59 protein-coding genes and 2 pseudogenes (1 of these 61 cut by a window edge) are annotated in these 55942 nt (G+C 69.4%); 44 read left to right on the top strand and 17 right to left on the bottom strand.

The features are described from left to right. Window positions 1–118: the final stretch of a thymidine kinase gene (locus tag ACZ7LS_RS27900; protein ID WP_382523534.1), read on the top strand. It extends 524 nt beyond the left edge of the window; 118 of the gene's 642 nt are visible here — the last part of the coding sequence; its start codon lies off the left edge, out of view; its stop codon occupies window positions 116–118. A gap of 53 nt (window positions 119–171) precedes the next feature. Here ACZ7LS_RS27900 and ACZ7LS_RS27895 read toward each other — a convergent pair whose 3' ends face one another. Next, on the bottom strand, window positions 172–948 hold the full coding sequence (locus ACZ7LS_RS27895; protein ID WP_382523537.1) for a VOC family protein: 777 nt from the start codon (window positions 946–948) through the stop codon (window positions 172–174). A gap of 211 nt (window positions 949–1159) precedes the next feature. Here ACZ7LS_RS27895 and ACZ7LS_RS27890 point away from each other — a divergent pair, with 211 nt between their 5' ends. Further along, window positions 1160–1987: a sulfurtransferase gene (locus tag ACZ7LS_RS27890; protein ID WP_385135802.1), complete on the top strand. Its 828-nt coding sequence runs from the start codon at window positions 1160–1162 to the stop codon at window positions 1985–1987. Between the two features lie 85 nt (window positions 1988–2072). Here ACZ7LS_RS27890 and sepH read toward each other — a convergent pair whose 3' ends face one another. Continuing rightward, window positions 2073–3134: a septation protein SepH gene (sepH, locus tag ACZ7LS_RS27885; RefSeq protein WP_382970938.1), complete on the bottom strand. Its 1062-nt coding sequence runs from the start codon at window positions 3132–3134 to the stop codon at window positions 2073–2075. Window positions 3135–3589: 455 nt separating this feature from the next. Between sepH and ACZ7LS_RS27880 the strand changes: the two genes are divergently transcribed. Continuing rightward, window positions 3590–4438 carry a hypothetical protein gene (locus ACZ7LS_RS27880; RefSeq protein ID WP_385135798.1) on the top strand — a complete coding sequence of 283 codons (849 nt, stop codon included), beginning with the start codon at window positions 3590–3592 and terminating at the stop codon, window positions 4436–4438. A gap of 53 nt (window positions 4439–4491) precedes the next feature. Here the strand turns inward: ACZ7LS_RS27880 and ACZ7LS_RS27875 are convergent, their stop codons facing one another. Continuing rightward, the gene (locus ACZ7LS_RS27875; RefSeq protein WP_385135795.1) at window positions 4492–5811 is read right to left on the bottom strand and encodes a D-arabinono-1,4-lactone oxidase; all 1320 of its coding nucleotides are present in this window, start codon (window positions 5809–5811) and stop codon (window positions 4492–4494) included. Further along, complete coding sequence (locus ACZ7LS_RS27870; RefSeq protein WP_382523551.1) at window positions 5771–7018, bottom strand: MFS transporter; 1248 nt, start codon at window positions 7016–7018, stop codon at window positions 5771–5773. Before ACZ7LS_RS27870 ends, ACZ7LS_RS27875 begins: the two co-directional genes overlap by 41 nt. A 188-nt stretch (window positions 7019–7206) precedes the next feature. Here ACZ7LS_RS27870 and ACZ7LS_RS27865 point away from each other — a divergent pair, with 188 nt between their 5' ends. Then, on the top strand, window positions 7207–8334 hold the full coding sequence (locus tag ACZ7LS_RS27865) for a ferrochelatase (RefSeq protein ID WP_382523554.1): 1128 nt from the start codon (window positions 7207–7209) through the stop codon (window positions 8332–8334). Between the two features lie 98 nt (window positions 8335–8432). Continuing rightward, window positions 8433–9221: an inositol monophosphatase family protein gene (locus tag ACZ7LS_RS27860; protein WP_382523714.1), complete on the top strand. Its 789-nt coding sequence runs from the start codon at window positions 8433–8435 to the stop codon at window positions 9219–9221. Between the two features lie 167 nt (window positions 9222–9388). Here the strand turns inward: ACZ7LS_RS27860 and ACZ7LS_RS27855 are convergent, their stop codons facing one another. Then, complete coding sequence (locus ACZ7LS_RS27855; protein WP_382523557.1) at window positions 9389–9571, bottom strand: hypothetical protein; 183 nt, start codon at window positions 9569–9571, stop codon at window positions 9389–9391. Between the two features lie 350 nt (window positions 9572–9921). Here ACZ7LS_RS27855 and ACZ7LS_RS27850 point away from each other — a divergent pair, with 350 nt between their 5' ends. The 4 genes from ACZ7LS_RS27850 to ACZ7LS_RS27835 all read left to right on the top strand — a co-directional run bounded on the left by ACZ7LS_RS27850 (window position 9922) and on the right by ACZ7LS_RS27835 (window position 13442). Next, complete coding sequence (locus tag ACZ7LS_RS27850; protein ID WP_382523559.1) at window positions 9922–10575, top strand: response regulator transcription factor; 654 nt, start codon at window positions 9922–9924, stop codon at window positions 10573–10575. Window positions 10576–10580: 5 nt separating this feature from the next. After that, a complete protein-coding gene (locus ACZ7LS_RS27845) occupies window positions 10581–11813 on the top strand; it encodes a sensor histidine kinase (RefSeq protein WP_382523561.1) in 1233 nt (410 codons plus the stop codon). A 404-nt stretch (window positions 11814–12217) separates the two neighbouring features. After that, window positions 12218–12514 (top strand): DUF4193 domain-containing protein, encoded by a 297-nt coding sequence (locus ACZ7LS_RS27840; protein WP_030350183.1) that lies wholly within the window; start codon window positions 12218–12220, stop codon window positions 12512–12514. Between the two features lie 13 nt (window positions 12515–12527). Continuing rightward, a complete protein-coding gene (locus tag ACZ7LS_RS27835; RefSeq protein WP_382523563.1) occupies window positions 12528–13442 on the top strand; it encodes a hypothetical protein in 915 nt (304 codons plus the stop codon). 45 nt (window positions 13443–13487) lie between these two features. On the opposite strand, the gene ACZ7LS_RS27830 is transcribed toward ACZ7LS_RS27835, so the two are convergent. Beyond that, window positions 13488–13946 (bottom strand): DUF3093 domain-containing protein, encoded by a 459-nt coding sequence (locus ACZ7LS_RS27830; RefSeq protein ID WP_382523566.1) that lies wholly within the window; start codon window positions 13944–13946, stop codon window positions 13488–13490. 58 nt (window positions 13947–14004) lie between these two features. Between ACZ7LS_RS27830 and ACZ7LS_RS27825 the strand changes: the two genes are divergently transcribed. The 11 genes from ACZ7LS_RS27825 (at window position 14005) to ACZ7LS_RS27775 (ending at window position 25431) form a co-directional block, all read left to right on the top strand. Further along, window positions 14005–14625 carry a PaaI family thioesterase gene (locus ACZ7LS_RS27825; protein ID WP_382523569.1) on the top strand — a complete coding sequence of 207 codons (621 nt, stop codon included), beginning with the start codon at window positions 14005–14007 and terminating at the stop codon, window positions 14623–14625. Next, window positions 14622–15146 carry a dUTP diphosphatase gene (gene dut, locus ACZ7LS_RS27820; RefSeq protein WP_356511798.1) on the top strand — a complete coding sequence of 175 codons (525 nt, stop codon included), beginning with the start codon at window positions 14622–14624 and terminating at the stop codon, window positions 15144–15146. The genes ACZ7LS_RS27825 and dut overlap by 4 nt, the downstream gene beginning before the upstream one ends. Window position 15147: 1 nt before the next feature. Then, a complete protein-coding gene (locus ACZ7LS_RS27815; protein ID WP_382523572.1) occupies window positions 15148–15930 on the top strand; it encodes a DUF3710 domain-containing protein in 783 nt (260 codons plus the stop codon). A gap of 295 nt (window positions 15931–16225) precedes the next feature. After that, a complete protein-coding gene (gene kdpF, locus ACZ7LS_RS27810) occupies window positions 16226–16315 on the top strand; it encodes a K(+)-transporting ATPase subunit F (RefSeq protein ID WP_037727062.1) in 90 nt (29 codons plus the stop codon). Between the two features lie 3 nt (window positions 16316–16318). Further along, on the top strand, window positions 16319–17983 hold the full coding sequence (gene kdpA, locus ACZ7LS_RS27805; RefSeq protein ID WP_382523575.1) for a potassium-transporting ATPase subunit KdpA: 1665 nt from the start codon (window positions 16319–16321) through the stop codon (window positions 17981–17983). 26 nt (window positions 17984–18009) lie between these two features. Then, window positions 18010–20121, top strand: coding sequence for a potassium-transporting ATPase subunit KdpB (kdpB, locus tag ACZ7LS_RS27800; RefSeq protein WP_385135788.1), 2112 nt, complete (start codon window positions 18010–18012; stop codon window positions 20119–20121). Window positions 20122–20135: 14 nt separating this feature from the next. Next, window positions 20136–20798 carry a potassium-transporting ATPase subunit C gene (locus tag ACZ7LS_RS27795; RefSeq protein WP_385135813.1) on the top strand — a complete coding sequence of 221 codons (663 nt, stop codon included), beginning with the start codon at window positions 20136–20138 and terminating at the stop codon, window positions 20796–20798. A gap of 125 nt (window positions 20799–20923) precedes the next feature. Continuing rightward, complete coding sequence (locus ACZ7LS_RS27790) at window positions 20924–23467, top strand: DUF4118 domain-containing protein (protein WP_385135785.1); 2544 nt, start codon at window positions 20924–20926, stop codon at window positions 23465–23467. Window positions 23468–23493: 26 nt separating this feature from the next. Then, window positions 23494–24183, top strand: a complete 690-nt coding sequence (locus tag ACZ7LS_RS27785; RefSeq protein WP_129773558.1) for a response regulator — start codon at window positions 23494–23496, stop codon at window positions 24181–24183. Window positions 24184–24216: 33 nt separating this feature from the next. Beyond that, window positions 24217–24603, top strand: coding sequence for an OB-fold nucleic acid binding domain-containing protein (locus ACZ7LS_RS27780; RefSeq protein WP_165372066.1), 387 nt, complete (start codon window positions 24217–24219; stop codon window positions 24601–24603). Between the two features lie 3 nt (window positions 24604–24606). After that, window positions 24607–25431 (top strand): DUF3159 domain-containing protein, encoded by an 825-nt coding sequence (locus tag ACZ7LS_RS27775; protein WP_382880854.1) that lies wholly within the window; start codon window positions 24607–24609, stop codon window positions 25429–25431. Window positions 25432–25639: 208 nt separating this feature from the next. Here the strand turns inward: ACZ7LS_RS27775 and ACZ7LS_RS27770 are convergent, their stop codons facing one another. Then, the gene (locus ACZ7LS_RS27770; protein ID WP_382523587.1) at window positions 25640–26317 is read right to left on the bottom strand and encodes a potassium channel family protein; all 678 of its coding nucleotides are present in this window, start codon (window positions 26315–26317) and stop codon (window positions 25640–25642) included. After that, window positions 26317–26985, bottom strand: coding sequence for a potassium channel family protein (locus ACZ7LS_RS27765; RefSeq protein WP_129773550.1), 669 nt, complete (start codon window positions 26983–26985; stop codon window positions 26317–26319). The genes ACZ7LS_RS27770 and ACZ7LS_RS27765 overlap by 1 nt, the downstream gene beginning before the upstream one ends. A 370-nt stretch (window positions 26986–27355) precedes the next feature. On the opposite strand from ACZ7LS_RS27765, the gene ACZ7LS_RS27760 reads away from it, so the two are divergent. The 14 genes from ACZ7LS_RS27760 (at window position 27356) to ACZ7LS_RS27695 (ending at window position 40000) form a co-directional block, all read left to right on the top strand. Further along, window positions 27356–27820, top strand: a complete 465-nt coding sequence (locus ACZ7LS_RS27760; RefSeq protein ID WP_385135780.1) for an XRE family transcriptional regulator — start codon at window positions 27356–27358, stop codon at window positions 27818–27820. A gap of 66 nt (window positions 27821–27886) precedes the next feature. Beyond that, the gene (locus ACZ7LS_RS27755) at window positions 27887–28432 is read left to right on the top strand and encodes a ParH-like protein (protein ID WP_385135777.1); all 546 of its coding nucleotides are present in this window, start codon (window positions 27887–27889) and stop codon (window positions 28430–28432) included. Continuing rightward, window positions 28425–29642 (top strand): MAB_1171c family putative transporter, encoded by a 1218-nt coding sequence (locus tag ACZ7LS_RS27750; protein ID WP_382523595.1) that lies wholly within the window; start codon window positions 28425–28427, stop codon window positions 29640–29642. Before ACZ7LS_RS27755 ends, ACZ7LS_RS27750 begins: the two co-directional genes overlap by 8 nt. 128 nt (window positions 29643–29770) lie before the next feature. Then, window positions 29771–29944 (top strand): hypothetical protein, encoded by a 174-nt coding sequence (locus tag ACZ7LS_RS27745; protein WP_382523598.1) that lies wholly within the window; start codon window positions 29771–29773, stop codon window positions 29942–29944. A gap of 52 nt (window positions 29945–29996) precedes the next feature. After that, window positions 29997–30164: a hypothetical protein gene (locus ACZ7LS_RS27740; RefSeq protein ID WP_382666082.1), complete on the top strand. Its 168-nt coding sequence runs from the start codon at window positions 29997–29999 to the stop codon at window positions 30162–30164. Window positions 30165–30218: 54 nt separating this feature from the next. Then, window positions 30219–30380, top strand: a complete 162-nt coding sequence (locus ACZ7LS_RS27735) for a hypothetical protein (protein ID WP_382666080.1) — start codon at window positions 30219–30221, stop codon at window positions 30378–30380. 48 nt (window positions 30381–30428) lie between these two features. Next, window positions 30429–30614, top strand: a complete 186-nt coding sequence (locus tag ACZ7LS_RS27730) for a hypothetical protein (protein ID WP_382523607.1) — start codon at window positions 30429–30431, stop codon at window positions 30612–30614. 52 nt (window positions 30615–30666) lie between these two features. Further along, the gene (locus ACZ7LS_RS27725) at window positions 30667–30837 is read left to right on the top strand and encodes a hypothetical protein (protein WP_382523610.1); all 171 of its coding nucleotides are present in this window, start codon (window positions 30667–30669) and stop codon (window positions 30835–30837) included. 130 nt (window positions 30838–30967) lie between these two features. Beyond that, on the top strand, window positions 30968–32863 hold the full coding sequence (locus ACZ7LS_RS27720) for an alpha/beta fold hydrolase (protein WP_385135772.1): 1896 nt from the start codon (window positions 30968–30970) through the stop codon (window positions 32861–32863). Beyond that, the gene (locus ACZ7LS_RS27715; protein ID WP_385135769.1) at window positions 32844–33479 is read left to right on the top strand and encodes a DUF5819 family protein; all 636 of its coding nucleotides are present in this window, start codon (window positions 32844–32846) and stop codon (window positions 33477–33479) included. Before ACZ7LS_RS27720 ends, ACZ7LS_RS27715 begins: the two co-directional genes overlap by 20 nt. Before the next feature lie 237 nt (window positions 33480–33716). After that, a complete protein-coding gene (locus ACZ7LS_RS27710; protein WP_385135810.1) occupies window positions 33717–35855 on the top strand; it encodes a glycoside hydrolase family 3 N-terminal domain-containing protein in 2139 nt (712 codons plus the stop codon). 169 nt (window positions 35856–36024) lie between these two features. After that, a complete protein-coding gene (locus tag ACZ7LS_RS27705; protein WP_382523619.1) occupies window positions 36025–38079 on the top strand; it encodes an APC family permease in 2055 nt (684 codons plus the stop codon). 241 nt (window positions 38080–38320) lie between these two features. Continuing rightward, window positions 38321–39649, top strand: a complete 1329-nt coding sequence (locus ACZ7LS_RS27700; RefSeq protein WP_385135766.1) for a class I SAM-dependent RNA methyltransferase — start codon at window positions 38321–38323, stop codon at window positions 39647–39649. A 210-nt stretch (window positions 39650–39859) separates the two neighbouring features. Next, a complete protein-coding gene (locus tag ACZ7LS_RS27695; RefSeq protein WP_382523623.1) occupies window positions 39860–40000 on the top strand; it encodes a hypothetical protein in 141 nt (46 codons plus the stop codon). Here ACZ7LS_RS27695 and ACZ7LS_RS27690 read toward each other — a convergent pair. The 4 genes and pseudogenes from ACZ7LS_RS27690 to ACZ7LS_RS27675 all read right to left on the bottom strand — a co-directional run. Beyond that, window positions 39997–40179: a hypothetical protein gene (locus tag ACZ7LS_RS27690; RefSeq protein ID WP_382523626.1), complete on the bottom strand. Its 183-nt coding sequence runs from the start codon at window positions 40177–40179 to the stop codon at window positions 39997–39999. The two genes, ACZ7LS_RS27695 and ACZ7LS_RS27690, sit on opposite strands and share 4 nt — an antisense overlap. A 541-nt stretch (window positions 40180–40720) precedes the next feature. Next, the gene (locus ACZ7LS_RS27685) at window positions 40721–40849 is read right to left on the bottom strand and encodes a hypothetical protein (protein WP_382523629.1); all 129 of its coding nucleotides are present in this window, start codon (window positions 40847–40849) and stop codon (window positions 40721–40723) included. A gap of 89 nt (window positions 40850–40938) precedes the next feature. Continuing rightward, window positions 40939–42198 (bottom strand): esterase/lipase family protein, encoded by a 1260-nt coding sequence (locus ACZ7LS_RS27680; protein WP_385135762.1) that lies wholly within the window; start codon window positions 42196–42198, stop codon window positions 40939–40941. Window positions 42199–42342: 144 nt separating this feature from the next. Then, a pseudogene (locus ACZ7LS_RS27675) lies at window positions 42343–42729 on the bottom strand (site-specific integrase); the annotation flags it as partial. Between ACZ7LS_RS27675 and ACZ7LS_RS27670 the strand changes: the two are divergent. After that, the gene (locus ACZ7LS_RS27670) at window positions 42722–42871 is read left to right on the top strand and encodes a hypothetical protein (protein WP_385135759.1); all 150 of its coding nucleotides are present in this window, start codon (window positions 42722–42724) and stop codon (window positions 42869–42871) included. The pseudogene ACZ7LS_RS27675 and the gene ACZ7LS_RS27670 sit on opposite strands and share 8 nt — an antisense overlap. Before the next feature lie 50 nt (window positions 42872–42921). Here ACZ7LS_RS27670 and ACZ7LS_RS27665 read toward each other — a convergent pair whose 3' ends face one another. Then, complete coding sequence (locus ACZ7LS_RS27665) at window positions 42922–43089, bottom strand: hypothetical protein (protein ID WP_385135757.1); 168 nt, start codon at window positions 43087–43089, stop codon at window positions 42922–42924. A gap of 327 nt (window positions 43090–43416) precedes the next feature. Between ACZ7LS_RS27665 and ACZ7LS_RS27660 the strand changes: the two genes are divergently transcribed. Further along, window positions 43417–44619: a hypothetical protein gene (locus ACZ7LS_RS27660; protein WP_385135755.1), complete on the top strand. Its 1203-nt coding sequence runs from the start codon at window positions 43417–43419 to the stop codon at window positions 44617–44619. A 5-nt stretch (window positions 44620–44624) separates the two neighbouring features. On the opposite strand, the gene ACZ7LS_RS27655 is transcribed toward ACZ7LS_RS27660, so the two are convergent. Continuing rightward, window positions 44625–45146, bottom strand: coding sequence for an NUDIX hydrolase (locus ACZ7LS_RS27655; RefSeq protein WP_385135753.1), 522 nt, complete (start codon window positions 45144–45146; stop codon window positions 44625–44627). 238 nt (window positions 45147–45384) lie between these two features. Here ACZ7LS_RS27655 and ACZ7LS_RS27650 point away from each other — a divergent pair, with 238 nt between their 5' ends. The 6 genes from ACZ7LS_RS27650 to ACZ7LS_RS27625 all read left to right on the top strand — a co-directional run bounded on the left by ACZ7LS_RS27650 (window position 45385) and on the right by ACZ7LS_RS27625 (window position 48685). Continuing rightward, window positions 45385–46131: a radical SAM protein gene (locus ACZ7LS_RS27650; protein WP_471065655.1), complete on the top strand. Its 747-nt coding sequence runs from the start codon at window positions 45385–45387 to the stop codon at window positions 46129–46131. A gap of 57 nt (window positions 46132–46188) precedes the next feature. Next, window positions 46189–46509 (top strand): radical SAM protein, encoded by a 321-nt coding sequence (locus ACZ7LS_RS27645; RefSeq protein ID WP_385135747.1) that lies wholly within the window; start codon window positions 46189–46191, stop codon window positions 46507–46509. Beyond that, entirely contained in the window at window positions 46506–46697 is a 192-nt protein-coding gene (gene amcA / locus ACZ7LS_RS27640; protein WP_385135744.1) for a multiple cyclophane-containing RiPP AmcA, read from the top strand. The genes ACZ7LS_RS27645 and amcA overlap by 4 nt, the downstream gene beginning before the upstream one ends. 74 nt (window positions 46698–46771) lie before the next feature. Beyond that, window positions 46772–47458 carry a pentapeptide repeat-containing protein gene (locus ACZ7LS_RS27635; protein WP_385135742.1) on the top strand — a complete coding sequence of 229 codons (687 nt, stop codon included), beginning with the start codon at window positions 46772–46774 and terminating at the stop codon, window positions 47456–47458. A 28-nt stretch (window positions 47459–47486) separates the two neighbouring features. Then, window positions 47487–48212: a hypothetical protein gene (locus tag ACZ7LS_RS27630; protein ID WP_385135739.1), complete on the top strand. Its 726-nt coding sequence runs from the start codon at window positions 47487–47489 to the stop codon at window positions 48210–48212. Window positions 48213–48256: 44 nt separating this feature from the next. Then, complete coding sequence (locus ACZ7LS_RS27625) at window positions 48257–48685, top strand: hypothetical protein (protein WP_385135737.1); 429 nt, start codon at window positions 48257–48259, stop codon at window positions 48683–48685. 212 nt (window positions 48686–48897) lie between these two features. On the opposite strand, the gene ltrA is transcribed toward ACZ7LS_RS27625, so the two are convergent. From ltrA to ACZ7LS_RS27610, 3 genes are all read right to left on the bottom strand, one after another. Next, complete coding sequence (gene ltrA / locus ACZ7LS_RS27620) at window positions 48898–50628, bottom strand: group II intron reverse transcriptase/maturase (RefSeq protein ID WP_469449709.1); 1731 nt, start codon at window positions 50626–50628, stop codon at window positions 48898–48900. Between the two features lie 1090 nt (window positions 50629–51718). Continuing rightward, window positions 51719–52546 (bottom strand): PIG-L deacetylase family protein, encoded by an 828-nt coding sequence (locus ACZ7LS_RS27615; RefSeq protein WP_385135732.1) that lies wholly within the window; start codon window positions 52544–52546, stop codon window positions 51719–51721. After that, a complete protein-coding gene (locus ACZ7LS_RS27610) occupies window positions 52543–53388 on the bottom strand; it encodes a protein phosphatase 2C domain-containing protein (RefSeq protein WP_385135729.1) in 846 nt (281 codons plus the stop codon). Before ACZ7LS_RS27610 ends, ACZ7LS_RS27615 begins: the two co-directional genes overlap by 4 nt. A 534-nt stretch (window positions 53389–53922) precedes the next feature. On the opposite strand from ACZ7LS_RS27610, the pseudogene ACZ7LS_RS27605 reads away from it, so the two are divergent. After that, window positions 53923–54627 (top strand): annotated as a pseudogene (locus ACZ7LS_RS27605) (IS701 family transposase); the annotation flags it as partial. A 399-nt stretch (window positions 54628–55026) separates the two neighbouring features. Continuing rightward, window positions 55027–55713, top strand: a complete 687-nt coding sequence (locus ACZ7LS_RS27600) for an SDR family NAD(P)-dependent oxidoreductase (protein WP_382523657.1) — start codon at window positions 55027–55029, stop codon at window positions 55711–55713. Window positions 55714–55942: the final 229 nt, after the last annotated feature.

Genomic DNA, 55942 nt, shown 5'->3' with positions numbered 1-55942 from the left:
CCACCAGAACGGGAACCAGGTCGGGTACGAGGTGCTGTGCCGGCGCCATCACCGCCGCCGGATGACGGCGGCCACCGCGCGGGCGGCCACCCTCTCCCCGGACGTCCTCCCGGTCTGAGCCGCGTCTCCGAGCCGCGTCGGCCGGGACGGCGGCGCCCCGTACGCCGCCGGTCAGCGCGCGGCCGACCGTACGATCGTGAAGACCGCGCCCTCCGGGTCAGCGACCGTCGCGAGCCGCCCGTACCGCTCCTCGCGCGGTGGCGTGATCACATGACCGCCCAGTTCCGTCACCAGCCTCGCGGCGGCGTCCGTGTCGTCCACCTCGAAGTACGTCATCCAGTGCGAACCGAGATCGCGGTTGAGCGACCGGCCCACGCCGTGCAGTGAGGCGACGGGACGCCCTTCCAGACGCAGTGTCATGAAATCGAGGTCGGCGGAGACGACCTCCTCCACGTCATAGTCGAAGAGCGCCTCGTAGAACTTTCCGACCGAGGATGTCTCACGCGTGATCAGTTCGTTCCAGATCGGGGTGCCATGGGCGCCGGCCACGGCCGTGCCGATATGCGCCGCCGCCTGCCAGATCCCGAAGACCGCACCCGACGGGTCCGCGGCTATGGCCATCCGGCCGGCCTCGGCCGCGTCCAGCGGTCCCACCCCGACGGTGCCGCCGCAGCTCCTGATCGTCTCGGCCGTCAGATCGGCGTCGTCCGTCGCCAGATAGGTCATCCAGGAGATGGGCAGCTGCCGGTCCGGCGGCAGCTGGCCGATGCCCGCGATCGCCTTGCCGTCGAGCAGTCCGCGGACGTACGGTCCGAGCTGCTGCGGCCCCGGCTGGAACTCCCAGCCGAACAGCGCTCCGTAGAACTCCTCGGTCGCGGCAAGGCCGTGCACCATCAGACTCACCCAACAGGGTGTGCCGGGTGTGCGCCGGATCGCTGCCTCGGTCATCGTCACTCTCTCCTCGGACCTTCGTGGTGGCGGCCCGGGGACGAGCGTGAGCCGCCTTGCGGGACATGGCCGTACGGCCGTGGAGATGCTGTCACCCACCGCCATCCGGTGCCGGACGGCCGCGCCGCATTTGGCGGGATCTCGATTCGCTGTTTACCCCCCGTTTCTCCACCGTTACGAGCGGCCCGGATCGTGCGCGAGGATGGCCTCCATGACAGCCATCATCACCGCAGCAGAACTCGCCTGCGAGTCGGACGGACCGCGCCCGCCCGTCCTGCTCGACGCCCGCTGGCAGCTCGGCGGTCCGCCCGGACGCGCGCAGTACGAGACCGGTCATCTGCCGGGCGCCGTCTATATCGATCTCGATCAGGAACTGGCGGGACCGCCCGGCGCGGCCGGCCGGCACCCGCTGCCCGAGATGGCGGCCTTCGGCGCGGCGATGCGCCGGGCCGGAGTCTCGCAGGACAAGCCGGTCGTGGTGTACGACGGCGGACAGTCCTGGGCGGCGGCCCGCGCCTGGTGGCTGCTGCGCTGGGCGGGCCACCCGGACGTCCGGGTCCTGGACGGCGGACTCGCCGGCTGGACCGGCCCGGTGACCACCGAGATCCCCGTGCCGGCGGAAGGCGATTTCACCCCGGCGCCCGGCGCGCTCCCGCTGCTGGACGCGGACGCCGCGGCGGCCCTGGCCCGCGAGGGGCTTCTCCTGGACGCGCGGGCGGCCGAACGCTACCGAGGTGACGTCGAGCCGATCGACCGCGTCGGCGGCCATATCCCCGGCGCGCTGTCGGCGCCCACGTCGGAGAATGTGGCTGAAAACGGCGGGTTCCGCCCGGCTCAGGACCTCGTGACCCGCTTCGCGAAGCTGGGCGTCACCGGTGATTCGAAGGTCGGTGTCTACTGCGGCTCGGGGGTTTCGGCCGCACATGAGGTGCTGGCCCTGGAGATCGCTGGCATCCCGGCGGCGCTCTACGCCGGTTCCTGGTCCGAATGGTCAGCCGACACCTCGCGTCCGGTCGCCAAGGGCCCGGATCCCCAGTGAGCCGGACCCCCGGCACGCCATGAACGCCGGAAGGGCCGGTACTCACCCGCTGCGGTGAGTACCGGCCCCTCCTTCTGCGCAGGGCCTAGTCCTGTTTCTTGCGGCGCGTACCGAACACGATCTCGTCCCAGCTCGGTACCGCGGCCCGGCGGCCCGGACGTACGCCGTCCGCTTCCGCCTGGCGGTCCGTCGTACCCGTGAGCCGGTCCCGGTGGCCGGCCACCGAACGCGGCATCAGCACATCCGCGTACGCCGACCCCGCACCGGCGGAGGCGGCGGGCGCCACCGGCTCCTCGGCCTCCGGCTCCTCCTCCTGGTCCGCCGCGGGGCCCATGGGCTGCTCGGGCACCACCATGTCGCCGCGGAAGCTCGGCACCGCCTCCAGCAGGCTGGTCAGCGAGTCGCGCTCGCTCGTGTCGTCCGGCTCCGGCGCGACCGGCCGCTCCAACTGCCGGTCGAGGGAACGATCCAGCGGCCGGTCGCGCGGCAGCCGCGCGATCCGGGGCACGAACGGGAAGCTCGGCTCCTTCGTGGCGACCGTGTCGTCGGTGTCACCGATCAGCGCGCGCGCCTCGTCGTCCACGGCCTGCACGAGCCGCCGGGGCGGGTCGTACGTCCAGCTCGCGGAGTGCGGCTCGCCCGCGACCAGATAGACCAGCAGGACTTCCCACGTACCGTCGTCCCGGCGCCAGGAGTCCCACTGCACGGTCTCCTTGTCCGCGCCGCGCAGCGTCAGCCGCTCCTGCACGGCCTCACCGAGCTGGGGTCCGGTGTTCTCGCCGGGGCGGCGTACGGCGGTCTTCCTGGCCCGCTCCGCCATGAAGGCGCGCTCGGCGAGCACCGGACCCTCGAAGCGGCGGACCCGGTCCACCGGGATTCCGGCGTGCTGCGCGACCTCCTCGGCGGAGGCACCGGCTCGTATCCGCGCCTGGATGTCCCGTGGTCTGAGGTGGCTCTCCACCTCGATCTCGATCTGGCCCAGTCGGGCACGGTCGTTGCGCACAGCCGCGCGCAGCCGCTCGTCAATCGGAAGCGTGTATTCCGTGCTGTCGGCAGCTTTGAGCACCAGTCGTGTGCCGTCGTTGGAGACGGCCACGACACGCAGTTCGGGCATGGGGACCTCCCGGGTGGTGCCTGCCGACGTCACGTGCGTCGCTGCTTCCGCTAGTCGAGTGTGGCCTGCCCGGGTGCAGCCTGCCACAACCTTTCCGTGCTGCCCGGCGTGTCGGGCATGGGTCCTGGATCGCCGATGACACGGTTACCTGTTTGCGACGCGGAGTGACGAACCCGGTCACTCTCTGCAGCAGGTGCCCGTACGGTGCCACGGCTCCGCCGGATCGAGTGCCACGTTCGGCCCCCTTCCCGTAGGTCCCGGACGCCCATGAGGGAGTCCGGCCCCAGGGCTCGCCACAGTACTCCATTCGGGCCACGGGGGTGGACCGGCGCGCCGCCCAAGTTCTCCCAGGGTAGGGGAGTTGAGTCGTGGTGACGATCCCGAACGGGTGTCCTGCTTCACAGAATCCCCGAAATCGGAACTATCCGTTTCGCTCAGTTGTCCTTTCCTGGTGCAAGGTGGGGCAGATGGGCGATCAGGGACTGTAGATGCATCAGAGGTCGGGCAGCGGTATACGGCAGGGCGAGAGCGAGGTAACCGGAGAGCGGCGGGAGCGGCTCGAACTGAGCGTGCCGCAGGTCGCGGGCAGCGCTCTCGCGGCGGTCGCCGCCGCCGTGCTCGCCTCCCGGCTCGGCGTGTACGGGACGATCGTCGGCGCCGGTGTGGTGAGCGTGATCGCCACCTGCGGCGGCCCGGTCTTCCAGCATCTGTTCCGGCGGACCGGTGAGCAGATACGCGAGGTCACCGTCCAGGCGAAGCCGGGGGGCAGGCAGCTGCCGGTACGGGACGACGGCCCCGGTCATCCGCCGCTGCCGGACGGGGAGTTCGGGGCGGCCACCACCCATGGCACCCGGGTCCGGGGCTGGAAGCGCCCGCTCCGCGCGGCCGTTGTCGTCTTCGTGCTGGCGATGGTCGGCATCACCGGCTTCGAACTGGCCGCCGGGCGGGATCTGAGCGGAAGCGGGGGAACGACCGTCGGATACGTCGTACGCGGGGGTGGCGGCGATTCCGCCCCGTCGAAGGACCCCGCCAACTCCCCTGATCCCGCCGGGGATCCGAGCGGGACACCGGACGGGCGGCCGTCGGACGGCACCGGCGGTACGGACCCGGGCCGCTCGCCCGGCACCGGACCGAGCACGGATACGGACCCGGGCCGGGGCGGCGGCACGGATCCGTCGCCCACCCCGTCCGGCACACCCTCGGCCACCCCGTCCGGCTCCGGCGGCTCCGGCCCGGGACCGACGCCCTCCGGCAGTACCGGAACGAGTGACACCGGCACGAGAGACACCGGGGCGGGCGGTTCCGGGGCGGGCGGTTCCGGGACGGCGGGCCGGTAGCCGTACCGTCCCGTGGGCCGGGGGAGCGCCGGCGCGGGAGCGGGCATCGGCACTCAGTCCCCGAGGACCCGGCGCAGATAGTCGTTCCCGAACAGCCGGTCCGGATCGAGCCGGTCCCGCAGCGCGGTGAACTCTCCGAAGCGCGGATACACCCCGGACAGATAGGCCGCGTCCCTGGTGTGGATCTTCCCCCAGTGCGGCCGGCCGCCGTGCGCGGTCATGATCCGTTCCACGGCGGTGAAGTAGGAGCGGTACGGAGTGCCCCGGTACAGATGCACCGCGATGTACGCGCTCTCCCGGCCCGACGCGGTCGAGAGCGCGATGTCGTCCGCCGGAGCCGTCCGTATCTCCACCGGGAAACTCACCCGCAGTGGGGAACGCTCGATCATCGCCTTGACCTCGCGCAGCGCGCCGATCGCGGCCTCGCGCGGCAGCGCGTATTCCATCTCCACGAAGCGCACCCGGCGCGGGGAAGTGAAGACCTTGTAAGGGATGTCCGTGTACGTACGGGCGGAGAGGGCGCGACTGGAGATCCTGGCGAGGACGGGGATCGTCGCGGGAACGGCACGGCCGAGCGAACAGGCCGCCTGGAAGGCTCCGTTGGAGAGGAGTTCGTCGTCGATCCAGCCGCTGAGCCGGCCGGGCGGGGCCGCGATGCCCGCGCTGCGGTTGTTGCGTTTGGTGTTGCAGTTGCCGGTGTGCGGGAACCAGTAGAACTCGAAGTGCTCGTTCTCCGCGACATGCTGGTCGAACTCCGCCGTGACCCGGTCGAAGGCCATCGGTTCCTCACGGGCCGTCAGCAGGAAGACCGGCTCCACCGCCAGGGTGACCGCCGTGACCACGCCCAGCGCGCCGAGCCCGATCCGGGCGGCGGCGAACACCTCCGGGTTCTCCTCCGCCGAGCAGCGCAGCAGCGAGCCGTCGGCCGTGACGAGATCCAGGGCCCGGATCTGCGCGGCTATGGAGGCCGAGTCCCGGCCGGTGCCATGGGTACCGGTGGAGGTCGCGCCCGCGACGGTCTGCTCCATGATGTCGCCCATATTGGTGAGCGACAGTCCCTCCCTGGCCAGCGCCGTGTTGAGGCGCTTCAGCGGGGTGCCCGCCGCGACGGTGACGGTGCCCGCCGCCCGGTCGGTCTCCCGGATGCCGGTCAGCAGATCGGGGCGTATCAGCACCCCGTCGGTGGCGGCGGCCGCGGTGAAGGAGTGGCCCGTACCGACGGCCTTGACCCTGAGCCCGTCCTCCGCGGCCCGGCGTACGGTCTCGGTCAGCTCCTCGACGGAGGCCGGGGAGACCACGCGGGCGGGACGGGCCGTGACGGTCCCCGCCCAGTTACGCCACGTTCTTGTGGCCGTCGTACGGTTCCTGGTCATCCGCCCCGCGCCCTCCCCGACTCGGTACCGGCCCGCGCAGCCGGCGAAACCCCAGGAACGCCACCACGGCCGCGGCCGCGCCCGCCGCGACGGGCACCCCGTACCCCGCCTCGGCCCCGGCCGCGTCGACCACCCAGCCTGCGGCCGACGAGCCGAGCGCCACGCCGACCGCGAGCCCGGTACTGGTCCAGGTCATGCCCTCGGTCAGCTTGGTGCGCGGTACGTGCGCTTCGACGAGGGCCATCGTCGTCACCATCGTCGGCGCGACGGAGAGGCCCGCGACAAAGAGCGCCACGGCCAGGAACGGCAGGTTCCCGGCCAGTTGGAGGGGGATCATACTCAAGGCCATCACGCAGATGCCCACCAGCCACCTGCGCGCGGGCGGCCCGGTGAGATGCAGCAGCCCGAACACCACCCCGGCGAGACAGGATCCGAGCGCGTACACGGCCAGCACCAGACTCGCCGCCGCCTTGTGCCCCCGCTCCTCCGCGAAGGCGACCGTCACCACATCGACCGCGCCGAAGATCGCCCCGGTCGCGACGAAGGTCGCCACCAGGACGCGCAGCCCGGGGGAGCGGAGCGCCGAACCCCCGGTGTGCTGCTCGCGCGGCTGCGGTACGGGCTCGGTGGCGCGCTGCGCGGTCAGCCAGACGACACCGACGACCAGGAAGACGGCCGCCAGCAGCGGGCCCGCCTCCGGGAACCAGGCGGTCGAGAGCCCGATCGAGACGATCGGGCCGAAGATGAAGCACACCTCGTCGACGATCGACTCCCACGCGTACGCGGTGTGCAGCTCGCGCGGTGAGCCCCGGTAGATCGCGGCCCAGCGCGCCCGCACCATCGCGCCGAGGCTCGGCACACACCCCGCGCCCGCGGCGAAGACGAACAGGATCCAGTCGGGGGCGGACTGCTGGGCGCAGACGAGCAGCCCCGCCACGGACGTCACCGCCACCAGGGTCGCGGGGCGCAGGATCCGCCCCTGGCCGTGCCGGTCGACGAGCCGGGAGATCTGCGGACCGAACAGCGCGGCGGACATCGCCAGCGTCGCGGAGAGCGCCCCCGCCAGCCCGTAGCGCCCGGTGAGCTGGGAAATCATCGTCACGATGCCGATGCCCATCATGGCCAGCGGCATTCTGCCGATCAGACCGGCCGCACTGAATCCCCTGGTACCGGGAGCGGCGAATATCGCGTGGTAGGAACTGGGCAACGGACGCTCCGGTAAGGAATGAATCTGGCGATACAGCTTACGGTCGGGGATCCGCCGCGCGCGCCCCGTTTTCCGGCCGGGCGACCCCAGGGGCTCCGGGCGACTCGGGCGAGCCCGGATAACGCCGGGCGGGGGCGGCGCGGGGCGCGGTTGCCGGGCGAGGAGCGCCGGGTGGGAGGATCGGACACATGCCAGAACAGCTCGCGACTTCCCCCTACGACGCTCTTCTCCTGCTGTCCTTCGGCGGTCCCGAGGGGCCGGACGATGTGGTCCCGTTCCTGGAGAACGTGACCAGGGGCCGTGGCATCCCCAAGGAACGGCTGAAGGAAGTGGGCAAGCACTACTTCCTGTTCGGCGGGGTCAGCCCGATCAACGAACAGAACCGCGCCCTGCTGGGGGTCCTGCGCAAGGACTTCGCCGAGCACGGCGTGGACCTGCCGGTCTACTGGGGCAACCGCAACTGGGCGCCGTATCTGACCGACACCCTGCGCGAGATGGTCGCGGACGGCCGGCGCCGTATCGCGGTCCTCGCCACCAGCGCGTACGCCTCGTACTCGGGCTGCCGCCAGTACCGCGAGAACCTCGCGGACGCGCTCGCCACCCTGGCCGGGGAGGGGCTCGCGGTGCCCCGGGTGGACAAGCTGCGCCACTACTTCAACCACCCCGGCTTCGTGCGCCCCATGGTCGACGGCGTGCTCGCGTCGCTCGCGGACCTGCCCGAGGACGTACGCGCGGGCGCGCACCTCGCCTTCACCACCCACTCCATCCCCGACGCGGCCGCCGACACCTCGGGGCCCGTCGAGGCCCACGGCGAGGGCGGCGCCTATGTGGCCCAGCATCTCGACGTCGCCCGGCTGATCGCGGACGCGGTCCGTGCGGAGACCGGCGTCGAGCACCCCTGGCGGCTCGTCTACCAGTCGCGCAGCGGCGCCCCGCACATCCCGTGGCTTGAGCCGGACATCTGCGACCACCTGGAGACCCTGCACGGCGCCGGAGTCCCCGCCGTCGTGATGGCCCCCATCGGTTTCGTCTCCGACCATATGGAGGTCCTGTACGACCTCGACACCGAAGCCACCGCCAAGGCCGCCGAGCTGGGACTCCCCGTACGCCGCTCGGCGACGGTGGGGGCGGATCCGCGCTTCGCCGGAGCCGTCCGCGATCTCCTCCTGGAACGCGCCGCCACCGAGCGGGGGCGCGCGGTGGAACGCTGCTCCCTGGGCGCGCTCGGCCCGAGCCATGACCTCTGCCCGGTCGGCTGCTGCCCCGCCCGTGCCCCCAGGCCCGCCGCGGCGGGCGCCGACAGCCCGTACGCCTGAAGGAGCCCGCTGTGACCGACGCCCCGAACGAGGACGCCCCGTACCAAGGCACCGCGCACCCAGGCGCCGCGCACCAGGACACCGCGGCCGACGACGCCCTGAGCGGGGAACTGCTCGCCCTCGCCCTGGAGGCGGCGAACCGGGCCGGCGCGCTGCTGCGTGACGGCCGCCCCGACGATCTCGCCGTCGCCGCCACCAAGTCCAGTCCCATCGATGTCGTCACCGAGATGGACATCGCGGCCGAGAAACTGATCACCGGCTATCTCTCGGAACACCGCCCCGACGACGGCTTCCTCGGCGAGGAGGGCGCCAGCTCGGCGGGCAGCAGCGGGGTCCGCTGGGTCATCGACCCGCTGGACGGCACGGTCAACTACCTTTACGGGCTGCCCACCTGGGCCGTCTCCATCGCCGCCGAACGCGACGGCGAGACGCTGGCGGGAGTCGTCGCGATCCCGCTGCGCCGTGAGGTCTTCCGTGCTGTGCGCGGTGGCGGAGCCTTCCTCAATGACCGCCCGATCGGCTGCCGCCCGGCTCCGCCGTTGGAGCGTGCGCTCGTGTCGACGGGCTTCAACTACGTCACCGCCGTCCGCGCCCACCAGGCCGGGATCGCCCAGCGGCTGATCCCCCAGCTGCGCGATATCCGCCGCGGCGGCTCGGCGGCGTCCGACCTCTGCGATGTCGCGGCCGGGCGGCTCGACGGCTACTACGAGCGCGGACTGCACCCCTGGGACCTGGCGGCGGGCGATCTCATCGCACGCGAGGCGGGCGCGCTCACGGGCGGCCGTCCCGGCACCCGGCCCGGCTACGACCTGGCGGTGGCCGCCACCCCCGGCGTCTTCGAGCCCCTCCAGGCGCTGCTGGAGGAGTACGGCGCCTGGCACGACTAGAACGTCCGTGTGCCGGCCGGACGGCGGGCACACGGAAGGGCCCCGGCACCGTTCCCCTCGGTGCCGGGGCCCTTCTCTGTAGGTATCTACGGCTCTGTAAATGTCGTGATTCTGTATGTCTGTACGGCTATGGCTGTACGACGGTGTCTGTGCGACCGCGGCGCAGGTCAGACGCCGGTGACGGCGCCGACCTCCACATCCACGCCATGCTCGGCGGCAAGCCGGCGAAGGTCTTCCAGCTCTTCCTGTTCGACATCCGCGAGGAAGTCGTCGCCCGTTTCACGGGCATGAGTGAGATCCGTTTCCGTGGCCCTTATACGCTGCAGAAGCCCGGCGGTGAACGCGTCCATTGCGCCCCCTCGTCGTGGGTCAGTGGCACGGGGGTGTGCCGACGTCGTGGTCGGTGGCACGGGGGTGTGCCGACGGCGGGAAGATCACGCACCCACTGCCTCTGGATGACAGATAAGGGTGTGGCATGCCACAAACAGGGCGTGATCTCGGGTGTGAAATCGTCTTCCCCACGGTCCGCCGTCGAGAAACCTCAACGCATCAACAAATCCGGTTCATTCCCGGATGTGCCAGGTCATCCAGCATCGTCTTACCGCCGGTTTATGGCCGTTAAGGGCAGGATGGCCCCGCACAGCCAGTGATACAACCTGCCCTGATCACGGGTGACGGGCCCAGAGGAAGGAACAGCGACGTGCGCGTACTCGTCGTCGAGGACGAGCAACTGCTCGCCGATGCGGTGGCCACCGGACTGCGCCGGGAGGCCATGGCCGTCGACGTTGTGTACGACGGAGCGGCGGCACTGGAGCGGATCGGGGTGAACGACTACGACGTGGTCGTGCTCGACCGCGACCTGCCCGTCGTCCACGGCGACGACGTCTGCCGGAAGATCGTCGAGCTGGGGATGCCCACCCGGGTCCTCATGCTCACGGCCTCGGGCGATGTCAGCGACCGGGTCGAGGGACTGGAGCTGGGCGCGGACGACTATCTGCCCAAGCCCTTCGCGTTCAGTGAGCTGACCGCGCGGGTACGGGCGCTCGGCCGTCGTACGACCGTACCGCTGCCTCCTGTGCTGGAACGTTCCGGGATCAAGCTCGATCCCAACCGCCGCGAGGTCTTCCGTGAGGGCAGGGAGATCCAGCTCGCGCCCAAGGAGTTCGCGGTGCTCGAAGTCCTGATGCGCAGCGAGGGCGCCGTCGTCTCCGCCGAGCAGCTGCTGGAGAAGGCGTGGGACGAGAACACCGACCCGTTCACGAACGTCGTGCGCGTGACCGTCATGACGCTGCGCCGCAAGCTCGGCGAGCCACCCGTGATCGTCACGGTGCCCGGCTCCGGTTACCGGATCTGATGTCGGTGTCCAGTACGCCCGCGCCCCCCGCGGCGCCCCCGAAGCCGACCTGGGACCCCAGACGCCCGGATCCTTCGCTCCCCTGGGTGCGTCCGACCATCCGGATACGGCTCACGCTGCTCTACGGCGGCATGTTCCTGATCGCCGGCATCCTGCTGCTCTCGATCATCTATCTGCTGGCCGCGCAGGCCCTGCACGTGGGCAGCGAGCTGCCGTTCAAGATCGTGACGGGCAAGGTCAGCAGCGAGGTCTGCAACTTCCCGGACCAGGCACCCCCGGAGGAGTTCAACGCGGCGATGAACGCCTGCGTCAACCACCAGCGTCAGCAGGCGCTCGACGACCTGCTCAGCCGCTCGCTCTTCGCGCTGGTCGGCCTCAGCGTCATCGCGTTCGCCTTCGGCTACGCGATGGCGGGACGGGTCCTCTCACCACTGGGCCGGATCACCCGTACCGCGCGTCGCGTGGTCGGCTCCGACCTGTCCCGGCGCATCGAGCTGGACGGCCCCGACGACGAGCTCAAGGAGCTGGCCGACACCTTCGACGAGATGCTGGAGCGGCTGGAGCGGGCCTTCAGCGCGCAGCAGCGGTTCGTCGCGAACGCCTCGCACGAGCTGCGTACGCCGCTTGCGATCAACCGCACCCTGCTGGAGGTCCATCTCTCCGATCCGGGGGCGCCCACGGAGCTCCAGCAGCTCGGCAAGACCCTGCTGGCCACCAATGAACGCAGTGAACAACTGGTGGAGGGTCTGCTGCTGCTCGCCCGCAGCGACAACCAGATCGTGGAGCGAAAACCGGTCGATCTCGCCGAGGTGGCGACCCGTGCGGTGGATCAGGCGCTCTCCGAGGCGGAGGCGAAGGGGGTGGAGATCCGCGGCGAGCGCGTGCCCGCCGTCGTGCAGGGGAATGGCGTCCTGCTGGAAAGGATCGCGCTGAATCTGGTGCAGAATGCGGTCCGGTACAACGTCCCGGAAGGTGGCTGGGTGGAGGTCACCACCGCGGTCGAGCAGGGCCAGGCGGTCCTGGTGGTGTCGAACACCGGTCCCGTGGTTCCCGCGTACGAGATCGACAATCTCTTCGAGCCGTTCCGGCGGCTGCGGACCGAGCGCACCGGCAGTGACAAGGGCGTTGGCCTGGGGCTTTCGATCGCCAGATCCGTCGCGCGCGCCCATGGCGGACGAATTCACGCCGAACCGCGCGAGGGCGGTGGACTCGTGATGCGTGTCACTCTCCCGGTCTGAGAGACTGCGCGGAGTGTTCAGGCAGGAAGATTGCTTTGTTCGCTTTGCGCGGAATTCTCGCCATCAGTTTTGGGCGGACCCATGTGTGATCGATCACAGGGGCGAATTCCCGCCTATCCACTCTGCGTGATCAAGCCTTCAACGGAAAGCCGGTAAAGTCCGGGTTTCCAGGGGTCGGGATCACGGGAAGTACACGGGGTGGCGCCCGTGAAGTACGACATTGGGACCGTGTACGGTCCCCTTCGCCACCCGAAGCCGATCACTCCACGTGAGTCCGGTTGGGTGTCGATTGAGTAACAGACCTTGATGTGAGGCAAAATCTCCGCCTCAGGTCGGGCACAAGTCCGGCCTCTCACGCGTTACCCGCGCTGAGACACCACAGACACCCAGAGGGGGAGAGCGACATGGCAACGGATTACGACACCCCACGCAAGACCGATGACGACGTCGATCAGGACAGCCTTGAGGAACTGAAGGCCCGTCGGAACGACAAGTCGACTTCAGCGGTCGACGTCGACGAGTTCGAGCAGGCCGAGGGCCTGGAACTGCCCGGCGCGGATCTCTCCAACGAGGAGTTGTCCGTCCGGGTGCTGCCCAGGCAGGCGGATGAGTTCACCTGCATGAGCTGCTTCCTGGTGCACCACCGCTCCCAGCTCGCCAGGGAGAAGAACGGTCAGCCCATCTGCCGCGACTGCGACTGAGGTCAGGCCGGCCGTGGCAGGCGACACACCGTTCCGGAAACGACGCTTCCGGCGTAAGAGTTCACCGGAGGTGTATGAGGGCGGCACAGGCCCGGCAGAAGGCGTTCAGCCCGCTGCCGAGCACTCCGCCCTGTCGCCCCGTTCCGGCGCGGGTGACGACGAGCGGGGCCGGCCGGCCTCGCTCGATGCGGACCGGGAAGACCACGGCGGCCCCAAGACCGGGGGCCGGCGCCTGGACACCGTCAAACGGGGTGTACGCAGGGGCGGCGACAGCGCCAAGGCGGCGCTGGCCCATCTCGCCGACCGGATCATCGAGAACGCTCCTCGGGTTCCGGTCCGCGATCTCGCCACCCTCCGCAAGCAGTTCCCGGGCCTGGGTCCCGAGGAGCTGGCGGACAAGCTGGTCGCGGGCGCCGCGAACAGCAGCTCGACGGTCGGCGCGGGTATCGGCGCCGCCGCGATGCTGCCCGTACCGCCCGCGATGCCGGCCGAGCTGGCCGCCGAGATCACCGCCGTCGCCGCGATCGAGCTGAAACTCATCGCGGAGCTGCACGAGGTCTACGGACTGCGCCCGCCCGGCTCGCTCAAGGAGCGCAGCGCCGCCTATCTGACGTCCTGGACGGAGGAGCGCGGGGTCGACATCACCAAACCGTCGACCTTCAACGGCGCGCTGAGCGGCCGGATGAAGCGCGAGCTGCGGCAGCAGATCATGAAGCGCACGGTCCGCAGTCTGCCGAACCTGGTCCCGTTCATGATCGGAGCGGCCGTCGGCGCGATGATGAACCGGCGGGACACCAAGAAGGTCGCCGAGCGCATCCGCAAGGACCTGCGGGCCCGCCAGATCCCCTGGGACGCGCTGCCCGCGCTGCCCCCGCTGGAGCGGCCCGCGGAGCTTCCCGTCGAGCTGCCCAGGGAACTGGGCCACTAGCGCGTGCCGCGAAAGCGAAAGCCCGCCCGGCACCGGAGCGGGCTCTCAGGCGGTCCGTACCGCGTTCAGCGCCGCCGCCAGCGCCTTCGGGTCCCGCGTCGACAGATAGACGTACGGCGTCGGGTCCTCCGGGTCCGTGATCTCCACGCGCAGCGCCGTCGGCACATAGCTGCGCAGCAGCATGAAGGCGCGCGGGTCGGCCTTGTGCAGCCGCCAGGCCCGCGCCTCCTCGTCGTCGAGCACCTCGGCCTCACCGAGCGCCGACACCGGGATCCTCGCCTCGCCCGCGACCAGCGAACCGGCCACCACCCGGATCCGCGCCGAGCCGTAGGAACTCACCCCGGCCGCGGCCAGCGCGCCCGCGGCGATCACCCCGCCGAGCATCGGCAGCAGCCCCATCGGCAGTGTGATCAGACCGCCGGAGACGGCGATCAGAGCGGCGATCCCCCACCAGGAAGGGGGGGCTGTCAGACGTTCGTCGTAGCGCGTGGCGGAAGGCTCCATGGAGCCAAGCTTGGCACGGTGCGCCTGCCGGGCGACCGCGCGGGTAAGGTCTGCGCCTGTGAGTAACGTGCCATCCCGGGGAGCGCCTCCCGGATCCCCCGCGGGGCCGGGGCCCCTGACACCGCCGGCCGACGCCGTACCGCCGGTACGGCACCCCGACGCTCCCGCCCCCGGTGAGCCGCTCGGGGCGCACTACGAACACTGTTTCGGCTGCGGCGAGGCACAGCCCCATGGACTCCAGCTGCTGGCGCGCGCCGGTGAGGGCGTCCGTATCACCGCGGAGTTCACGGTCAAGCCCGCCCACCAGGGAGCCCCCGGGCTCGCGCACGGCGGTGTGCTCGCCACCGCGCTGGACGAGACGCTCGGCTCGCTGAACTGGCTGCTGCGCGTGATCGCCGTGACCGGCCGGCTCCAGACCGAGTTCGTACGGCCCGTACCGGTGGGCACGACGCTGTATCTGGAGGCCGAGACGACGGCCGTCCACGGGCGGAAGATCTACTGCACCGCCACCGGCAGACTCGGTGGCCCCGAGGGACCCGTCGCCGTCCGCGCCGACGCCCTTTTCATCGAGGTCAAGGTCGATCATTTCATCGACAACGGCCGCCAGGAGGAGATCCGGGCGGCCATGGCCGATCCCGACCAGATCAAGCGCGCCCGCGCCTTCGAGGTGAACCCATGAGCCCTGCCCCTGCCGGCCCCCTGGACGTACTGATCCGCCGTGTCGATCCGGAGGCCCCGCTTCCGTCGTATGGACACCCGGGCGACGCGGGAGCCGATCTGGTCACCACCGAGGCCGCGGAGCTCGCCCCCGGTGAGCGTGTGGTCCTGCCGACCGGGGTGGCCATCGCCCTGCCCGACGGCTACGCGGCCTTCGTGCACCCGCGCTCCGGGCTCGCCGCCCGCTGCGGTGTCGCTCTGGTGAATGCCCCGGGGACGGTGGATGCCGGGTACCGTGGAGAGATCAAGGTGATCGTGGTCAATCTGGACCCGCGCGAGAGCGTTCGGTTCGAGCGGTTCGACCGGATTGCCCAACTGATCGTCCAGCGGGTCGAGAAGGTGCGCTTCCACGAGGTGGCGGAACTTCCCGGCTCCGCGCGGGCCGAGGGGGGCTTCGGCTCCACCGGTGGTCATTCCGCCGTGGGCGGGGTACAGGGTGGGAATCGATACGCTTCGGTCGTATCCGACCGGGAAGGACAGTGACGTGTTCGGACGTCGCAAGAAGAGTGGTTCCGCAGAGGACACGGCGGACGCAGCGGGCGAGGCCGGGCAGTTCACCGACGGCGTCGGCGTGGACGCCGATGACAGCGAGGCGGGGGACGCACCCCGCCGGGCGAACCTTCCGCCGGCGCCCAGGCCCGACGGTCCCTGGGACATCTCCGAGATCTCCAAGCCCGAAGAGGGCCGGGTGGATCTGGGGGGCGTCTTCGTCCCCGCCGTCGACGGCATGGAGCTGCGGGTGGAGGTCGCCGGTGACGCGATCGTCGCCGCCACCGTCGTCGTGCGCGACAGCGCCGTACAGCTCCAGGCTTTCGCCGCGCCCAAGAAGGAAGGCATCTGGGGCGAGGTCCGCGAGGAGATCGCCTCCGGCATCACCCAGCAGGGCGGCATCATCGACGAGGTCGAGGGCCCGCTGGGCTGGGAGCTGCGCGCCCAGGTCCCCGTACAGCTGCCGGACGGCACCGGAGGCGTACAGCTGGTGCGCTTCATCGGCGTCGACGGACCGCGCTGGTTCCTGCGCGGTGTGATCTCCGGGCAGGGCGCGGTGCAGCCCGAGGCCGCGGGGCTGCTCGAACAGATCTTCAGGGACACCGTCGTCGTACGCGGCGAGGGACCGATGGCGCCCCGCGACCCCATCGTCCTCAAGCTGCCGGACGACGCGCAGATGGTGGCCGAGGGTGTCCAGCAGGAGGAGCAGGAGGGATCCCGCTTCTCCGGTGGCATGGGACAGCTCCAGCGCGGGCCGGAGATCACCGAAGTGCGCTGACACCTGATCGGAAATAGCGTGGGCCGCACCCCTTCACGGGGGTGCGGCCCATCGTCGTTTCCCCTCGTCTTCTCACTGGTCACGGGTGTGACCGTAGGAAACGCGTCAAGCGGGGGCTCCCCTCCGTATGAGACCCGTCAACGGAGGCGGAGACCGCCGGGACAGCGGGTTTCCTCAGGGGGTCATATCTCCCCGCACTCATTCAGGAGCACCCGATGGCCGACCTGGCCTTCGTCGCCACCACGATCGCGGTCTTCGCGCTGGTGGCCCTCATCGCCAAGGGGGTGACGAAGCTGTGACCGCCGAGAACATCGTCGGCCTGGTCGTGGCCGTCGCCCTGCTGGGCTATCTCGTCCTCGCCCTCCTCTTTCCGGAGAGGTTCTGAGTGATGAGCCCCGTCCTCGCCGGTGTGCTCCAGCTGCTCGCCCTGATAGCGGCGCTCGCTCTGGTCTACCGCCCCCTCGGCGACTACATGGCCCGGGTCTACAGCTCGCCCAAGCACCTCAGGGCCGAGAAGTGGATCTACCGTGCCATCGGCGCCGATCCCGCCACCGAGATGCGCTGGCCCGCCTATCTGCGCGGGGTCCTCGCCTTCTCCGTGATCAGTGTGCTGTTCCTGTATCTGCTCCAGCGGGTGCAGGGCGGCCTCCCGGGCTCGCTCGGCTTCGCGTCGATCGACCCGGACCAGGCGTTCAACACCGCCGCGTCCTTCGTCTCCAACACCAACTGGCAGTCGTACTACGGCGAACAGGCCATGGGCCATGTCGTACAGACCGGCGGCCTCGCGGTCCAGAACTTCCTCTCGGCCGCCGTCGGCATGGCCGTCGCGGTCGCGCTCGTACGCGGCTTCGCCCGCTCCCGCACCGGTGAGCTGGGCAACTTCTGGTCGGACCTGGTGCGCGGCACCGTCCGGATCCTGCTGCCGGTCTCCGTCATCGGCGCGATCGTCCTGGTCGCCTGCGGCGCCATCCAGAACTTCGCGGGCATCCACGAGGTCGGTCAGTTCATGGGCGGCGCGCAGCAGTGGAACGGCGGCGCGGTCGCCTCGCAGGAGGTCATCAAGGAGCTGGGCACCAACGGCGGCGGTTACTTCAACGCCAACTCCGCCCACCCCTTCGAGAACCCCAACCCGGTCTCCAACCTCTTCGAGATCTTCCTGATCCTGCTCATCCCGTTCGCGATGACCCGCACCTTCGGCCGGATGGTGGGCAGTCTCCGGCAGGGCTACGCGATCCTCGTCGCGATGGGAGCGATCTGGCTCGGCTTCACCGCGCTGATGATGTGGACCGAGTTCCACCACGGCGGCCCGGCGTTCGAGATCGCGGGCGGCGCCCTGGAGGGCAAGGAGACCCGCTTCGGGGTCGGCGGCTCGTCGGTCTTCGCGGTGGCCACCACCCTCACCTCGACCGGTGCGGTCAACTCCTTCCTCTCCTCGTTCACCGGGTACGGCGGCGGCATCGCGCTGCTGGGCATGCAGCTCGGTGAGATCGCGCCCGGCGGCGTCGGCTCCGGGCTCTACGGCATGCTGATCATGGCCGTCATCGCGGTGTTCATCGCGGGGCTGATGGTGGGACGTACGCCCGAGTATCTGGGCAAGAAGATCGGCAGCCGCCAGATCAAGTTCGCCGCCTCGTACATCCTGATCACCCCGGCGCTGGTGCTCTGCTTCACCGCCGTGGCCATGGCGCTGCCCACCCCGGGCAACTCCATGACCAACTCGGGGCCGCACGGCTTCTCCGAGATCCTGTACGCGTACACCTCGGGGGCCAACAACAACGGTTCGGCCTTCGCCGGGCTCAACGCGGACACCCAGTGGTTCAACACCACGATCGGGCTGGCGATGCTGCTCGGCCGCTTCGTGCCCATGGTGTTCGTGCTCGCGCTGGCCGGCTCGCTCGCCGAGCAGAGTCCCGTACCCAGGACCGCGGGCACGCTCCGCACGGAGAAACCGCTGTTCAGCGGGGTTCTCGTGGGCACGATCCTGATCGTCGCCGGACTGACCTACTTCCCGGCGCTGGCGCTGGGGCCGCTGGCCGAAGGGCTGGCGTCATGAACACTCGTACGAAGCATGAGGACGCGATGTCCAGTACCACTCCGGCCCGCGCGCCGCACAGCGATGTTCCCACCGGGCACAGACCCGAGGACGGCCGCGTCGGCGGGGGCCTGTTCGACCCCAAACAGCTCCTGCGCTCCTTCCCGGAGGCGCTGAGGAAGCTCGACCCCCGGTCGATGGCGAAGTCGCCCGTGATGTTCGTGGTCCTCATCGGCTCCGTGATGAGTACGGTCTTCGCCGCGCTGGAGCCGGGCGACTGGTTCGGCTGGGCCGTGGCCGTCTGGCTCTGGCTGACGACGGTCTTCGCCAATCTGGCGGAGGCCGTCGCCGAGGGCCGCGGCAAGGCGCAGGCCGACACCCTGCGCAAGGCCAAGACCGACACCGTCGCCCGCCGGGTCATCGGCGCGCACGAGGAGCGGGTGCCCGGCACGGAGCTGCGCGTCGGCGATCTGGTCGTCTGCGAGGCCGGCGACATCATCCCCGGCGACGGTGATGTGGTCGACGGCGTCGCGTCCGTCGACGAGTCGGCCATCACCGGTGAATCGGCGCCCGTCATCCGGGAGTCGGGCGGTGACCGCTCGGCCGTCACCGGCGGTACGAAGGTCCTCTCCGACCGCATCGTCATCAAGATCACGACCAAGCCCGGCGAGACCTTCATCGATCGGATGATCGCGCTGGTGGAGGGCGCGGCCCGGCAGAAGACGCCCAACGAGATCGCGCTGAACATCCTGCTCGCGTCCCTCACCATCGTCTTCCTGCTCGCGGTCGTCACGCTCCAGCCGTTCGCCGTCTACGCGGGCCAGCGCCAGTCGATGATCGTGCTGATCGCGCTGCTCGTCTGTCTGATCCCGACCACGATCGGCGCGCTGCTCTCCGCGATCGGCATCGCCGGCATGGACCGGCTCGTCCAGCGGAACGTGCTCGCCATGTCGGGGCGCGCGGTCGAGGCCGCGGGCGATGTCTCGACCCTGCTGCTCGACAAGACCGGCACGATCACCCTCGGCAACCGCCAGGCCGCCGAGTTCGTACCGGTCAGGGGGGTCACGGAAGCCGAACTCGCCGACGCGGCCCAGCTCTCCTCGTTGGCCGACGAGACCCCCGAGGGCCGCTCCATCGTGGTGCTGGCCAAGGAGAAGTACGGGCTGCGCGAGCGCCACCAGGGCGAGCTGGCCGGCGCCGAGTGGGCGGCCTTCACCGCCCAGACCCGGATGTCGGGCGTCGACCTCGTCGAGAACGGGTCGCGGCGCAAGGTCCGCAAGGGCGCGACCGGTTCGGTCATCGCCTGGGTCGAGGAGCGCGGCGGCCCGGTGTCCGAGGACACCAGGGAACTCACCAACGCGATCTCGGAGGCCGGTGGCACACCGCTGCTGGTCGCCCTGGAGGACGACGCGGGGGCCCGGGTGCTCGGTGTCATCCACCTCAAGGACGTGGTCAAGGAGGGGATGCGGGAGCGGTTCGACGAACTGCGCCGCATGGGCATCAAGACCGTCATGATCACCGGTGACAACCCGCTGACCGCACGGGCGATCGCGGAGGAGGCCGGCGTGGACGACTTCCTCGCCGAGGCCACCCCCGAGGACAAGATGGCCCTCATCCGGCGCGAGCAGGCGGGCGGCAAGCTCGTCGCGATGACGGGCGACGGGACGAACGACGCCCCGGCGCTGGCGCAGGCGGATGTCGGCGTGGCCATGAACACCGGTACGTCGGCCGCCAAGGAGGCCGGGAACATGGTGGACCTGGACTCCAACCCGACCAAGCTCATCGAGATCGTCGGCATCGGCAAGCAGCTGCTGATCACCCGTGGCGCGCTGACGACCTTCTCCATCGCCAACGACGTCGCGAAGTACTTCGCGATCATCCCCGCGATGTTCGCGGTCGTCTATCCGAGCCTGGACAGGCTCAACATCATGCGGCTGTCCTCGCCGGAGTCCGCGATCCTCTCCGCGGTCATCTTCAACGCGCTGATCATCGTCGTCCTCGTACCGCTCGCGCTCAGAGGCGTGCGCTACCGGCCGATGAGCGCCGACCGGATGCTCCGCAGGAATCTGGGGATCTACGGCCTCGGCGGACTGATCGCCCCCTTCATCGGCATCAAGATCATCGATCTGCTCCTCTCCCTCATCCCCGGCATCGGGTGAACGGCATGACATCCATGAACAGCTCGGCACGCAACACCGCGCGGCTCCTCGGAGCCGGAGCGCGCGCTCTCCTCGTCCTCACCGTCCTGTGCGGGGTGCTCTACCCGCTGGCCGTCACGGGCGTCGCCCAGGGCCTCTTCCCCCATCAGGCGAACGGGTCCGAGGTCAAGGAGGCCGGCAAGGTCGTCGGCTCCTCGCTCATCGGCCAGCGCTACGACCTGCCGCTGAAGAAGGGCCAGGAGACCCCGGAGCCCGACCTCAAGTGGTTCCAGCCGCGCCCGTCCAACGGCCTGGGCGGCAACAGCGTCAACACGCAGTACAAGCTGATCCTCTCCGGTGCCACCAACCGGTCGGGCGACAACGAAGAGCTGATCACGTGGGTCAAGGACGCCAAGGCCGCCGTCATCAAGGACAACTCGACCCCTGGTTACCGGGTCCCGGCCTCCGCCGTGCCGCCGGACGCCGTCACCTCCTCGGGCTCCGGCCTCGACCCGGACATCTCGCCGGAGTACGCCCGGCTCCAGGTCCACCGGGTGGCCGAACGGAACCGTCTCTCCGTCGAGCGGGTGGAGAAACTGGTCGAGGACCACACCCAGCAGCGGGTTCTCGGCTTCGTCGGGGAACCCCGGGTGAATGTCCTCGCGCTCAACGTCGCGCTGCGGGAGATGGTCGGCTGACCATCAGAATCGTGTCAAGACCGACTCACGAGACCGGTGCCGCCCCTTTTGCCGCTTTTCCCGGCTGTACTTTCGACACAGCCGGCGCGTCGGACGCGGTGGCTCTTCTGGAAGACAATGGGGCCATGGGACGCGGCAAGCTTCGGATCTATCTGGGCGCGGCACCGGGCGTCGGCAAGACGTACGCGATGCTCTCCGAGGCGCACCGCAGGGTGGAGCGCGGCACGGACTGCGTCGTGGCGTTCGTGGAGCATCATGACCGGCCGCGTACGGAAGTGATGCTGCACGGCCTCGAAGCGGTCAGGCGGCGCGAGCTGGAGTACCGCGGGACGGTCTTCACGGAGATGGACATCGACGCGGTGCTGGAGCGCCGCCCGGCCGTCGCGCTGGTCGACGAACTGGCGCACACCAATGTGCCGGGCTCCCGCAACGCCAAGCGCTGGCAGGACGTCGAAGAGCTGCTCAAGGCCGGGATCGAGGTCGTGTCCTCGGTCAATATCCAGCACCTGGAGTCACTCGGCGATGTCGTCGAGTCGATAACCGGCGTACGGCAGCAGGAGACCGTCCCCGATGAGATGGTGCGGCGCGCCGACCAGATCGAGCTGGTCGACATGTCGCCCCAGGCGCTGCGGAGGCGCATGGCGCACGGCAATGTCTACAAGCCCGACAAGGTCGACGCGGCGCTCTCGCACTACTTCCGCCCCGGCAACCTCACCGCGCTGCGAGAGCTGGCGCTGCTCTGGGTCGCCGACCGGGTGGACGAATACCTCCAGCAGTACCGGGGTGAGCACAACATCCGCTCCACCTGGCAGGCGCGGGAGCGCATCGTCGTCGGTCTCACCGGCGGGCCGGAGGGGCGTACGCTCATCCGCCGCGCCGCCCGGATGGCCGCGAAGGGGTCCGGCAGCGAGATCCTGGCCGTCTACATAGCCAGGAGCGACGGGCTCACCGCCGCCTCGCCCAAGGAACTGGCGGTCCAGCGCAAGCTGGTCGAGGATCTGGGCGGCACCTTCCACCATGTCATCGGCGACGACATCCCCTCCGCGCTGCTCGAATTCGCGCGCGGCGTCAACGCCACCCAGATCGTGCTGGGCTCCAGCCGCCGCAAGACCTGGCAGTACGTCTTCGGGCCCGGTGTCGGCGCCACCGTGGCCCGGGAGTCCGGGCCCGACCTGGACGTCCATATCGTCACGCACGAGGAGGCCGCCAAGGGGCGCGGGCTGCCGGTGGCGCGCGGGGCCAGGCTCGGCCGCTCGCGGATCGTCTGGGGCTGGCTGGCCGGGGTCGCCGCGCCCGTACTGCTCTCGCTGCTGCTGACGGCGCTGGACAACTCCCTGGGGCTCGCCAACGACGTCCTGCTGTTCCTCTTCCTGACCGTGCTGGCCGCGCTGCTCGGCGGGCTGCGGCCCGCGCTCGCCTCGGCCGCCGCGGGCTCGCTGCTGCTCAACTTCTACTTCACGCCGCCCACGCACACGCTGACCGTGGCGGATCCCAAGAACCTGGTCGCCATCGTGATCTTCTTCGCGGTGGCCGTGTCGGTGGCCTCCGTGGTGGATCTGGCGGCCCGCCGTACCCACCAGGCGGCCCGGCTGCGCGCCGAGTCGGAGATCCTCTCGTTCCTCGCCGGCAGCGTGCTGCGCGGGGAGACCACGCTTGACGCGCTGCTGGAGCGGGTCCGTGAGACGTTCTCGATGGAGTCCGTGGCGCTGCTCGAACGTATGAGCGATGTCGACCCCTGGACCCGGGCCGGCAGCGTCGGACCGCACCCCGTCGACCGCCCCGATTCCGCCGATGTGGACATGCCGGTCGGCGACCACATGGCGCTGGCGCTCACCGGCCGCGTGCTGCCCGCCGAGGACCGCAGGGTGCTCGCCGCCTTCGCCGCCCAGGCCGCCGTCGTACTCGACCGGCAGCGCCTGGTGGGGGAGGCGGAACAGGCCCGCGCGCTCGCCGAGGGCAACCGCATCCGTACGGCACTGCTCGCGGCCGTCAGCCACGATCTGCGCACCCCGCTGGCCAGCATCAAGGCCTCGGTCACCTCGCTGCGCTCCGACGATGTCGAGTGGTCGGAGGAGGACCGGGCCGAGCTGCTTGAGGGCATCGAGCACGGCGCCGACCGGCTGGACCACCTGGTCGGCAATCTGCTCGACATGTCGCGGCTCCAGACCGGCACCGTCACCCCGCTGATGCGGGAGATCGACCTCGATGAGGTGGTCCCGTGGGCCCTCGGCGGCGTCCCGGAGAACAGCGTGGAGCTGGACATCCCCGAATCGCTGCCCATGGTGGACGTCGACCCCGGTCTGCTGGAGCGCGCGGTCGCCAATATCGTCGAGAACGCCGTCAAGTACAGCCCCGAGGGACGGCACGTCACCGTCGCGGCCAGCGCGCTGGGCGCGCGGGTCGAGGTACGGGTCGTGGACCGGGGCCCCGGTGTCCCCGACGACGCCAAGGACCGGATCTTCGAACCCTTCCAGCGCCATGGCGACGCGCCGCGCGGCGCCGGTGTCGGCCTCGGACTGGCGGTCGCCCGCGGCTTCGTGGACGCGATGGGCGGCACGCTGGCCGCGGAGGACACCCCCGGCGGCGGTCTGACCATGGTCCTCACCCTCTCAGCGGCGTCCGGACGCGAGCCGGTACGCCCCGAACCACCCGCCCGGTCCCTCACATGACCGGGACAGCAGAAAGGCAGGCCCCTATGACCCGGGTGCTCGTGGTCGACGATGAGCCGCAGATCGTACGCGCGCTGGTGATCAACCTGAAGGCGCGCAAGTACGAGGTGGACGCGGCATCCGACGGCGCGAGCGCGCTGGAACTGGCCGCGGCCCGCCACCCCGATGTCGTCGTGCTCGACCTCGGCCTCCCGGACATGGACGGCGTCGAGGTGATCAAGGGCCTGCGCGGCTGGACCCGCGTACCGATCCTGGTGCTCTCCGCGCGCCACACCTCCGACGAGAAGGTCGAGGCGCTGGACGCGGGCGCCGACGACTATGTCACCAAGCCCTTCGGCATGGACGAACTGCTGGCCAGGCTGCGCGCGGCGGTCCGGCGGGCCGAACCGGTCGGCGGCGACGGCGACGAGACGGTCTCGGTCGTGGAGACCGAGGGGTTCACCGTCGATCTGGCCGCCAAGAAGGTCCACCGCGAGGGCAGGGACGTCCGGCTCACCCCGACCGAGTGGCATCTGCTGGAGGTGCTCGTACGGAACACCGGCCGGCTGGTCAGCCAGAAGCAGCTCCTCCAGGAGGTCTGGGGCCCGTCGTACGGCACCGAGACGAACTATCTGCGGGTCTACATGGCCCAGCTGCGCCGCAAGCTGGAGGCGGATCCGTCGCACCCCAGGCACTTCGTCACCGAACCGGGCATGGGCTATCGGTTCGAGCGTTGATCCGCCGCGGCCATACCCCGGTACGCTTTGGGCATGAGTGCTGAGAAGCCGACCGGCCGTTTCCGCCGGATGCTCGACCGGCTCTCCAGCTCCCAGGAGGATCTGGAGTCGGAGGAATTGCAGGAGGACGCGCAGGCATCGGGCTGTACGCGCATCTCCGACTGCAACGACCGCCAGATCGTCCGGGTGACTGGTACGTTGCGGACGGTCACCTTGCGTCCGCGTGCCGGCGTGCCCGCGCTGGAGGCGGAGCTGTTCGACGGCACCGCGCCGCTGGACGTGGTGTGGCTGGGCCGGCGCTCGATCGTGGGCATAGAGCCGGGCCGCAAGCTGATCGCCTCCGGCCGGATCTCCCTGAGTCACGGCCGGCGGGTGCTGTTCAATCCCAAATACGAACTCCGACCACTCGGACAGGAGTAGCCGGTGACGTCACCCGACAAGCCCGCCGCCTCGACCGCTTCCCCCGCCGCTTCACCCACCTCACCCGCCACTTCCTCACCCGAGACCTCGGCCGCTTCGGACGGTGATGCGAAAGCCGTCACCGAGGCGGCTCTTTTCGAGGCGTTCGGCGGTCTGCGCGGCATGGTGGAGACGGTCCTCCCCGGTCTGCTTTTCGTCACGATCTTCACGGTCAACAAGGACCTGCACAGCTCGGCGATCGCCGCGCTGGCCGTCTCGCTGCTGCTCGTCATGGTCCGGCTGATCCGCCGGGACACCGTCAAGCACGCCTTCAGCGGGGTCTTCGGCGTCGCGTTCGGTGTCGTCTTCGCGATGATGACCGGCGACGCCAAGGACTTCTATCTGCCCGGCATGATCTACACGCTGGGGCTGGCGCTCGCGTACATCATCACCACGCTCGCGGGCGTGCCGCTGATCGGACTGATCCTCGGCCCGATCTTCAAGGAGAACCTCTCCTGGCGCACCCGCAATCCGGGGCGCAAGAAGGCGTACGCCAAGGCCAGCTGGGCCTGGGGGCTGATCCTGCTCGCCAAGTGCGCGATCCTCTTCCCGCTCTACTGGTGGGCGGACACCAGCCAGGACACCACCCAGTTCGGCTGGGTCCTGATCGCGCTCAAGATCCCGCCGTTCCTGCTGGCGGTCTATCTGACCTGGGTCTTCCTGGCGAAGGCGCCGCCGCCGATCGATGTGTTCGCCGAGATGGAGGCGGAGGAGCGGGCGGAGAAGGAGCGCGCGGCGGCCGTCGCCGCGACGACGACCGACGGGTCGGGGCCACGGCACCGGCGCTAGGGCGTGTCTTCGAAGTCCCGCCTGCCCGGCGGGCGGACGGCGCTACTTTGAAGTCACGCCCTGGGCGTGCCGGCCGGTCGCGCGCCGGCCGCTCGCGGTCGAGCGGACAGCCCTCGGGCGCCGGACGGGCGGGATTCCGCCCCTCCGGCGCCCGAGCGCTGTCCGGACCGTTCCGGACCGCTCCGGGCCCGTCCGGCGCCGGAGAGCGTCAGCCGGCCGTGTCCTCGCGGCGTACCGACAGCAGATCCTCCAGCTGCTCCTCACGGGCCTGGGCCGCCACGAACAGCAGCTCGTCGCCCGCCTCCAGCGTCTCCTCCGGATTCGGGGTGAGGACGCGCGTCCCGCGGATGATCGTGACCAGCGAGGTGTCCTCGGGCCAGGTCACATCGCCGACCTGCGTACCGGTCACGGCCGACTCCGGCGGCAGCGTCAGCTCGACCAGGTTCGCGTCGCCGTGGCTGAAGCGCAGCAGCCGTACGAGGTCGCCGACGCTCACCGCCTCCTCGACCAGCGCCGACATCAGACGCGGCGTCGAGACCGCGACGTCCACCCCCCAGGACTCGTTGAAGAGCCACTCGTTCTTGGGGTTGTTGACCCGGGCCACCACTCGCGGCACGCCGTACTCGGTCTTGGCGAGCAGCGAGACGACCAGATTGACCTTGTCGTCGCCGGTCGCGGCGATCACGACATGGCAGCGCTGGAGCGCCGCCTCGTCCAGCGAGGTGATCTCACAGGCGTCGGCCAGCAGCCATTCCGCCAGCGGCACCCGTTCCACCGAGATGGCCGTCGGTGCCTTGTCGATCAGCAGGATCTCGTGCCCGTTCTCCAGCAGCTCACCCGCGATGGAACGGCCCACCGCACCTGCCCCGGCAATCGCGACGCGCATCAGTTCACGCCTCCTTCCGGGCCCTCGGCGAATGCCGCCTCGACCTTCTCGATGTCGTCCGTACGCATCATCACGTGGACGAGATCGCCCTCCTGCAGCACGGTCTGGGACGTCGGCAGCATCGCCTCGCCCAGCCGGGTCAGAAACGCGACACGGACGCCCGTCTCCTCCTGGAGCGTGCTGATCTTGTGGCCGATCCAGCTCTCCGCGGTGTGCACCTCGGCGAGCTGGACGCCGCCGCTCGGGTCGCGCCACAGCGGTTCCGCGCCGGACGGCAGCAGCCGGCGCATCATCTGGTCGGCGGTCCAGCGGACCGTGGCCACGGTCGGGATGCCCAGCCGCTGGTAGACCTCGGCGCGCTTGGGGTCGTAGATACGGGCGGCCACGTTCTCGATGCCGAACATCTCGCGCGCCACCCGGGCGGCGATGATGTTGGAGTTGTCGCCGCTGCTCACCGCGGCGAAGGCGCCGGCGTCCTCGATCCCCGCGTCGCGCAGGGTGTCCTGGTCGAACCCGACGCCGCTGACGCGACGGCCGCCGAAACCGGAGCCGAGCCGTCGGAACGCGGTGGGGTCCTGGTCGATGACGGCGACGGTGTGCCCCTGCTGCTCCAGGTTCTGCGCGAGTGCGGCACCCACCCGGCCACAGCCCATGATGACAATATGCACGGCCCTACCCCGCACTCCTCATACCCCACCTGAACTGCGAATACATCGTGCTCATATCTCTTCTCTCGGCTCGCCGGGCAACACGTTGCGGGCACTTGGAGGCCCGCGGGGCACCATGCCGCGACGGGATGCCGGTCATGGGCCCGAGCGGTGCCGGGGATGTCGCCCTCGTCCGCGCTCACGCCCACCGTATCGGCAACCAGGAACGGGAGATCAGGTGTGTGCCCCGTCGGTCGTCATATGCCGCGCGGGCCGCCGCCGGACGGACAGGAGCCCGCCGGGTTCACCCATCCGTGTCAGCCGGTAGCTAGGATGAAGGGCAGTGCGGCCCGGTTCCATCTGGGCTGATCCGTCGTGCGAGAGGCAGAGGATGGCCGAGCCGGAGTCCGCGGAATCCTCATTGGCCGACAAGATCGACGGGCTGTTCAGAGCCGTACGCAGGCCCAACCGGGAGCAGTACAGCCACGAGGAAGTGGCGCGCGCCTGCCGGGAGGCGACCGGTGACAGCTTCTCCGCCACCTACCTGTGGCAGTTGCGCACCGGACGGCGTGACAACCCCACGAAGCGGCATCTCGAAGCCCTGGCGCGGTTCTTCGACGTTCCGGTCGCCTATTTCTTCGACGGCGACCAAGGGGCCGCGATCGCCCGGGAACTGGAGCTGCTCGCCGCGCTGCGTGACGCCGGAGTGCGGAGTGTGGCCCTGCGCGCGGTCAATCTCTCCCCCGAGAGCGTCGGCACGATCAGCGATCTGATCGATGTGATCGCCCGTCGTGAACAAGGCGGTTCGGAGCGGGGCGGTTCGGAGCGGGGCGGCTCCGGGCGGGGCGGCGGCTGAACCTCCGGGTGACGGAACGTCCGGACGAAGCCGAGGATGCCGAGGATGGGGAACGGTGCGTGGTGCGTGAGGACTGACCGGGATCTCAGACGGCAGTGGCAGCGCTGCCTGCGAACCGTCGAGGCGCTTGAGCTGCCCAGCCCCTTCGACGCGACGGTGTTCATCGACATGCTCGCGCGGACGCGGGGGCGCCCCATCGATCTCGTACCGGTCGTGGCCAGGCCGCACACCCCATGCGGGCTGCTGATCACCACGGACCGCGCGGACTGCATCCTCTACGCGGCCGACACCACGCCGCTGCACCAGCAGCACATCCTGCTCCACGAGGCCGCCCACATCATCCGCGGCCACCACGAGACCGCTCCCGCGGCGGCCGCGGCGGCCCAGGTCCTGATGCCCCATCTGCCCGCCTCGCTGGTTCAGCGCGTCCTCGGCCGCAGCGTCTACACCGAGCCGCAGGAGCAGGAGGCGGAACTCGTCGCCTCCCTCATCCTCACGCGCGCCGCCGGCCTCGACCGGGCGAGTCCCGCCCCGCCGCCGGCCGAGCCGGAGGGATCCCGGCTGCACACACTGTTCGGCACGCACGGGCGGCGGACCCGCGCGGATGGCTGACCTCACCGCCTATCTGGCGGCCGGTGTCTTCCTCGCGTACGCCCTGCACCGGCTCGTGGTCATCCGCCGCAAGGGCCCCGATCCCGCGCAGCGCCATGTCGTCGGCTTCGCGCTGTGCATGGGGCTGGCGATGCTGTTCAACGCACCGGCCACACTGAGCGCGCTGGACCGCCTCTTACCGGGGTCGGAGCCCGTCATGCTGCTCACCCACCAGCTGAAGACGGGAGCCTTCGGCTTTCTCGTGCTCGTGGCGCTCGCGCTCAAGGCACCGGGGTCCGGGCGCCCCGCCGTACGGCGCCAGGTGTCGCTTGCCCTCGCCGTCCAGACGGTGTCGGTCACGCTGTTCCTCGCCGCCGGCCCCAGGGTCCTCGGCGACTCCCTCGTGGTCCCGGACGGGCGGGGCCCGCTGCTCGCCGGGTACAACGCCGTCTTCGCCGGCTACGGCTCCTGGTGCCTGTGTGTCCTGGGCGGGGAACTGGCCCGCCACGCGCGGCGGACCGCACCGGGCCTGCTGCGCACGGGGCTGCGGCTGATGACGCTCGCCGCCGTGTGCGGCGTGGTGTGGACCTCGTGGGCCCTGCACGACGTCACCGTCAACCTGGCCGACGGGCGGCAGGGGCTGGGCGAGGATCTGGTGTCCAGCGTGCTGGGCGCGATCACCGCCGTCCTGGCCACCGGCGGCGCCAGCGCCACGCTGTGGGGCGGGCCGCTCTCGGCGCCGGGCAGATGGCTGCGCGCGTACCGTACGTACCGCGCCCTGGAGCCGCTGTGGGCGGCCCTGTACGGCGAACTCCCGGAGATCGCGCTGCCCGCGTCCGCGGCCGGCCGCCGCCCCGGTCCGCGGCGGACGGAGTTCGCCCTGTACCGCCGGGTCATCGAGATCCGCGACGGCCATCTGGCGCTGCGGCCCTACCTCCATCCGTACGTTCCGGTGTGGGTGGCCGAGGAGTTGCGGCGCGCGTACGAGCGTGATCACGACGCGGTCGTCGAAGCCGCCGTGATCGCCGCGGCGCTGGAGAACAAGCGGGCCGGACAGCGACAGGACAGCGCGCTCCTCGGCCGGGCCGCGCACACGCCGCCGCCGATGCCGGGGACGGTCGAGGCGGAGGCGGCCTGGCTGCTCCGGGTGACCGGTGCCTTCCGGCACTCCGCCGCGGTCCACGCGATCCGGGGACGGGTCCGCGCGGAGGCTTCGGACGTGCGCCGTTAGCTGAGATGAATGAGATGCAAAGTTACATCCATAACAGTTGACGTATCTCCCGGGCGCGCAACATGATGAGCGCGTCAACTCAAGCGCTCCATGTGGCAGTTGAGATCCCTGTCCGCGGAAGGATTTCTGTGTCAGTTCTTGCTCAGCGTGTCAATGACAACAACTCCCTCGCGACCATCCCCCTGCACACCACCGAGGTGCGGATGGTCGAGTCCCCGGACTCGGTGATCAGCACTCCGGCGACGGCCGCCGCCGTGGTGGTCGCCTTCGCCGCGGGATACGTCGCCGGTCACATCGGCTGATCCCGGCCCGGTCCGCGTCCGCGCGACCGTCCTGAGAGGAAAGGACGTTTCCGTGTCCGATCCGGTGCGGAGCGCCAATGACAGCGGCGTCCTGGCCGCTGTTCCCCTGCACGCCACCGCGGTGCAGAGGCCGGCGGAACCGAATCCCGTGATCTGCATCGCCAACACGGCCACCAACGCGGCCTCGGTCGACGTCGCTTTCGCGGCGCACGGGGGCTAGCCCCCGTGGCACCCGCCTCCGACCGCTCACCCCACCGTGTGAAGGAGTTCTCCCGTGTCCCAACTCGCCCGTCGTGTCAATGACAGCACCGCTCTGACGGCCATTCCGCTGCACAGCAACGAGGTGCGGAAGATGGCGGACTCCGAGATCGAGCCGATCATCTGCATCGTGCTCGTGACCGGCTGCATCAGCTTCGGGGTCTCCTACACAGGCTGATCCCGCGCGGTATCACCGCCCGGTACTACCCCCTCCAAGGAGAACGCGATGTCTTCTCTGTCCCACCAGGTGAACAAGAGCGGTGCGCTGGCCACGGTGCCGCTGCACACGACTCAGGTGCACCGGATGGAGCCCTCGGACTCCGCCGTCTGCTGCCCGGCCGTGCTCGTCACCTTCGCCGCCGGTATCGCTTTCGGCTACGCCCTGGGCGGTGGCTTCACCGAGGAGCAGTGACCCTCACCGCCTCCTTCGCCCTCTCCACCGACCACATATCCAGGAGCCCAGCATGTCCCTACTGGCCAGCCATGTGAACGAGAGCAGCGCTCTCGCGACCGTTCCGCTGCACACCACCGAGGTGCAGCGGGTCGACGTTCCCGACTCCGTCATCTGCTGCCCCGCGGCGGTCCAGGTCGGCGCGGCGCTGGTGGCGGCCTTCGTCGCCGGCTACAACCTCTGAGTCTCCCGGCCCAACCGGTGCGCCGGACCGTGCTGTCCGGCGGCTGTCCGCAGCCGGCCGGCGGTTGTCCGGCCCGGCGCACCGCCGACCGCGGCCGGCTCCTCAGCCGGCACGAAGGGGAAGATCTGCTATGGCGAGACTGCCGCGGCTGCTGCGTGCCGCCGTGTCGCCGCCCAGGGTGAGCCGCTCCTCGGCGGTCACCACCATGGAACGGCTCAGTGCGACGACCCACTTGGTGTCGAGCCTGGAATACCTGGTCACGGAGAAGGACCGGCTGCCCGGCGGGATGAACGACTGGCACGTCGGCAGGGAACAGTTCCGTGCCTGGCCTGCGCCGGTCCGCAAGGTGCTCGACGTGGTGTCGGGCCCCCGGGGCAGCCGGGTGCTGCACGGCGCTCGGGTCGTCGCGGCGGCGGCGCTCCTCGCTCCGCTCCCGAGGCGCGGCCGGCTCGCGGCCGACCTGGTCCTGTCGGCCACCTCGCTGGCGCTGTACCCGCGCAACCACTACGGCACCGACGGCTCCGACCAGGTGGCGTTCCTCGTCCAGACCACCGCGACGGTGGCGCGGGCCCTTGAGGACCGGCCGCGGGCGGTCGACGCCTGTCTGTGGTTCGCCGGCCTCCAGTCGGTGCTGTCGTACGCGACGTCCGGCTGGGTCAAGGTGTCCAGCCCGACCTGGCGCAGCGGCCGGGCCCTGCCCGGGGTGATGCGTACCAAGTCCTACGGCGAGGCCACGACCTGGCGGCTGCTCACGAAGTACCCGCGCACCTCGCACGCGCTGAGCACCGGTGTGCTCGCGCTGGAGTGCGCGTTCCCCGTGGTCCATCTGGCCAAGGGCCGGGCGGCCCCGGCGCTGGTGGCCGCGGTCGGCGGTTTCCATCTCGCCAACGCGGGCGTGATGGGGCTGGGACGTTTCCTCACCTCCTTCTGCTCCCTGCACCCCGCGGTGCTCTACATCGCCGGACCACGGTTCAGGACCTGGCCGGACGGCCGGGTGGAACGGCGCGACGACGCCTTCCCCGTGGCCGTCGGCGCTCTGCTGGCGGCCGCTCTCGCCGCGGGCGTCGTCTCCCGTACCCGGCAACGCCGGATCGTGCTGCGCGGGCGGGGCGACGAGCGGGAGATGACGACGGCGTCGGGCAACACCCTCTCGTACCGGTGGACCGGGGACCCGGCAGAGGCGCTCGACCCCGCCGCGCCGGTCGTCGTCCTGGAGCACGCCCTCAGCGCCACCCCCGAACGCGCCGAGTGGCTCGTCTCCGAACTCTCCGCGCGCCATCCGGTGGTCACTTATCAGCGCGCCGGTTACGGCCGGAGCGGCTACGCCGGATCCCGGCACTTCGACATCGACTCCGGCGCCGACGATCTGGCCGACCTCGTCGCGCATGTGGCGGGCGACCGGCCCGTCGTGCTCATCGGCCACTCCCTCGGCGGCTATCTGGTGGCCAGGGCCGCGCGGCGGCTGCCCGGACAGGTCGTCGGCCTCGGGCTGATCGACCCCAGCCACCCGGGCGAGATGAGCGAGAACACCGGCACGCAGGATCCGGACGGGCAGCGGGTGACCGATGTCCTCAACCAGATGGCGATATCCCTGCGCCTGTGCCTCGGTCCGCTGCTGAAGAGCCCGGACTGGCTGGGCCAACTGCCCTCCGGCGTACGCGAGCTGGCCGAGGCGCAGTACCGGGACCCGGCCGTGTGGTCGGCGGCGCTGCGCGAGTGGCGCGGCAGCCTCGCGCGGTTCCGGCTGTACGAGGGACCGCTGCCGGCGGCGGACGTACCGGTGTGCCTGGTCACCTGCGCCAGGACGAACGAACTGACCGAGGCCCAGAAGGATCTGCAGGACGAGTACGCGCAGGTGGCGCCCCGTTCGGTCCGGCATGTGCTGGACGTCCACCGCGACGCCGTGGTCGGTGAACGGGCCTCGGCCACGCGGGTGGCCGGGCTGATGACCGAGTTCATCGGCGGGCTGGGCGACGGCGCCGCCGATCGGGAGGAGGGGGCGGCCGATGTCCGTTCGCGGCTTTGACGGTCCGGTGCCGGGCGTATCGCGCGGGGCGGGCGGCGTACCGCGCGGCGTATCGCGCGGGGCGGGCGGCCGTGACGCGGTGACCGCGCTGACCATCGGCGGTCTGGCCGCGTGGTTCACCCTCACCGTGCTGAGTCAGCACCCCAAGCGGGAGTTCGACCGGCTCGCGGAGTACGACAAGACGGGCATCGCCGTACCGAACTGGCGCTTCTTCGCCCCCGAGCCCGCGCAGCACGACTACCACGTGCTGCTCCGCACGGAGACGGCCGACGGGCGGCAGACCGACTGGGAGGAGGCGTCGGCCATCACACCGCGCCGTCCGGTCCAGATGGTGTGGTTCCCCGGCCGCCGCAGGGAGAAGGCGCTCTTCGACATCTGCCATGAACTGATCGCGGTCATGCGGAAGTCCGGCGGGGACATGACGCGGACCACGGCCTACCGGATGCTGCGGAACTCGGTGGCCCGCTCCGTGCACGAGGCGACGGGCGACGGCGCCCCGCCCCGGGGCTTCCAGTTCGTGGTCGCGCGCCACACCGGTCACGACACGGAACACGAGCCGGACTACGTCTTCGTCTCCCCCTATATCCCGTACGACGCGTCCCGCCCGTACGTCTGAGACCACCGCGGCGGACGGTGATCGCCGCGACGTCCGTACGGGGAGCGGGCGCGGGGGGCCTACCCGCCGCCGGAGGGGGTACGGATCACCGGCGCCGACGGTGATCCGTACCGCGGCGGGGCCCTGTGGCCCCCGATCTCCAGGCACGTTGGGACACGGAGCATGGACCAGGAACAGGCCCGTACGGACGACCGGAACCGTACGGACGGCGGGGACCGTACGGACGACCGGGACCGTATGGACGGCGGGCGCGTCGCGGAGCTGCTGGCCCGGATGACGGTCGCGGAGAAGCTGGGCCAGCTCCAGCAACTGGCGTGGACCGGGGACACCGGCCCAGGCGGCGGGCAGAACCACCTCATCGAGACGGCGGCCCGCGCGGGGGTGCTCGGCTCCGTACTCAATCTGCACGGCGCCGCGCACACCAACGCCGTCCAGCGCATCGCCGTCGAGGAGTCACGGCTCGGTATCCCGCTGCTCTTCGGTTTCGACGTGATCCACGGTTTCTGGACCACCTTCCCGATCCCGCTCGCGCAGGCGGCCAGCTTCGATCCGGCGGTCGCCGAGCGGGACGGCGAGGTGGCCGCCCGCGAGACCAGGTCCAACGGGGTGCACTGGACGTTCGCGCCGATGATGGACGTGACCCGCGATCCGCGCTGGGGACGGATCGCGGAGAGCTGCGGGGAGGACCCGTATCTGACGGCCGCGTTCGCGACGGCCAAGGTCCGCGGCCACCAGGGCGACGACCTCCGCGATCCGCACCGGATCGCCGCCTGCGCCAAGCACTTCGCCGCGTACGGAGGCGCCGAGGGCGGCCGTGACTACAACACGGTCGATGTCTCCGAACAGCGTCTGCGCAATCTCTATCTGCCGCCGTTCAAGGCCGCCGTGGAGGCGGGCGCGGCGACGGTGATGGCCGCCTTCAACACCGTCAGCGGCGTCCCGGCCCACGCCCATCCGCATCTGCTCTCCGACATCCTCAAGGGGGAGTGGGGCTTCGACGGCGTCGTGGTGAGCGACTGGAACGGGGTCCATGAGCTGCTCGCGCACGGCTTCGCCGAGGACGCCGCGGCCGCCGCCGCGCTCGCCTTCGCAGCGGGCCTCGACATGGAGATGGTCAGTACGGATCTCGCCGACCACGGACGGGAGGCGCTGCGCGGCGGGGCGCTCTCGGCCGGGCGTCTCGACGACGCCGTGGCGCGCGTGCTGCGGCTGAAGTTCCGCCTCGGGCTGTTCGACCGGCCGTACGTGGACGAGGGCGCCGCGCTGACCGGCCCGACGGCCGAGAGCCGGGCGGCGGCCCGGGAGACCGCGGGCCGGTGCGTGGTGCTGCTCAAGAACGAGGCGGACACGCTGCCGCTGAGCCGTAGCCTCTCCTCGGTCGCCGTGGTCGGCCCGTTCGCGGACTCCACCGATCTGCACGGCACCTGGTCGGGGCCCGGCGCGTCCCGCTTCCCCGCGGTCACCGTCCTCGACGGCGTACGGGCGGCGCTCCCCGACGGCGCCGTCGTCCGGCACGCGGAGGACCATGAGGCCGCTGTGGCGGCGGCGCGCTCCGCCGACCTGACCGTGGTGGTGGCCGGCGAGCCCACGGAACTCAGCGGAGAGGCGGCGTCGCGCAGCGACCTCTCGCTGCCCACGGGCCAGGAGGAGCTGATCCGGGCGATCGCGGCGACGGGCCGGCCGTTCGTCGTCGTCCTCGTCGGCGGGCGCCCGCTGACCGTCGACGGCTGGCTCGACCGGGCGCCGGCCGTGCTGGCGGCCTGGCACCTGGGCGTGGAGGCCGGTCACGCGCTCGCCGACGTGCTGTTCGGAGACGTGAACCCTGGTGCGAAGCTGCCGGTGAGCTTTCCGCGCTCGGTGGGGCAGATCCCCGTCTACCACAACCATGAGAACACCGGCCGCCCGTCCGCACCGGACGCCCCGGGGGCGCCGTTCACCTCGTCGTATCTGGACATCGGGCGCGGACCGCGGTTCCCGTTCGGATTCGGCCTCAGCTACACCCAATTCGGGATCGCCGCGCCGGAGTTGAGCCGGGACATCATCGGCGTCGCGGAGCTGTCGGGCGGCGCCGAGGTGGAGGTGGCGGTCGCCGTGCGGAACACCGGGCAGCGCGCGGGTGACGAGGTCGTACAGCTCTACGTGCGCGACCGGGCGGCCTCGATCGTCCAGCCGGTACGGCGCCTGCGCGGCTTCCGGCGCGTCACGCTCGGCGCGGGGGAGAGCGCGGTGGTGCGGTTCCGGCTCGGGGCGGAGGACCTCGGGTTCTGGACGAACGACCCCGCGGGCCGTTTCCTCGTGGAGCCGGGTCGTATCGATCTCTACGCGGGCAACAGCTCGCGGGCGACCGCCCGGTGCACGCTGACCCTTACCCGGTGAGAACCGCTGACCCCTACCCGGTGAGGCCCTCGGATCCTCGCCCGGTGAGGCGCGCTGATCCTCGCCCGGTGAGGCCCGCGCACCGTGCGCGGGGGCCCGTGGACATGCCGGGCCGCGGGAGGGGGTGGTGCTCGCACGTGATGTTGTTCGAACGCATACGATCCCTTCCGTGTCCAAACTGACCGACGTGCCCAAACGCATCCTGATCGGGCGGGCGCTGCGTAGCGACAGGCTTGGGGAGACCCTCCTCCCCAAACGCATCGCCCTGCCCGTTTTCGCCTCCGACCCGCTGTCCTCGGTGGCGTACGCGCCGGGAGAAGTCCTCCTGGTCCTGTCCATCGCGGGTGTGTCGGCCTACACCTTCAGCCCGTGGATCGCGCTGGCCGTCGTGGTCCTCATGTTCACGGTCGTCGCGTCGTACCGGCAGAACGTGCACGCCTACCCGAGCGGCGGCGGCGACTACGAGGTCGCGAACACCAACCTCGGTCCCAAGGCCGGACTCACCGTCGCCAGCGCGCTCCTCGTCGACTACGTGCTGACCGTGGCGGTGTCGATCTCCTCAGGCGTGGAGAACCTCGGGTCCGCGATCCCCTTCGTGGTGGAGCACAAGGTCCTGTCCGCCATCGTGATAATCGTGCTGCTCACGCTGATGAACCTGCGTGGCGTACGCGAGTCCGGGAAGCTCTTCGCGATCCCGACGTACGTCTTCGTCGGCGGCGTGTTCCTCATGATCGCCTGGGGCGCGTTCCGCGGACTCGTACTCGGCGACACCATGCGCGCCCCGACGGCCGGCCTTGAGATCAAGCCCGAGCACCAGGGCCTGGCCGGCTTCGCGCTGGTCTTCCTGCTGCTGCGGGCCTTCTCCTCCGGCTGCGCCGCGCTGACCGGCGTCGAGGCGATCAGCAACGGCGTCCCGGCCTTCCGCAAGCCGAAGAGCAAGAACGCGGCCACGACCCTCGCCCTGATGGGCGGCCTGGCCGTCACGATGTTCTGCGGCATCATCGGCCTGGCCATGGCCACCGATGTGCGGATGGCGGAGTCGCCCGGCACGGATCTGCTCCGCGACGGCGTCCCGGTCGGCTCCGGCTATGTCCAGAACCCGGTGATCTCCCAGGTCGCCGCCGCCGTCTTCGGCAGCGGCACGTTCTTGTTCATCCTCCTCGCCGCGGCCACCGCGCTGGTCCTCTTCCTGGCCGCCAACACCGCGTACAACGGTTTCCCACTGCTCGGCTCGATCCTCGCCCAGGACCGCTATCTGCCGCGCCAGCTGCACACCCGCGGGGACCGGCTGGCCTTCTCCAACGGAATCGTCCTGCTGGCCGGGGCCGCCGCGCTGCTCGTCGGCCTGTACGGAGCGGACTCCACCCGGCTGATCCAGCTCTACATCGTCGGTGTCTTCGTCTCGTTCACGCTCAGCCAGACCGGCATGGTCCGGCACTGGAACCGCCATCTGCGGACCGAGCGGGACCCGGCCAAGCGCCGCCATATGATCCGCTCCCGGGCGATCAACACCTTCGGCGCCTTCTTCACCGGTCTCGTGCTCGTCGTCGTACTGGCGACCAAGTTCACCCATGGCGCCTGGGTCGCGCTGCTCGGCATGGTGATCTTCTACGGGACGATGACCGCGATCCGTAAGCACTACGACCGGGTCTCCGCGGAGATCGCCGCAGCCGAGGGGCCGTCCGACGACAGCGCCCGGCCGTCCCGGGTGCACTCGATCGTCCTGGTCTCCAAGGTCCACAAGCCCACGCTGCGCGCCCTCGGATACGCCAAGCTGATGCGCTCGGACACCCTGGAGGCGCTCAGCATCAATGTCGACGCGGCGGAGACGAAGCAGCTCAGGGACGAGTGGGAGCGGCGCGGCATCAACGTACCGCTGAAGATCCTCGACTCCCCGTACCGCGAGATCACCCGGCCCGTGATCGAGTACGTACGCGGTCTGCGCACGGAGAACCCGCGCGACGCGGTCAGCATCTACATCCCGGAGTATGTGGTCGGCCGCTGGTACGAGCATCTGCTGCACAACCAGAGCGCCCTGCGGCTCAAGGGGCGGCTGCTCTTCACGCCGGGCGTGATGGTGACGTCGGTGCCGTACCAGTTGGAGTCCTCGGAGCTGGCGAAGAAGCGGGCGAAGCGGCGGGCGGCGTATGTGGCGCCGGGCGCGGTCAGGCGCGGTCCCGTGGACGCGCGGCCGAAGGAGACGGACCGGGACCGGAAGGACTGAGCGGGCCGAGCGGACGGGGCCGAGCGTACGGAGCCGAGGAAACGGGGCCGAGCGGATGGAGCCGAGCCGACGGGGCCGAGCGGACGGAAGGGGGGATCCGGCTCGTGGCGGCCGGGAGGGTGACGCGCACGTAGACTGGTGGGCTGTCGTCCCCCTCCTCGTTTCCCTCCTCGTCTCCCTTCCCGCTCCCCCTTCCTACCGCTGATCTTTTCCTACCTCTGATCTTTTGGAGCCACCTCCCATGTCAACAGAACCGCAGGCTTCGCTGATCGGGGAGGAGTACGAGGTCGAGGTGGGCCCCGTCGCCCACGGCGGCCACTGCATCGCCCGTACCGCCGAGGGCCGTGTGCTCTTCGTACGTCACGCACTGCCGGGCGAGAAGATCGTCGCGCGCGTGACGGAGGGCGAGGAGGACTCCCGCTATCTCCGCGCCGACGCGGTGAAGATCATCGAGCCGTCGAAGGACCGGGTCGAGGCTCCGTGCCCGTACGCCGGCCCCGGCAGGTGCGGCGGCTGCGACTGGCAGCACGCCAAGCCGGGCGCGCAACGCCGCTTCAAGGGCGAGGTCATCGCCGAACAGCTCCAGCGGCTCGCGGGCCTCACTCCGGAGGAGGCGGGCTGGGACGGTACGGTCATGCCCGCCCCCGGCGACAAGCTGCCCGCGGGCGAGGTTCCGGCCTGGCGCTCACGCGTGCAGTACGCGGTCGACGAGGACGGACGCGCGGGACTGCGGAAGCACCGGTCGCACGAGGTCGAGCCGGTCGAGCACTGCATGATCGCCGCGGAAGGCGTCAGCGAGCTGGGCGTCGAGCGGCGCGAGTGGCCGCAGATCGTCACGGTCGAGGCGATCGCCGCTTCGGGCTCCGGCGACCGGCAGGTCATCCTCACCCCGCGCGAGGGCGGCCGGCTGCCACTGGTGGAGCTGGACAAGCCGGTGTCCGTGCTACGGGTCGACGAACGCGACGGGGGAGTGCACCGCGTCCACGGCCGCGCCTTCGTCCGCGAGCGCGCCGACGGCCGTACGTACCGCGTCGGCATGGGCGGCTTCTGGCAGGTGCACCCGCAGGCGCCGCAGCTGCTGGTGGAGGCCGTGATGCAGGGCCTGATGCCGAGGAAGGGCGAGACCGCGCTCGATCTGTACTGCGGAGTGGGCCTGTTCGCCGGGGCGATCGCGGAGCGCGTCGGGGAGACCGGCGCGGTACTGGGCATCGAATCCGGCAAGCGCGCGGTCGAGGACGCCAGGCACAACCTCCAGGACATGCCCCGGGTCCGGATCGAACAGGGCAAGGTCGACCAGCTGCTGCCGCGCACCAGAATCACCGAGACGGACCTCATCGTCCTGGACCCGCCCCGAGCGGGCGCGGGCAAGCAGACGGTCAAACACCTCACGGGCCTGGGCGCCCGCCGCATCGCCTACGTAGCCTGCGACCCGGCCGCGCTCGCCCGCGACCTGGCGTACTTCCGGGAGGGCGGCTACCGCCCGCGCACGCTGCGGGCTTTCGACCTCTTCCCGATGACGCACCACGTGGAGTGCGTGGCGATCCTTGAGCGCGCGGAAAAGGGTGCCTGACCTGCGGTTTTGCTGGTGCGCATTCTGTGCGGTGTGGGCGTTACGGGCGATATCTTGACGCTGAAATGACGCTCGGGACGCTCATTTGACGCTCGTTCTGATGGGGTGTCAGGAGATCTGTCGAGCAGGTCAGGGGTGGCGTATATCGATGAGGCTTGGAGAGAGCGCGACGCTGAGCGTCGACCTGCTGAGTCCTGCTGAGTCCTGCTGGTGGGGCCCCCTCTTCGGGAACAGCCCAAACTCACCGCGACGCTCACCACGGTGATGCGCCACCCGGAGGCGAAGGCCATCGACGAGGCGCCCGGCCTGTTCCAGGTAGCGATCCGGGTGGTTCTCGGAGCGTCTGACTAGAGAACAGCGACGGTGAACGGAACGTCAGCCGCGTCGTTGTTGTAGTTGGACGTCACGATCGTGATGGTGCGGCTCTTGCCGTTGCAGTTGCTGTTCGGAATGGCGGTGATCATGGACCGGTTGTTGTTGACCGTGGCAACCACCGCCGCGTTGGCCAGGTTGATGGTGGGGTCGGACACCGCCACGCAGTAGTAGCCCGCCGGGCGTCCGTTGAGCCGCTCGGCCGACGCGACGTTCTTGGTCGCCAGGAGCGTTCCGTCCGCGCCTACCTTGGCGGCGGCACGGGCGTACGACGCGTTCCGGGGCCGCCGAAGCGGAAACGGTCAGAAGCGGCACCGACGCCACTGCTGCAACGAGGGCCAGGATTCGCGTGCGCATGGTGTTGCCCTTCTTGGCCACGTCCGTCACGGACCGCGGCTCGTTCGACTGAAAGCGTGCTCGTTCAGGTAGCGGTGATCGCAACAGCACTGGACGGCTGCTGCCACGCCAGCACTTACGCTATGGGCAACATCCCTGCATAACTGCCCTGATCAGCCAAAATAACCTCGTTCGTGTGAGGTTGGCCCGCGCAGAGGCGGTCAGGTAGAAGCCACGCGGATCACCGGTGGGAAAGGCCGGTCCGCTCAGCCGGGTTGGTCCTCGCCGATTGTCCAACTCACCGGTGGGGGCTGGCGGGCGCTCTCCCCGCTGTCCCCGTACGCCTGGTCGGCGTCGGGTATCTCAGGGCGCGAGCAGGCTCGTCAGATCGGCGATCGCCTCGGCAGACGGCTTGAAGCAACGGCGCGTGTCCGCCTTCCGGTGCCGGGACTTGGCCATCAGCATCAGCAGCGACGCACCCTGCTCACCCACGTGCGCGAGCCCGGAAGGGCAGTATTCGTGGAGGCCCCAGCCCCTGGGGTGGGCAGGGCCATCGAGGCGGCCCCGCCCACCCCGAAGGGTCACCCGGTAGCGGTGATCTCGTTCACGAGCCACGAGCCGAGTTCTTCGGTCATGGCGGTGTGCCCTTCGTTGCGGCCGGCGCACGCGAAGGAGTCGAGTGCGCTGCTGTCCGGGGTGATCGGCTGGTAGAGGGCCTTCCGGTCGTCGATGTCACCCGCGCCGACGGCGCTGACGGTGGGGATGAAACAGGACGTGGTGATGACGTCCGGGTCCACGGTGTTGCCGAGAAGGCCCATGAGCAGGCCGGCCAGGCCGAAGCTCCCGGTGTCGCCCTCGGAGGACGGAACGCTGAACAGGCCCCCGGGAGCACCGTCGATGTCGGGCAGCCCGCTGGTACGGACCGATACGGGCCCGGCACCGGTCTGCTGCAAGCGGGCGACTTCCGCCTCGCCCTGCGCCTGGGTCTTGAGCCACGTGTCGGTCAGCGTGTCACCGCCGCACTTCACCGCGGTCGCGCCGGCCTTGATGCCGTTGCCGCTACCGGTGTCCACACCGTTGGCGACACCGATCTTGCGCAGGTTCCGCGGCCATCCCCCGACCTCGTCGAGCGCCCTCATGAACGCGGTCCGCTCCGATGCCTCCTCCGGGGTGGCGTCGGCCTTCTCGATGTGCCACCGCGCCATCTGCTTGGCGGCGGGGCTGTTGAGCAGCCCGGAGAACTGGCGCAGGACGGGGCCGATGGCGGGGGTGTCCCCCCAGTTGTCCGTCGCGAAGTGCGTGAACGCCTGGAGCGCGATGGGGAACCACGCACCCTGGTGGGGGGTGTCGTAGGAGAAGTAGAGGGACGTCTCGTGGTCGGCGAGCGTGGGGTCCTGCTCCATCCTCGCCAGGGCGTAGCGGGTGACCAGTCCGCCCATGCTGAATCCGCCCACGGTCAGCCTCGCGTTGCCCACCCGTTCGGCGGTGGCCCGGCGGATGCACTCGATGGCGGTGTCCGCGTTGTCCGTGATCGAGGCCGTCCGGTCGTGGTACCCGAGGATGATCACGTCCCGGCCGGTCGCGTGGAGTTCGGAGATGAAGCGGTAGTCGCCGTTCTCCTCAAGGCCGTGCCAGAGCTGGTCGAGGTTGCTGGACCCGCTGGAGAAGCCGTCGGAGAGGATGACGGGCCGGATGAGCTGCCGGCGGTTGAGCGGGCTGTAGTAGACCCAGGCCGCTCCGCCGGCGAGGGCCCATTCGTCATGCGGCTCCGGAGCGGGGGGAAACGAGGAACGGGCTCCGGGGGCGACCGGGCCCCAGACGTCAACGACGGGTGCGGACATGATCAGTTGGCTCCTTGCGCAGTTCACGGGTTCACGAAATGGCCGGTCGGTCACGACGTCATTGCGCGTAAGCGCGACCAGCCAGCACCATGATCACAGACTGTGAACGCATGAATACCCAGGGTGTTCAGTGGGTTGCCCGGCCTACCGCCTGCTGCCAGCCGGCGCGAGCAGACTGGTAACCTCGGCGATCGCCTCCGCCGAAGGATGGAAGGAGCGCCGTACGTTCTCGGGCTTCTTGTGCCGAGACTTCGCCATCAGCATCAGCAGGCTCGCCCCCACCTCGCCGAGGTGCGTGAGCCCGGAGTGCCGCCACTCGTGGAGGTCCCAGCCGCTGCCCGGCCCGGCGTGGGCGGTGTGCTCGTCCAGCAGCATGCGGGCCTGCCCGTACGACAGCCGGACCAGCCCGGTGTCCGGGCACACGTCACGCGGCGCGAGGACCTTCCCGGGGCCCGGCCTGCGGTGGGTGACGAACATTGGCCCGCGCATACGGCCCTTGAGTAGGCGGGGCAGCCGCCGGGCGGTGCCTGCTGGTTTTGACGGCGCGGACGAGCGCCTCGACGTCAGCTTCGAGTTGTGCCCGTTCGGGCTTCTCTGCCTGGCGGAGTTCCTTGAGCTTCACGATCTGCTCACGCGAGCGCACTTCGACGTCGCTCGGCTGGCCCCGCTCTGACGGCGATCGGCAGCTTCCGTCACCCGGCTATGTGCCTAACATGCCAGAGATCATGTGACGTGCTTCACCTGGGTTTTCTCGCTCGACCTATTGATAACGACGGTGATGTGAAGCCAGCGGTCCTCCACACAGGTGATCGGAAACTCCCGCAAGACCGCCCGTCCCCGGGCGACGAGCGCCGCCAGCTCGCGGTCCTGATCGTGCGGGGTCAGATACACGTGGAGCAGGGTCTCGCAGCTGAGTTGGGTACGGTCCGACCGGCGGTCCGGTCGTTCGGCGGCGGAGGCGAATCATGAAGAGTGCGCACGTCGGGCTCGCGGCGTTCGAGACCAGAGCGGGCGAGGCCGCCCGGACCCTGCTGCACAACCAGGGGTACGACGGCGGGTGGGGCCTCACCCTGACCTCGGTCTCGTCGATCGTCAACACCAGCGAGGTCCTACCGATTCTGCGGGCCGCCGGCATCGCCGGACAGCCGGTTCGCCAGGGGCTCGACTTCCTCACCGGCGCCATCCCGGAGCACTCGCGGCCCCGCCCCAAAGGCGGTCGTGGCGAGCACACACGGTTCATCGCCTTCGGCCCTGGCCGGACTGCTGTCCCACCCCCGCTTCTTCCACCACAACGGCGTCGCGGAGACCGCGGCCTGGTGCGTCGGGTGGCTGGAGGACCATCAGGTCGACCACGGCTGGCCAGAAGTCCTCGGACTCGACGACACCTCGCTGCACCAGACCGCCCTGGTGGTGCACCGGCTCGCCGAGCTCAGAGATGCCCTCCACGACTTCGGCCCCGGACTCCTCTTACCCGGCGGGGTGGAGACCACCAGCCTCCTGGAGCGCGTCGAACCGCTGATCGACCACGGAGTGCACGGCCTGCTCTACCACCGGCGCCCCAGCGGGGCATGGGGGTGGCGTACCTACATCGACACCGACCCGAGCCCGAGCAAGACCGCGCTGTGCCTGCTCGCGCTGTCGACCGTCTGCTCGGGCACCGGGCCCGGCGGCGAGCCCGCCTACCGGGACGGCCCGCGGGAGGCGGGCGGGGTGCACGGCCCGGTGCAGCGGAAGCGGCTGTCCGACGTGGTCGCCGAGGCCGGCCAGTGGCTGCTGCACAACCACCACCGGTGGGAGGAGTTCGTCGAGGACGACAAGGACGTGCAGGGCACGGCCTGGGAGCACATGGCGTACGCGCTGTGCACCCAGGCCACCATCCGGGCCGGCGCCAGCCCGCGCGATCCCCGCCTCGCCAAGGCGTGGAAGCTGATGAACGACCTGTGGGACCCCGAGGCCGCACTGTGGAACGAGCCGGGCGCCTCGGGCAAGCGCGCCACCATCCGGGCCGCGTACTACACGGTGTCGGCCTACGAGGAAGCGATGCAGCGTCTGGCCCGAATGAACCTTGCCGACCCCGCCTCCGAGGACGCAAACAAGGCGTCGGCCGAGATGGTCATCGTCCATGTCGCCCTCGGTCCTGGCCGGACCGTCCTCCTCGGGACACGCGACAGCGAAGGAAGGGTGGCGTGTGATCTGTCGGAGCGCCTGTTCGACGTGGTGAAGGTCGCGTACGACGCTCCTGCGGCCGGAATGTCGACCGAGCGGATCGCGGCGAAGCTCTACGTCGCCCCGTCCTCGGTGCCCAAGTACCTTCAGCGCCTCAACCAGGTCGTCTCTGCAGCCTTCGGCGGCGCCCCGGCCCGGCTACTTCTGGCCAGCACAGTGGACGGGGCCAGCGGGTACCGCCTCGCAGGGCGGTAGGCCGCCTACGACGCGGCACGCTCCCCGGCCACCGGGTAGTTCAGCAGGGCGAACCGCGCCAGGGAACGGACCTGGTCGAAGGTCTTGAGGGTGTCGAGATCCTCCAGGCCGAACCAGGCAGCCCCGTGCACCTCTTCGAGCTGCGCTTCCACGGCCTGTTCCCGGGTTCCCGGCTGCCGCTGGACGTAGAAGAACTGGACCAGCGCCGGCGTCGGGAAGCCTTCGCGCTCGATGTCCACGTAGAACGGAACTGGTTCAGGGGTGGCGTTGTGGTCGGCCGGGTGGATGGCCGGCTGACTGGAGATCGCCTCCACCAGCAGCCCCGTCTCCTCCTTGAACTCGCGCACCGCCGTGCCCGCGAAAGACTCCCCAGGCTCGATATGACCGCCCGGCGGAACCCATTTGTCGAAGCGGTTGTGGTGAACGAGCAGCACTTTGCCACGCTCGACGAGGTAGCCCGAGCAGCAGTACACCAGACCGATGTCGCGAGACGTCTGGCCGTCATGGATCAGAATCGAGCGAGGCACCTCGCCACGATAGCCCACAGGAAATCACTCGAACTCCCTTCCAGGTGACGCGACTTCGCGCAGCGTCAGCGCCGCCCCGATGACATGTCATCGGCAATGACAGCGCGATGTCATCGCGTACACGTCACGGCGAGGCGGATCGTGGTCGTATCCCCGGCCTGCGGCTCCCGCTCGCGGTCGGCGATGCCCCTGTCCGTCGAGGAGAGGACCCCGATGCGCTCTCGCCCGTCCCGCTGGCATGCCCGGTACCAGCCGGTTTGCGGCCCCGCAGACCGTGGTGGTGCAGCCCACGACCTGGTGCAATCTGAACTGCCGGTACTGCTACTTGCCCTTTCGCAAGCTCAAGCACCAGATGTCCCCGGATGTGGCCGAGGCACTGGCGCAGGCGGTGGGCCAGCTCGACGACAGCGGCCACCCGATCGGCATCGTCTGGCACGGCGGGGAGCCGCTCGCCGTCGGACAGCAGAACTTCCGGGCCCTGCTGACACCGTTCGAGGGATTGCGCCGCGCGGGCCGGATCCACCACTACGTGCAGACCAACGCAACGTTGATCACCGACACGTGGTGCGAGCTGCTGCCCGGGTATGACGTCCGTGTCGGGGTGAGCGTCGACGGGCCGGCTGCGTTGAACGCCGAGCGCGTCGACCTTCGGGGCAAGCCCGCCTTCGACCGCATCCTTCGCAGAATCGCGCAGCTGCGCGAGCACGGCATCCCGTTCTCCGTCATCTCGGTGGTCGGCACCCTGGGCATCGCGATGCCGGAGGAACTGCTGGAGTTCCTGACCTCTCTGGGCGGCCATTCGGTGGGCTTCAACATCGAGGAGATCGAAGGGGTCAACACCGACCGGGAGCCGCCTACCGCGGGCCAGGCCGAGGAGTTCTGGCGCCGCATCCTCACCTGGACCCGCCAGCATCCTGGCGCCCCGGCGGTCCGGGAAGTCGAACGCCTCGCCGAGTACCTCCAGCTGATCCGGTCGGGCCGGTGAGCTGAGTGGGACGGGCGCCGCCTCGACTCGATCCCCACCATTTCCTGGAAGGGCGACGTGGTCCTGCTCTCCCCGGAACTCGCGGACGCGGCGGCGCCCGAGTACGGCGACTTCGTGGCTGGCAACATCCTCGACCGCCCCCTGCCCGAGATCCTCCGTGATGCCCACCGGCTGCGCTACGTCCGCGACTTTCTCACCGGCCTGGACCGCTGCCAGGCCGAATGCGAGTTCTTCGACTTCTGCCGCGGCGCCCAGGCCGCCAACCGCTACTTCGAGAACGGCGACCTCACGACCACCGAGACCGACTACTGCCGGGTCTTCCGGCAGGCCCTGGTCACGGCCCTGTCCACGCTCGCAACCAAGGAGGCTGTTGCATGAAGATCCTGGATCGACTCGCCACATCCGACACCACCCTCGTGATGGAGTTGATAGCCACGCACGACGTCCCGACCCCGGTGGTCGTTGAAGCAGCGTGGGACAACCGGCCCACGTGGGACAACTGGGCGAAGAACCCAGCCCCCTTCGACAACCGCCCGACCTGGGACAACTGGAACAAGAAGAAGTAGGCCGCGCCGCTGCTGGCACGCCCGGGGCGTGCCAGCAGCACCGGCGACCGAGCCACCGCGCTGAAAGGCTGTTGATGGACACCCGCACGATCCGCCGTACGAGCGTCACGCTCCCCGCCCTGAACGAGCCGGGCCTCTACCTCTCCAATGTCACCTCGCTGGAGGGCGGCCGTGGCCGGGTTGCGGAGTTCCACTACGCCGACGCCGACCTGCGGGACCTCGACCTGGCCGACACCCACCTGATGGACGGGCGGATCACCGGCCTCAAGGCCCAGCGCACCCGCCTGGAGAAGCTCCGCGTCGACTCCGTGGAGTTCACCGGATGCGACCTGTCCTCCCTGCAGTGGACCGACAGCAAGCTCTCCCGAGCCGTCTTCCGCGACTGCAAGCTCATGGGCGCCACCCTCGAAGACGTCACGCTCGACAACGTCCTGTTCGAGAACTGCAAGCTCGACTACAGCACCCTCACCCGCGTCCGGGCCACCGGACCCGTGATCTTCTCCAAGTGCTCTCTGCGCGAGACCACCCTCGCCGCCGCTGACCTCGGCGCCGCCCTGATCGACGACTGCGATCTACGGCTGACCGAGTTCGACGGCGGGAAGTACCGCGGCCTCGACCTCCGGGGCAACGACCTCTCCCAGCTCCGCGGCCTGGCCTCGCTCAAGCAGATCGTCATCGGCCACGCCCAGACACTCCAGCTCGCCGAGGTCCTCGCCGCCGAGCTGGACGTCACCTTCGGCGAAGACCTCGACGACAAGTAGCCCCGCACCTGCCCCAGGAGGCACGGCCATGGGCCCGCGACTCGTATTCGACACGTACGACGACATACGCGGCCGGTGCGACACCGCACCGGTCCGGCAGACCGGCAGCGAGCCCGGCCACGACCAAGGCGCCATCGTCCCCGGCGACGACTGGGTGCCCCTCACCGCCGAGGAGGCCGAGCGGCACCAGGCCGACGACTCGACGCCGGACAGCATCCGCATCGAGCTCGTACGCCGACCGCTGCCGCCGCTCGACCCGCACGACCTGTCCGGCCGGCTCGAAACCGCCGCCCGCCTCGACCCCCTCAACGGCTGCTGGCCCACCGAACTCCTGGGCTGCGCCGCCAGCCCCGGCAACTGGACTACCACCACGGAAGACTCCACCACCGGCCGACGCATCGGCCTGCACGTCGACAACTTCGACCGGCTGCCGTACGCCCGACGCCACCAGGGCCGCCGACGGCTCTGCCTCAATCTCGGCCCCGGCCCGCGCTACCTACTCATCGGCGACCGCGACATTCAGCAGATCTGCCGCACGCTCCATGCCGACCTGGACCGGCACCACCCCCACACCGAGGACATCCGCCGGTACGTCGCCGCAGGACACCCGTTGCGCTGCCTGCGCATCCGCCTCGATCCGGGGGACGGCTACATCGCTCCGACCGAGTTCCTTGCTCACGACGGCTCGACCGCCGGTATCGACCAGCCCTCCGTCGCCGCCTTCTGGCTCGGCCAGCGACCGAACGCGTCATGACCGATCAGGCACGAGACAGAGCTCAAGGACCGGGAGACCCGAGCATGGACGTGAAGGCGCCGCACCCTGCGCTCGACTCCGCCATCGCCTGGCCCACGCTCGGCATGTGGGTTCGATGGGACGGCGAGCGTCTCGACCTCGTGTCGCTGTCGCCCACACGCGGCGCCACGGCGGATCAAGTCCTGCTGCCGTGCTCTCCGGAACTCCTGATACAGCTCGGGAAGATCTCGCTCGGCGGCAGCCGTGCCGGCCTGTACGCCGCGTGCCTGACGAAGGACGGTGCCGACCACCGTCTGGTGCTCTGCCAGCGAGGTTGGGAAGGCGCAGTCCGAATCAGCGGAGCCGTGTCCTCGATCGCGGAGCCGCTGTACGGGAAGACCCGGGCTGCCATGCTCGCGGCAGGCCGGGAGCAGAGAATCGCGGGCAACCAGGCCCGGCAGCGCAGTGGAGCGCGATGGCCCGTCAGCTGCTGATGGCCAAGCGGGCGAGTCGGCGCGGACGCAGTGTCCGAACGGTCTCGGGCGGACTGCCGACACTCGGCAAGCATGGATGACTGGAAGGACGAACTATGGCAAACCTCCGGGCATTGCCGGGTAGGAGCGGCGGGTCACCCCGCCGCTCCCCCCTCAGAACCGTGCGAGCCACTCATCGCGGCACACGGCTCATGCAAGCCCCACAGGGCGATTCAGGAGAGCTGTGCTGTGCCCCTGCGTTGGCGGATGAGATATCCGCGGCGACAGGAAGCGTGTACGAGTCGGGTCCCATCATCGTTTGACCGCGATCCTGGTCTCCCGTGGTGAACGAGGTAGTCGGCCGTGATCGCCTGGCGGGCGATCCGCAGCCACCATCGTTCCCATTGCTCAGGAGACTCAGGGGGTTGTTCGGCGAAGAGCAGATGGTCGCCGCACAGTGGACAACGCGCTTCCTGCTTGGTGAGCAGGCGGAGCGTGTACTTGTCGAGCGGCGGCTTGACCTTCTTGCGCCGAGTTGCCCAGTAGTCAGTCAGGGAGGGGTCATCGGGCGATGCCTTCCCCTTGACCATTGCGTGCCGGACGATGTCAGTCCGGGAGAACTTCGTGACGTAGGCAGGGGTGCCAGGGGCACCGAACACCCACCGGTCGTTCCTGAACTTGTTGCGTTTACCGAAGTACTGATTGATGATCCAGTTCTTCGTCTTGTGGGGGTGAGTCCAAGTTGCCCATTTGTATTGCAGCCTCCACAGGTAGTTGTCGAGGGAGCTGAACATCTTGGACGACACCACGCCTCGGTAATAGGCCGCCCAGCCCCTGATGATGGGGTTGAGCTTGGCAACGACTGCCATCGCGTTCGATCCGCGCAAAGTGCGCATCTCCTCTGCGAGTCGTTTCCGGAGGCGCCCGACAGCCGCTTTGCTCGGTTTGATCAGCAGTTTGTGGCGGTAGCGACGGACGTTGAACCCGAGGAAATCGAACCCGTCTCGCAGGTGAACGATTTGCGTCTTGTCCTCGTTGAAGACAAGCCCCCGGGGTGCCAGCCACTCCGCCAGTTTCGCCTTGGCTCGGTGTGCCTGTTCGTGGCTGTGACAGAGCACGACCATATCGTCGGCGTAGCGGACCAATACCGGGGAGTCCTTTTTTGTGTCACCGGCTTGAGCGCCGTTGACGACATAGCGGACTCCAGCGGCTTCCTCTAGACCGTGCAGTGCGACGTTCATCAGCAGAGGGGAAATTACTCCGCCTTGGGGCGTTCCCTCTTCGGTGGGAGTGAACCCCTTACCGGGTTCGAACACTCCCGCCTTCAGCCAGTCGGCGACCATCCTTTTAGCAGGGAAGTGGCCGATTGCCTGTAGAAGGCGAGCATGGTCGATCCGGTCGAACGCCGCTGCCAGGTCCGCATCAAGCGCCCAGATGCGTTTGGCCAGGGGGCCCTTGCACGTCAGGTAGATGGCGCCAATTGCGTCCTGGCAGCTACGGCCCGGCCTGAACCCATATGATCTGGGTTCGAACCGGGCCTCCCACTCGGGTTCCAGTGCGTTTCGAACCCGCGCCTGGTGGCAGCGGTCCGTGAGTACCGGAATGCCGAGAGGTCTCAGCTTTGCGGGGTTTGATCCTTTCGGAATGTACACGCGCTTCACCGCGCGAGGTTTCCAGGAAGTGATGGACTGGTGCACGCGCACCGCCACACTAGCCCTGGCTTCGGAGGTCAGTGCGACCTCACCATCCACTCCTGCGGTCTTGCGCCCAGTATTTCGCTGCGTCACCTGTCGCACGCTGAGCAGCGTGTTGGACTGGGAACGTAGCATCAGCTTCTGAAGGTTCCTGACCTTGGGCCAGTCACCTTCCTGAGTCGCCTTGAATATTCGCTGCCGGAGCCGCTCTACCTCTCGCTCGACCGAGCGCCAGGCGATCCAATTCCAATCGTCGGCGTCCAGCTCCAACTGCGAGGGGCCTTCAGGTCCGTTCACCATAAGGTGTCTAACTTGCCCTTCGGTTCGGGTAGTTCCTGCAGTTCGTCTTCAAAGGCTCACCTGCCACACGTCAGCACGCTTTCGCGCCCCGACACGGAGTCGGGTATCCGGCCACTTTCACGGAACATCCGACAGGAGAGAGTCGGTCATGTCTGTCCCGCGTTTCGTGTTGCCTTTCGGCGGCCGGCGTTAGCTTCTTGGGCATCCTGTCCCGCCAGAGAATTAAGCCCCTCTTACGATCGGCTTACCGCTACGTTCGCGCACTGCGTTCGTATCGGACTCTAGCGGGGTTTCCATGTTCCGCATGTGTGAGGTGCGGCTGGGATTGGGTGTCCTCTATACCCCGAGGGCGGTGGTATCCACACGACCAAACTCTGTCTTTGGTCGCCACCTGTCGCCTTCAACGACAAGCCCCTGTCACCTTGTGATACATGCCGCCACAAAGCGTTGGAATTACGAGGCATCAGCAAGGATTCACTGGTATTCACCCCATGCCCAGCCTTCCCATCGCCTGTGGCCCCCGGGCGGAACGGAGACTCTTGGGCTTTCCCCCGAGCTTCACACCCGGCTGAGCAGGACCCAGCCACGCATGTCGGGGTAGGGACAGGCCACGGATACGGCCCGGACTACGTCTTCGACCTCAGTCGAACCTCCTTCGACGTCTTCACTCAACACAAGCGACCTCATGTCGCAACCGAGAGATCCAATATCCGACTCTACCGTTAAATGCATCGGCTGACTCCGACGAAATGCAAAGCAGACTCCGCAGGGTGCGCCCCAGCCACGCGGCCATGACCATCAGCTCCGTGCACTTGCTCGATTGCTCGATGTCGCGTCGAATGCCGACGCCAAGACGATCACCTGGGGGAATCCGGTTGCTGAACTCCGACTCGGTGGCGACACAGGCAGGACCTGACTTCGCGGGCAGCGGGCCGCAGCCAATGCGGCGGCTGCGGCTCGGCATCACCGTGTTGGCAGGTTTCTTTCCCGGATCATCCGGTGTTTCGCCTACCCCTCGATCACCGGCCAGGCATCTTCGACCACCCCGGCGTTCGCGCCCCTACGCGTTGGGCAGCGGCTCGTACCGCTCGGTGCTCGAACCGATTGCATCCAGGACGGCGCGCAGGAGGAGGGAGTCTCCTCGTCCGGGATAGATGCGAACCAGGTCCGCCAGCGGTAGCCCTCCCAGTCCTGGCCCATAGCAGCTCAGTGCGTCTCGCCGTGCCGCGCCAGCGGAAGGGGGAGCATGGAGGGTGAGCAGATCCGTCCGGGCGCTGCCGGTCATCCGATCCGATCCGACCCGCATCCCCGGGAGCACCGCTGCGAGTTGCTGGTGTCCTGCTGTGACGTCGTCGGCCCCGAGGCTGGCGCCGTAAACCGGCAAGGTCCCTCCCACTGCCCGGGTGACGGCCTGGTGCATGAGGATGTGGTCCGGGTGCCCTGTCAGGCCGTCGCTGCCGACGGTCAGTATCGCCTTGGGCGCGAGGTTGTTCACGTGCGGGGCGATGGCATCGGCCAGGTCGTCGACCGAGGCGCTGGTCAGTGAGTCCTCTGCCGGTGTCCCTCCGGTGTCGATCCATCGCCCCGGGGCGATCTGGTCCCAGTCCGCCAAGCCAATGGCCTGGCATGCCTGGTTGAACCGCCGAGATCGTCGACGACGTGCCTCCCGGACCGTGGCAGCCCCGAGTTCGGCTGCCTCGCCTTTGGTAGCGACCCGCAGCACGACACGGCAGCCCTGCCGGGCCAGGAATGCTGTAGCCGCGCCAGTGGCAAAGACTTCGTCATCAGGGTGCGCGTGCAGGACGAGCACCGTGCCCTTGCCCCGGACCAGCTCGCCGAACAGCTCTGTCGTGCCCGTGCTGAACAGCAGCTCACCGACATCGCTCACTTGGAGAACCTCGCCCACACGAGAGCCTTGTCGTCATGAACCTTGTACCGCGGATGCTGCCGGCCGTCAGGATCAGTCTCCTCATGAGCGTGGACGGCATCGCAGACGGACTGAGGGCCATTCTTGTCGCAGTCCTGAGCCATGGCGGTCCACGAGGAGAACAGTCCGTACTCCTCCACACCGCAGCTCACCCCGTCTGTCATGACCAGGAGGCTGGTGAGGTCGGCTGCCGGCCAAGACCTCACCGTCGCATGGTGCGCCGCCTCAGGGACTGCCTCGGCCACCCAGTAGGCGCCCTGCACCTGGCGGTTGACATGGTCTATCTGGATGGCCCGCAGCTCCTGGAGCAGCCGCCGGTGGTCGCCGGAGCCGAACCCCTCTCCGTCCTTCAGCCGTTGCTGGTACTCCCGGTACCGGGGCTGGACCGTGATCAGGTCGGCGAGCCGGTCGTCGCGCAACTCATCCACGCTTCCGTCACGCTGTATCGCGACGACGGGAGTGCCGGCCGGCACCAGCGCCTCCACCTGGTCGTCGCGCAGGCGCGCGATGGCGACGGTGGCGGCGGGGGACTCGCCCGGCACCAGGCCGCGGCGCGCCGTGACCGCACCGATGGCGCCCTCCAGGATCTCGCGCAGGTCCGCATCCGGAGCCTGGGTCAGGCCCGCTGCCAGCTCCATTCCGAGGCAGTCGGCGTACCAGCCTCCGAGCGGGGTCGTGGTGGCAAGAGTGGATACCCCGTCGAGTACGGCGATCGCATGGGGAGTGCGCACGATGCGGTCCTCGGACGGCCGGCCTCCGCCGGTGCGCTCACCTGTCGCCACGAACATGCCTGTCTCGTCCATTCCCTTTTCTTCCTTTCCTCTTGGGGCACTTCCCGCGTCGAAAAGACGGCGCAGGAAAAACATCGCGTAGCTGATTTACGGGCGCTCCCGAGAAATGATCGTCTGGCTTCCAGTTGGTCCCCCAATCGCGACCGACGGGAATTCCTGACCTCGGGGACGAGTATTCTTCTGGAGCGCCGCAAAGTAAACGGTATATCCGCCCGGGCCCCAGTGCACTCGATGTGACAAACTGTCACGACGCAACACCGATAAGGCGGATGGCGCCCGGGCAGACCGCCCTGACGTGGCATCCGCCGAGCATCCCGGTTGCCGCTCAGCCCGGGAGGGATCCGCTGCCAAACGCTGTTGCAGAAGATTGAGTGACGCTCGCCAGAGGCGGCGGGCCATGACACGGGCTGTCCTGTACCTGCCCCTGGCGTACGTCAATGCGGCGGCTGACTTCGACGAAATTCAGAGCAGACCCCGCAGGGTCCGCCTTAGTTAGTACTCCAGCGAGAATTCGTGTTCTGAGCTGGTTGTTCTTGTTGTCCGGTCGTGGAGAGGCTTGCTGAAGTCGAGGGCTGGGTTGCAGAGTTGGAGTGCGTCTTCGCGCGGGTGGCGGGCCAGTTCAGGCGGGCGGACCTGCGATGGCGGATGCGGGACTATGTCCGTGGCCTGCTGGCGCCGGTAGGCCGTAAGAACGGCTGGCAACTGGCCGAGTACGCAGGACATCGTGACCCTGCCGGGCTGCGGCATCCGCTCAACGGTGCCCGCTGGGACGCCGATGCCGCCCCGGACGATCTGAGGGGGTACGTCGGCCAACAGCTGGGGCCGGACGGAGTCCTGATCATCGATGACACCGGGTACATCAAGGAGGGCACCACGTCGGCCGGGGTGTCGAGGCAGTGCACGGGGACTTCCGGAAAGATCAACAACTGCCAGGTCGGTGACTTCGCGGCCTACGCCATCGTCCGTGGACGGGCCCTGGTCGACCGCGAGCTCTGCCTGCCCAAGTGCTGGATCAGGGACCGAGAACGGTGCCGGGAGGCAAAGATCCCTGACGAGCTCACCTTCGCGACCAAAGGTGAGCTGGCCAGGAATATCGTCCGACGCTGTCTGGCCGTCGGTCTGCCCGCCGTTTGGGTGACCGCCGATGAAGCCTAGGGACAGGACTGGTCCTTCCGCCGCCTGCTTGAACAGCCCGACGTCGGCTATGTCGTGGCGGTGCCGAAGTCTCAGCAGATCAAGTCCCTAATCGGGGCCGATGCCGCGGCATGATCGCGGCATCCCCTGCTCACCTTCTGGTGGCTTTCCGTCCTCGTCGCCGGCGCTGCGGGTGACCTCTCCGCTCTGAAGCACGCACAAATGACCGGAGAGACCAGCCAGGCACTGCAGCAGGTCATGCTCAGCAAGTCCTTTACATCTGCGCCGCCGCGCTGTCCATCGGCGTCGTCTGTCTGCGCGGCGGCATGCTGAAGCGCGCCGTGCAGGCTGCCCCGGCGTAGCAAGGCCGCCTGCACCTTCGGGTGGAGCGGTCGATCGGCGCAACAGGTGCTCGGCCGTCCGGGTGGACCAGTCCGGCTGTGCCCGCGCCGTCCGTCTCCGGCGGTATAAGGTCGCCGACTGACTGCGTGTTCCATCGGAAGGGACCCCTGGCTCGTGACCACCTCGATCATTGTCGGAGGAAGCGGCGCTCTGGGGCGCGTACTGGCACAGCGGTTCGCCGACCGTGGTGACAGCGTCATCGTCACCAGTCGCGCCAAGGAGCGCGCCGATGCTGTGGCCGCCGAAATCGCCGGCAGCGTCCGGGGTCTGGCCGTTGACCTATCGCGGCCGGAAACCATCGACGGAGCGCTCGCGGATGTACGGGACGTTGACAACTTGGTGATCACCGGCGTCTCAGAAGGTTTCAACACTCTCGCGGATTTTGACATCGCCAAGGCCGTGGAAGCTGTGACCATCAAGCTGGTGGGGTACACGGAGACCGTGCGAATTCTGCGTGACCGGTTCACCCCTGAGGCATCGGTTGTACTCTTCGGCGGCCTGGCCAAAGAACGCCCCTACCCAGGCTCCACCATCGTGACCGCCATCAACTCTGCCGTCACCGGACTGGTGAAGACCCTCGCACTGGAGATCGCACCTCATCGTGTGAACGCGCTCCATCCCGGCGTCGTGGGCGACAGCCCGAGGTGGCGCGACGTGCCCGACCACCCGCACGTACCGCGTACTCCCATCGGGCGCTTGGTGACCATGGAGGAAGTCGCCGACGCCACCGACTTCCTCCTCCGCAACACCGGCGTCAACGCCCAGGATCTCTTCGTCGACGGCGGACTACGCGTCACCTGACACGACCGTGTCCCGCTCGAATAATACGATTCTGGGTCTGAACTGCAGTTTCCGCAGCCAAGTTTAGGGCTCGCACGGCATCTGGGATCGTCCTCAGATGCTGCAGTCCATCACCGCACTCGTCCGGAATCTGACTAAGGCAGTGTCCTATGTGGTGAGTTTGATGAGTCGTTTGTAGCAGCAGAGTGCGGCGGCGAGGCCGAGGAACGCCAGGTAGTTGCGTGGTTGG

Source organism: Streptomyces sp. NPDC039430, from assembly GCF_055639435.1.
The sequence above is the reverse complement of the archived record's forward strand: the minus strand, read 5'-3'. Positions and strand labels throughout refer to the sequence as shown.

Coding starts and splice junctions, on each gene's coding strand:
- ACZ7LS_RS27895 (WP_382523537.1), bottom strand. CDS start 948: ATGACCGAGGCAGCGATCCGGCGCACACCCGGCACACCCTGTTGGGTG.
- ACZ7LS_RS27890 (WP_385135802.1), top strand. CDS start 1,160: ATGACAGCCATCATCACCGCAGCAGAACTCGCCTGCGAGTCGGACGGA.
- ACZ7LS_RS27880 (WP_385135798.1), top strand. CDS start 3,590: ATGCATCAGAGGTCGGGCAGCGGTATACGGCAGGGCGAGAGCGAGGTA.
- ACZ7LS_RS27875 (WP_385135795.1), bottom strand. CDS start 5,811: ATGACCAGGAACCGTACGACGGCCACAAGAACGTGGCGTAACTGGGCG.
- ACZ7LS_RS27865 (WP_382523554.1), top strand. CDS start 7,207: ATGCCAGAACAGCTCGCGACTTCCCCCTACGACGCTCTTCTCCTGCTG.
- ACZ7LS_RS27855 (WP_382523557.1), bottom strand. CDS start 9,571: ATGGACGCGTTCACCGCCGGGCTTCTGCAGCGTATAAGGGCCACGGAA.
- ACZ7LS_RS27840 (WP_030350183.1), top strand. CDS start 12,218: ATGGCAACGGATTACGACACCCCACGCAAGACCGATGACGACGTCGAT.
- ACZ7LS_RS27830 (WP_382523566.1), bottom strand. CDS start 13,946: ATGGAGCCTTCCGCCACGCGCTACGACGAACGTCTGACAGCCCCCCCT.
- dut (WP_356511798.1), top strand. CDS start 14,622: ATGAGCCCTGCCCCTGCCGGCCCCCTGGACGTACTGATCCGCCGTGTC.
- kdpA (WP_382523575.1), top strand. CDS start 16,319: ATGAGCCCCGTCCTCGCCGGTGTGCTCCAGCTGCTCGCCCTGATAGCG.
- kdpB (WP_385135788.1), top strand. CDS start 18,010: ATGTCCAGTACCACTCCGGCCCGCGCGCCGCACAGCGATGTTCCCACC.
- ACZ7LS_RS27795 (WP_385135813.1), top strand. CDS start 20,136: ATGAACAGCTCGGCACGCAACACCGCGCGGCTCCTCGGAGCCGGAGCG.
- ACZ7LS_RS27790 (WP_385135785.1), top strand. CDS start 20,924: ATGGGACGCGGCAAGCTTCGGATCTATCTGGGCGCGGCACCGGGCGTC.
- ACZ7LS_RS27785 (WP_129773558.1), top strand. CDS start 23,494: ATGACCCGGGTGCTCGTGGTCGACGATGAGCCGCAGATCGTACGCGCG.
- ACZ7LS_RS27780 (WP_165372066.1), top strand. CDS start 24,217: ATGAGTGCTGAGAAGCCGACCGGCCGTTTCCGCCGGATGCTCGACCGG.
- ACZ7LS_RS27770 (WP_382523587.1), bottom strand. CDS start 26,317: ATGCGCGTCGCGATTGCCGGGGCAGGTGCGGTGGGCCGTTCCATCGCG.
- ACZ7LS_RS27760 (WP_385135780.1), top strand. CDS start 27,356: ATGGCCGAGCCGGAGTCCGCGGAATCCTCATTGGCCGACAAGATCGAC.
- ACZ7LS_RS27750 (WP_382523595.1), top strand. CDS start 28,425: ATGGCTGACCTCACCGCCTATCTGGCGGCCGGTGTCTTCCTCGCGTAC.
- ACZ7LS_RS27730 (WP_382523607.1), top strand. CDS start 30,429: ATGTCTTCTCTGTCCCACCAGGTGAACAAGAGCGGTGCGCTGGCCACG.
- ACZ7LS_RS27725 (WP_382523610.1), top strand. CDS start 30,667: ATGTCCCTACTGGCCAGCCATGTGAACGAGAGCAGCGCTCTCGCGACC.
- ACZ7LS_RS27720 (WP_385135772.1), top strand. CDS start 30,968: ATGGCGAGACTGCCGCGGCTGCTGCGTGCCGCCGTGTCGCCGCCCAGG.
- ACZ7LS_RS27715 (WP_385135769.1), top strand. CDS start 32,844: ATGTCCGTTCGCGGCTTTGACGGTCCGGTGCCGGGCGTATCGCGCGGG.
- ACZ7LS_RS27710 (WP_385135810.1), top strand. CDS start 33,717: ATGGACGGCGGGCGCGTCGCGGAGCTGCTGGCCCGGATGACGGTCGCG.
- ACZ7LS_RS27700 (WP_385135766.1), top strand. CDS start 38,321: ATGTCAACAGAACCGCAGGCTTCGCTGATCGGGGAGGAGTACGAGGTC.
- ACZ7LS_RS27680 (WP_385135762.1), bottom strand. CDS start 42,198: ATGTCCGCACCCGTCGTTGACGTCTGGGGCCCGGTCGCCCCCGGAGCC.
- ACZ7LS_RS27650 (WP_471065655.1), top strand. CDS start 45,385: ATGCCCGGTACCAGCCGGTTTGCGGCCCCGCAGACCGTGGTGGTGCAG.
- amcA (WP_385135744.1), top strand. CDS start 46,506: ATGAAGATCCTGGATCGACTCGCCACATCCGACACCACCCTCGTGATG.
- ACZ7LS_RS27635 (WP_385135742.1), top strand. CDS start 46,772: ATGGACACCCGCACGATCCGCCGTACGAGCGTCACGCTCCCCGCCCTG.
- ACZ7LS_RS27630 (WP_385135739.1), top strand. CDS start 47,487: ATGGGCCCGCGACTCGTATTCGACACGTACGACGACATACGCGGCCGG.
- ACZ7LS_RS27625 (WP_385135737.1), top strand. CDS start 48,257: ATGGACGTGAAGGCGCCGCACCCTGCGCTCGACTCCGCCATCGCCTGG.
- ACZ7LS_RS27610 (WP_385135729.1), bottom strand. CDS start 53,388: ATGGACGAGACAGGCATGTTCGTGGCGACAGGTGAGCGCACCGGCGGA.